The sequence below is a fragment of the Kitasatospora sp. NPDC089509 genome (assembly GCF_044749365.1).
Taxonomy (GTDB): domain Bacteria; phylum Actinomycetota; class Actinomycetes; order Streptomycetales; family Streptomycetaceae; genus Kitasatospora.
Map to the genome: position 1 here is coordinate 97,578 of NZ_JBIVHS010000011.1, position 55,964 is coordinate 153,541.

Consider the following 55,964-nt stretch of genomic DNA (forward strand, 5'->3'; position numbering starts at 1 on the left):
CGCGGGCGCCCCCCCGGGGGCGGGGGGGGGGGGGGGGGGGGGGGGGGGGGGGGGGGGGGGGGCCCCCCCCCCCCCCCCCACCTCTGTGTGTGCCTGTTCCTGCAAGCCGTTCCACGCCTCGTCGTTGACCGATGCCCAGTGGTCGGTGATCGAGCCGCTGCCGCCGGTGCGGGATCCTGGCGGCTTGGTCCTTCCTCTCCGGGATGACGGCCTTGGTCCGGCGTCTGCGCAGGTAGGCGCGGTTGCCGCGGGACGAATAGGCCCGGTCCGATCCCGGTGAGGATGGCCGGTGTGTCGGGGCACGCCGTGCCGGCCTGTGCAGTAGTGCGGTAGGTCCGTCCACGGGGTGTTGTCGAGTTCGGCCTGTGCGGTGGGGGCAGCGGGTACGGGGAAGTGGCTGGTCGTCTGGTCGTTCACGACCGAAGTGTTCCAGCCAACTCCGACAACGGTGTCCCGACTGCGAGCGATCCCTGACGGGTGCTGCCGCGTCACCCGGCTTGAGGTGTGCCTGCGCCCGTGTCGTGGGCGTACCGACCGAGGGGCGACTCGCAGGTGGTCCTGCCGTCGTTGCCGGGCATGGGGCGCCACATGGAGTTCCCCGTTCCCCGGCCGGCCGCTGGGCCCGGTCCCGATCGAAGAGCGTGCCCGAGTGGTCCCTGAGATGGCACCGAGGTGGATGGTTCCCTGGACCGGTGAGGCGGCGCCTGGCCTGGTGCTAGGCGGGAAAACTGTCGATGAACGCGGCCAGACTGCCGGTCAGGTCGAGAGGTTGGAGGTCGGCGTCGTAGTCGATCCACCACACCACCGGTACGGTGGGCGCGAGTTCGCGCAGCACGGCGTAGAGGACGGTCAGCGGTGCGGAGTGCGGTTCCCTGTCCTCGAACGAGAACGCGCCGTGCCGCAGGTTGAAGGACAGCTCCGTCCACTGGCCTGGTTCGGCTTCGACGTGGATCTCCAGGAAGTTCTCGAAGGCTCCGCTCACGGTCGCGTCTGGCCAGTGCCGGCGGACGCAGTCCTTGACATGCTCGCCGGTGAAGGTCCAGAGTCCGGCGTGCTCGCGGTCGGCGCTGACGTAGAAGGTGGATCCCACGGGGCTGTTCTCGATTCTCTCGGTGCTGTGGCTCGCATCCCTGGTCAGGGTTCGACGCGGACGCGTCCCTTGACGCCTTGGGCGGTCATAAGGCCCTGGAAGCAGCTGCCGCAAGGTCGGATTCGTGCGCCAGTACGCGGCAACCTGCAGCACCCTGTCTTCCAGCGGAAGACTCCACGGGCGACCCCTGCGGACAAGGGGCGGCGGGCCTTCGCGCCCCGGCATGGTGACCAGCCTCCCGGACTGCTACGGGCTCAGGCCGGAGTACGGCGCTGTCCATGACGGCTCCAACGCCGTGATCACAGCCGCCACGTGAAGATCATCTCAGTGGTGGGCCTGGCATCCCTGCGCGATCGAGGTCTACGGGCCCTGAATCTGCCGGCCGAAGTCAGTAGAGCCAGCGGTCCAGATGCGCTGGCCAGAGAAACCCCTCGTAGCCGTTGAAGGCCGCCGGGTCGATCTCCTTCAGTTCCTCGGCCAGCCGGTTCAGCTCGGCAAAAGCCCGCTCCTCCTCGTCAGAGAGATACTCCTCAGGACCGTCCGGCTCGCTGAGAAGTTCTGAGGCCGTGACAAGACTGCCGTAGCGGTGAAGGACGTCGAGCCACACGTCGACACCTGAGTTGGCGAACCATGCCTCCCCGTCCGGCCTGACGAAGTAGACCGCGCCGGTCACCGGCTCGACGCCGAACGATGACCGCGCGGCCTGATCATCGGGCTCTGCCTGTTCGGTGAGACGGTAGAGCGGACCACGGGACGTGAGAAGGACCGGCTCAGCCTCGCTCTGCATCACGACTCGTTCAATGAGGCGCGGAGCTACCGGGACGCCCACCTCAACGAGCTGTGCCTTCATGGAGCCAGGGATCCGCCAGCCGGCCACGATGTCCTGTCCGGCTCGTGTGACCTGCCCCAGGCCGGCCCACTTGGTCAGCTGGTCGTACGTCGGCATCGAACGATCCTCTTCCATCGGCTGAGCCCTGACCCTATCGGGCCGGTCTCGGGTCACTGCTCGGCCGCACTCGCGGGACAGCCTTGAGGCAGAGGCAGTTCTCCTCGCACCTGCTCGCTCGTCCGGGTGAGTACCTGGCGGTTCGCTGGCTGTCCGGCCCCGAAACGTGGGGTACCGGGTCTCCCCCACGGCAGAACAGGCGCGACACCCATGCCCGAGCCGGCCAACGAGAGCGGCGGGCCGGTCTTCGCCAGCGTCAACGGCGGTGAGGACATGAAGACCAGGGGCATCGTCCTCACCGGCGACAGCCAGATGGCCGTCTGCAGCCCCGTGGCGGCCAGGACCACCTGCTACGACACCCTGCTCCACACCCCGATCTCGCCGATCGTCGACCGCTTCGGCCTCTCCATCGCCTGACAGCACGCAGGAAAGCACGCCCCGACCACCGAGGCCGACCGTGAGCGGCGTCCAGGACGGAACGATCCGGCAGCGGGATGACGGCTGGGCTGCCTGGCCGACTTCCCCGCCTCAATTCCCAATCTCGGTCACTTCAGTCACTGACACCACTGCTGACCAGTACATACACCCAGCGACCGAAACCCACGAACCCCTCCAGGGCCAGTCAGGACGCCGGTGACCAAGTGCTGTGGGTGCGAGGTGCCCACCGGGCGTCGCCCGTTGTGGATCGGGCCCCGCGGGCGAGGACGTAGTCGTACCACTCGATGTACGGCTCGGACCGCGCAGCACGTCCCGTCTTGGCCGGACAAAACGTGCCGAGACGTCAGATCGTCCCGGCGACAAGGGAGACCAGCCGCGCTGCTCCGCGGCACAGGCACGGCGCTCGTCACCGAGGACCGGCTCGACCAGGACCAGGCGCTCGCAGGCCCCGGCACGGGCAGCACGGGCGCCGGCCCACCGAGACGGTCACGTGAGCTTGTAGGGCCCCCCTGGCAACTGAATCGTGTTGGTGCACCCCAAGGCCGTGCCCGCGGCCTGGCGGGCGAGGGTCACCGACAGCTCCGCCATCTTCTGCGCTCCCGGTGCCGGGATCGCAGGGTTGTCGGGGGCTTTCAGGTAGAGGGCTGCCGTGTAGTACCAAGCGTGCTCCGCGGCGTCGGGCGTCGCCTTGGTGGTGCAGGTGAAGCGGACTGCGGCGAAGCGGTCGCCGGCCTCGCCGTCGGGGAAGGCCTGGAAGTCCCTCGGGACCTGCTGTCCTTCGATGTGAACGCGCTCTGCGCTGACGCCGGCCGAGGGCAACGACGCCAAGCTCACCGCCTGGATCACGTCGGCTTGCTCCGTCGACCTGCCCCACCTGCACTCCTTCGCGAACGGCCTCGAACTCGACCGAGCCGCCGTCGACGCCGGCCCCACCACCCCGCACCACAACGGACGCACCGAGGACGTCAACACCCGAACCAAGCGAATCATGAGGCAGATGCACGGCCGAGCCGGGTTCCCCCTGCTCCGCCACCGCGCCCTCCTCCGGTGATCACCACACAGCGCTACCACCGATTACGGAACAGAGCCCTTCTTTGCACAGACCCGGCGGCCGCAGGTCAGCCGGGGAGGACGCCGGACCGCGCAGCATCTGTGCCCGCGGCGGCCCGGGCGCGGGTCTTGGCCGGAGTGGGGCTGGCGCGCAAGCGTTCGGTGTGGCGGCGCTGGATGTCACCGGTGCGCGTCAGGAAGTCGGCGATCAGCTCGATCTGGTCGACGCTGTAGCGGCCGAGCAGGTCCTGCTGCGCCTCGGCAATGAGGGGGCCGATCAGCTCGTAGGCGCGCCCGGCGGCCTCGGAGGTGGCGCGCACGATCGTCTTGCGGCGATCCGTGGGGTGCGGAAGTCGGGTGACGTACCCGGCCTTCTCCAGGCGGTCCAGCATCGTGGTGGCACTGCCGGTGGTCACGCCGAGCTTGGCCGCGAGCAGGCTGGGGGCGGCCTCGGGGGCCTCTTCGAGCAGGATCTCCAGGCATCGCAGATCGGTCTCATTCACACCCATGAGCCGGGCGCATTCGCGGTCGAAGTCGTCGACGGAGGCCTGGTAGCCGGAGATCGCCCGGCCGAGCCGTTCCACGACCGGCCCAACTTCACTTGACATTCAAACCACTCGTCTCTCAAACTAAATCCAGTTGCTCGGTAGTCAAGATACCTCGATGTCGAGCTTCCAGGAAGGCGAGCGTTGCTGTTCCGCCGATTCATCCACCCTCACGCACGACAGGCAGGCATCCCCATGTCCGAAACCTTCATCCCGCTGACCGCCGACGAGCAGACCACCCTGCGCAAGGCCGCCTACGGCGCGGTCACCCTCATTTCGCTGGCCTACCCCGGCGCGCTGTCCGCGACCCGGGAGAACATCGCCGGCGCCAAGGTCCTCACCGGCGCCACCGGCGCCGTGGGCCGGGTCCTGTCCGGCAAGGGCAAGTTCGAGCTGAACGGCAAGACCACCGCCGACATCGCCGACGAGGTCCTGCCCGCGCTGGCGCAGACCGTCGCCACCCTGGAGGCCAAGGCCCCGCAGGAAAGCACCGAGTTCCGCCGCGTGGTGACCACCGCCGTCCGCCAGGCCGCCGCCGCGACCCGCGGCCCCAAGCCCGCCCAGGCCGACATGATCGACAAGATCACCGCCGCCCTCGCCACCGCCTGAACGCGGCACCGGGCCCGCCCGGCATGCGGGAACGGACAAGCACGGCCGGCCCGCCGGCCTCCGTTCCCGCCGCACCGGGCCGCCCCTACCTGAGGAATCACGCATCATGAACACCCACCGCACCGCCCCGGTGATCGGTGGCGGCCTCGCCGGCCCCGTCACCGCCACCGCCCTCCAGAAGGCCGGCATCGACGCCACCGTGTACGAGGCCTACGAGCAGAGCTCGGGCCTGGCCCACGGCGTCTACCTCACCGTCGCCGTCAACGGCATCTCCGCCCTGCGGGCGATCGGCGCCCAGCACACCGTCACCGAGCACGGCTTTCCCACCGGACAGATCGAGTTCGCCGCCGGCACCGGCAAGCGCCTGGCCGCCGCCGTCGAGACCTCCTCCGGCGGGGTGCTCGCTCCAAGCAGGTCGGCCCCATCGGCCGCGCGATCCGCGACGCCGTCCTGCCCGTCGTCATGAAGCGCATGGCCCGCCCCGGCGCCATGAGCTCGGTGTCCTGGCTGTTCAACCACCGCGCCGACTGGGACACCCCCGCCACCACTTCCTGAACCCGGCCCCACCCGTCCTGCCGAGCCCCGCGGCCGTCACCACCGCCACCGAGCGTTGCGGCGCGCCGCCCGCAGGCATGCGCCCGTACGCCGCGAACCACCCGAAACGGAACACCCCTCGATGCCCAAGCACCACCCCCGATCATCCGCCGCCCCTTCGGGCGGCATCGCGACCGCCACCGCACCGGCAGGCGCCGCAGTGAAGCCGGCCGCCACCACCAGGCACCGCGGCCTGGCGATGTTCGTGCTGATCTTCGCCTCGTTCATGGACCTGCTAGACACCACCGTCGTCAACGTCGCCCTGCCCTCCATGCAACGCGACCTCGGCGCGACCTCCACCCAGCTCGAATGGGTCGTCGGCGGCTACACCCTCGCCTTCGCCGTCGTCCTGATCACCGGCGGACGCCTCGGTGACATCTTCGGCCGCCAGCGCCTCTTCCTCACCGGCGTCGCCGGCTTCACCGCCGCCTCCCTCGCCTCCGCCCTCGCCACCAGCGGCGAGGTCCTGGTCGGCGCCCGCGTCGTCCAGGGCGCCTTCGCCGCCCTGATGGTCCCCCAGGTCCTGGCATCCGTGCAGGCCCTGTTCAAGCCCAAGGAGCGCGCCGCCGTCCTCGGCGCGATCGGCGCCGTCTCCGGGCTCGCCACCGTGCTCGGCCCGCTGCTCGGCGGCTGGCTCATCTCCGTCGACGCCTTCGGCTGGCACTGGCGCTCCATCTTCGCCATCAACATCCCCATCGGCATAGCCCTCATGACCGCCGCCTGGCTCTTCGTGCCCAACACCCGTTCCACCCGCCCCCTCAAGCTCGACTGGCCCGGTCTCCTGCTCGCCAGCCTCGGCATGATCCTGCTGGTCTACCCGCTCGTCGAAGGCCGCGCCCTGGGCTGGCCCGCCTGGATCTGGGCCATGCTCTCCGCCTGCCCCCTCGTACTCGGCGTCTTCGCCATCAACCAGAAGCGGCGCGCGGCCCGCGACGGCTCCCCCCTGATGCCGATGTCGCTGTTCACCCACCGCGGCTTCAACGCGGGAAGCCTCACCCAGTTCTTCTTCTCCGCCTCCCTCGCCGGCTTCTTCCTCGTCCTCACCCTCTACCTGCAGCTCGGCCTGCACTTCGACGCCATCGGCTCCGGCCTCGCCCTGCTCCCGTTCTCCATCGGCGCACTCCTGGGCTCCGGCATCTCCGTCCCGCTCGCCCCCAAGGCCGGAAAGCCCATGGTCGTGATCGGCGGCCTCCTCCAGGCCGGCGGCATCCTGTGGGCCCGCCAGGTCATCGACCACCAGGGCGCCCACCTCTCGGGCTGGGACCTGCTCGGTCCCATGGCCCTGGCCGGGATCGGCCTCGGCCTGCTCGTCGTCCCCCTGGTCGACCTCGCCGTCGCCACCATCGACCCCCGCGACGCCGGAGCCGCCTCCGGCACCTACAGCACCTTCCAGCAGGTCGGCGGAGCCCTCGGCGTCGCCGTCGCCGGCGTCGTCTTCTTCGGCAAGGCCGGCACCCACTTCGATCCGGCCACCATGAAGACCGCCCTGCTCGCCGCAGCCACCGTCCCCGCCGTCGGCTTCGCACTGTCCGCCGTCACCGGACTCCTGCTGCCCCCCAGCAGCAGCGTCCGGCACCACACCGACGACGCTGAAGTACCCGCCGTCGCCTGACGGTCGGTGCCCCGGGCGCTCGGGCGCCCGGGGCACTGAGCGTTTTCAGCGCCGCAGCTCCAGGGTGAGGACGGCTTTGACTGCTGACGTACGCCAGTTCGGGCTGCAACGGGCGTGACGGAAGATCCGCCGACCCTTGAGTGCCGCCACACCCCGTTCGACCGGGTACCGGAACCGGGCATGAGCCCGGTTGAACGATCTCCGGCTGGCGGTGAGCTCTTTGCCGGGCTTGCGGCCGCGATCTGGGCGAGCGTGTCGTGCTTGCGCGGGTACACCAGCGCGACGACGGCCCGTTGCGAGGGCCGGAGCCTGCACCGGCGGTCACCCTCCCGGGTGACGATCAGCATGGTGACCCACTCGACGAGCGCGTGCGGCAGGTCAAGTGCGGCAGGACAGGTGACCACCAGGGCTCCCCGGCACAAGAGTTGAGACGTCGGATGTCTCACTCACCTGCCGGGGAGCCCTGCCGGTTCTCCCTCGTCCGCAACCGCCCTGCCGTCACCCGATCGATGGTCGCCCTGAAAAGGCTCAGTCCCAACTCGCGGCGCCCCCAGCCGGCCCTGCCCGCAGCCGCAGTACCTCGCGTGGTGGCTGCGCCACATGCTCTCCAGCGGCTACCGGCTGCGACTCCAGCAGCGGCACCGATGCGGGCACCCTCCTTTCGCCGGCCCGGTGACGAGCCACCTTTTCCGGACTAAGGCCCGCAGGCAGGGGGCCATGGCATTGGCAAGGTTCTGCTTTGACACCCTGTTCGCATGGACGACTTTGCTGGCACCCAGACACCGGTCCGCCGTCTGACCGATCCCGCGGAGGCGATCGCGGCGTTGGAGCTCGCTGTGCCGGGCATGACCTCGCTGCGACTGCCAGCCCCACGAGCCATCGACTGGTCTGTGCTGGAGGCCGAGCTGGGCGCCGCACTGCCGGCTGACTACAAACTCCTCTGCGAGCTCTACCCGCCCTTCGTCATCGGCGACTTCCTGAGCGTGGGTAGTCCGGAGCCTGGTGGGGAGACCGGGTGGGTGGAAGGGACACGAGAAGAGCTGGAGACCATCGCGGAGTGGTGCGAGGAAGCTGACCTGGCTGTCCCGCTTCACCCATTCCCCGCCCCAGGAGGTCTGCTTCCCTGGGCCGTGTCGCCCCAAGGGGACTTCTTCCTGTGGAGCACCAACCCGACTGACCCGCAGGAGTGGACGGTCACTGTCGCCTCGCGAAGTTCCGTCTGGTGGCACTACACCGGTGGGGCGATTCAGTTCCTTGCCGACTTCGTCGGGGGCGCGCTGAAGCCGTGGGCGTTGCCCCGGATCCGAGCCGAGGTGGTTGCCTGGTGAGACGTCAGACAACCACCGGCGGTGAAGCCGACCCGGTGATCCGGCCCCCAGCCGACGAGAACTCGCGGCCTTGCGACTACTGCGGCCATCCGGTCGTCCTGGACTCGGTCGATGAGTACGACTGCCCTGTTTGCGGAGATTCAGACTCACGATGATCACGCTGTCGTGGTCTTCAGCACGCGCGGCAGGTGGACGTGGAGGTGCTCGACCTCGACCTGGTGGCCGCGGTGTCGGAGTTCGTTGGCGAAGATTTCGGTAAGACCAGATGCCCTGTGCCGACCTCCGGCGCATCCGATGGCGATGCGCCGGGGGCCGGCCGGGAGAGCGGCGTAGTCGGCGAGGTTGTCGATCAGCTCGCGGGCACCGGGGGTGTTGGTGACGATCTGCTGGACGCGGGGGTCGAGGCCGTCGAGGTCGAGGATGCTGCGGGCGGCGGCCGGGTCGCGGAGCCGGTCCCGGACGTCCTCGACGCGGTCAGCGGTCGGCGGCGGGCCGCCCTTGAGGTGCAGGTAGCCGAACGAGATCAGGCGTATCGGGTGCATGGGCGGGTTCTCCTGTGGTGGGCGGGGTGTCGGTGAAGAGGGGCATGCCGAGGTTGACCAGTTGGGGGCTGCCGTCGGTGCGGGTTCGGTTGAGGCTGGCGAGCTTGGCGGCGGCGTCGAAGCTGACCTGGAGGCCTTCGACTTCGCCGAGCCAGCCGTTGGCGCGGGCTTCGCGGATGCGCTCGCGCAGGTTCTGGATGATCTCGATGAGGCGGGGCTTCTGGCGGGGGTCAAGCTGGAGGACGGGGCAGCGGATGCAGGCGTGTTCGTGTTTGCAGGGGGTGCCGTAGGGCCGGCCGCAGGTGCCAAGGGAGACCTTGCGGAGCTCGAAGTGCTGCTGGAAGTCGCGCCATTCCTGCTCGGTGGGCTCCCGGTATTCCTCCTGCGGGCGGTCGGCCCGGCGGCGGTCGAGGAAGCCGCGGTAGGTTCGCACCAGGTCGTCCTGGAAGACCGCGAGGTAGGCCTGAGTGGTGGTCAGCGTCTTGTGCCCGAGGATTCGGGCGGCGATGTGGACGGGCAGGCCGCCGGTGACGGCCTCGGTGGCGAACATCCTTCGGAAGTCGTGCGGGGTGTAGCGCAACGGCTCTCCGGCGTTGTCCCGAAGCCCAGTGGCTGCCAGGGCCGTGTCCAGGAGTCGCTTGATCGCGGACTCACCCATCACCTCGGCCTGCCAGTAGTGGCGGCGCTGGAACAGGTGAGGAAGTGGCGGCCCGGTCACGCGCTCGTGGTGGTCGTAGCGGGCGACCAACGGGATCTTGCCGTCGTTGGCGTCGCTCAGACGCTTGACGACAGTGGCCAGGACGCTCGCCAGCTCGGGACTGACGAGCAGTAGCCGCTCCTCGTTACTTTTGGACGGCACGATCTGCAACAGCGGAACGACCTCGCCGGTGTCGGGAAGCTTGTAGGAGACGAGCGCCAGATGGCTGATCTCGGTCAGCTCCTCGACGCGGACGCCGGTGTGACGGAGGGTCTCGATGACCGCCCAGGCCCAGAACGTGTCGTCCTCGACGTCGCTCTGGTTGATCCGGCGCGCGTCGGCGCCGACCTCCTGGACGTAGACGTGCCGGGAGGCGTGGTCCAGGCGGCTGGGGACCTGGCTCACCTTGGGAAGAACGTGCAGGTAGTGCCTGCCCTCGTGCTCGAAGACCTCCCCAAAGGGGGTCGCGACGGCCGCGGCCAGCAGCGTGGCTGCCTCCCGGTGGAGGCGTTCGGCGGTCTCCACCAGAGTCGGCAGGTGGGGCAGGCGTTCACGGACCCGTTGGTGCATCCGGGAGTGGGTCTGGGCGATGTTCTTGTGGTTGCCCGCTCCGTCGCCGCGGGTGATCGGGCTGGGAACCGCCCACTGGGCCCAGAACGGGTCGTCGTGCGCCCACTCCTGGATGTCCGGGTAGAAACCGCGGACCCGCATCATCACATCGACGCGGGACCGCCGTTCACGTACTTGCCCGCTCTTGTCGGTGTAGGTGACCAGCCTTTGCTTCCAGCCGTCGGTCACGTCCTGCTGCAGGCGCAGGGTATCGATGCCAGGGTGGTGGGCCTCGATGTCGGCCCAAAACACCCCGGCCAGCGAGCCGACCAGGCCGCGAAAGGTGCCGTAGTCGACGCCCGGGCGGCGTTCTTCGAGGTAGCGGACCAAGACGTTGCGGACCGGGGTGGACTGGATGTTGTAGGCGTCGACCAGCTCGGCGGTGGGCCGTTGTCCGTGCCTCAGCGCGTCCTTCAAGCTGTCCTTGCAGTCGATGACACCGGCCCCGCGCAGCAGGTCCCAGGCACTGTGGGTGCCGACATAGGCTTCGCCGATGTCCCGTCGGCCGACGGCCCGCAGATGGAAGACGTCCTCGGCGGTGAGCTGGTGTAGGTCGCGCCCGGTGTAGAGGATCATCGCGGAGATCACCCGAAGGCCCTCGTCGATGTGGCGGGGCGTCATGCCGACCTCCGCGCCGAATTCACGCATCCGCTCGATCTGGCCGGCGGGGAACATCTGCTGGAGGTTCTTGAAGAGCCGCATGGCCTTGTAACCGCGCAGAAAGCCGTAGCGGGGCAGCACCACCCGGCTGATCATCAGGCTGTTCAGGCCCATGATGATCTCGTTCCGCCTGGAGTCAGGGGATCGGTGGTCTCCGGCGTTCAGCTCGTCGATCCAGTCCTTGCCGCGGTCGGCGTCGGCCGCCTGCCACCGGGCCTGCCACCCCTCGCCGGGGTGGCTCAGCAGCCAGTCGAGGATCTTGCTTGCCCCGGCGAGCCGCGTGGTGCCGGGTGCGACTCCTCGGTACTTCGGCTGCGGCCAGACCGGCGAGGTCGGCAGCAGTGCGAGGATCTCGCCCCGGGTGAGGTGGTCGTGCGGGCCGACGCGGTGCTCGTCGGCCTTCAGGTCGTGTTCGACGAACAGCGGCCTTGCCGGGACCGGGCCGGTACCGGCCCGGCGCACGGAGTTAGCGCGGCGGCTTCCCTGGCGCGTCATACCGCACCTCCGCCGAACAGCACCGCCAGGTCGCCCGCGTCATAGCCGACGGCGACGCTCGGGACCGGGCGCTCTGCCCGCTCCTTGAGCTCGGCCAGGTGGTCCTGGACGCGCCGGATGACCTGCTCGTCCTCTTCGACGAGGTAGACATCAGCGGTAGTGCTCAGGTGCGCGTGACCCAGGACGGTCTGAACGTCGCGCAACGACAGCCTCTAGTCGCGGGCCATGCGCAGGGCCGCGGTGTGTCGCAGGTCGTGGTGCCCAGCAGCGTGTTGACCCGGCGGAAGACCGCTCGCAGGGCCTCGTAGTTCATCGGCTGGTAGGCCAGTCCTTCACCGTGGTTGCGGCGACGCAGTGTCCACCACAGCGGGGCCTGCGGGTCCAGCGGCGGCCCTTCGGCTAGGTAGAGCCGGATCCAGAGCATCGCCTCCGGGCTGGCGGGCAGCCACTGCTCGGCGAGGGTGCCCTTGCGCACGACGCGCACGAGCTGGTCGCCCCAGTCGAGGTCCACCCCTCGCACGCCCAGGAGCTCCGAGGCGCGGGCGCCGTTGCTGACGGCCATCGCCAGCAGAGCCCTGTCGCGGTTCGAGCGCAGGGCGGCGAACAGCTCGTTCCACCGCTCGTCCGGCATCTGGCGGGGCCGGCGCCGCGGAACTTTGGGGTTGTAGCGCAGCTTGCCCTCGGCGCGGTAAGGCTCCAACGGGTTGTGGTGGGCGTGGGGTCGGCGCCGGTCGGTGCGGGCCAGCGGCACCGGGTTGACCAGCGGTCCGGCACCGGTCTCGATCCAGAAGCTGTAGAAGGAGCGGATCGCGGCGTTGCTGTGCCGGATGGTGCGGGGCTTGTACCGGTCGTCCAGGTACGGCTTCTTCGTGACCGGGTTCGTGGTCCCGGCGGTCGCCGCCGAGCGCGTCCTGGGCGAACGGCGGGGCTTGGTCGCGGCACCGAGCCACAGCACGAAATCGCGGACCTCGGCCGACGTCGCCCGGTCCCACTCGACGTCCACGACCCGCAGCCACCGCCACCAGCGCAACAGGTCGTAGGCGTAACTGCGTACGCTGCCAGACCGGTTGTCCCGGGCAACGAAGTCGATCAGGAACGTACGGACCGGCAGCACAGCTCTCCCCTCCTCGTCGAAGACCAGCCAGGGCACGACCCCGGAATCAGGGGCGACCCGCCCCCAGCGCGGCAGCTCGATGGCACGGACGTCACGGAACTCACTCAACTCGTTGCGCTCCCTTGTCGATCGGACGACGCAACGTCTACCGACTAGGCCAGCCGAGGGATGCGGCGCTCTGCGGCGTGTCTTCTGGTAGTCCGGTCAACGGGTCGGTGACGCCAACCGGAACTTCCAATCCCAGCTCCGAGACCGTTCGGCGAACGGCCCAGTGCTCCGAAGTGCCAGATCCGTCCGCTGCTGGTCCCCGGGAGACCTCGCGCGGGCCGTCCGTGCCGGCCTACCGTGGCGGGGTGAGCGACGAGACGAACGGGTGCACTGGGCGGGTCCTGGTCCTGGTCCTACCCGATGTGAATCTGCTGGACCTCGGTGGTCCTGTGCAGGTGTTCGACGCTGCGGCGCATCTCGGTGGCGGCTACCGACTGGAGTACGTCGCCGAGGCAGAACATCTGCGCTCCGCTCAGGGCCTGCGACTGGCCGGTCTGGCACCGCTGTCGACGGTCCGGCCGACGGCCGGGGACCTGGTGCTCGTACCGGGGCCACGGCTGACCGGATCCGACCGGCTGGTGACGCCTGCCGTGGTGCGCTGGGTACGCAAGGCCTACGACGCGGGCGCCCGGGTCGCGTCGGTGTGCAGCGGTGCCGCCGTCCTGGGGGAAGCAGGACTGCTGGATGGCAGGGCGTGCACCACCCACTGGTCGCTCACCTCGGCGATGCGCGACCGGTACCCGCGGGCCCGGGTGCGCGAGGCCGCGCTCTACGTGCACGACGGGCGGATCAGCACCAGTGCGGGAATCTCGTCGGGGATCGATCTCGCGCTGTCGCTGGTCGAGCGGGACCACGGCCCGGAACTGGCCGCGCGCGTCGCACGCGAACTGGTGCTGTACCTGCGGCGGGACGGGGACGCGACACAGATCAGTCCGTTCCTGCGCCACCGCGACCACGTCCAGCCCGCGGTGCACCGAGCGCAGGACCATCTGGCCCAGCACCTGGACACCGCCCTCACCCTGCGTGAACTCGCCGGCGTCGCCGGACTGTCCCCGCGCGGTCTGACACGGGCCTTCACCACGGTCACCGGCATCACCCCGTTCGCCTACCAGCGGCAACTGCGGCTGGAGCGGGCCCGAACCCTGCTGTCCGGTACCGACCTGACGGTGGAGGCGGTCGCAGCCCGCTGCGGCTTCCGCGACGCACGACAGCTGCGCCGGGTGGTCGCCGACGCCTTCGGAACCCCTCCCTCGGGGCTGCGCGCACCACTGCGGCCGACCGCCTGACAGAACCGGCCCCCGCGGGGACCGTTCCTCCGGCCCTCCCCGGCCTCTTCCCCTTTCCCGTTTCCACGAGGGCCGACGGCACCACGCTGCCGATCGGTGCCCGGATTGTCGAGGTATGTCTTGTCCGCAGTGAGTTCCGAGGCACGCAAGGGGCACCGGGCCCTGCGCCGTATCGGCTGGGTCCTGCTGGCTACGGCGCTGTCCGCGGCGTCCTTCGCGGGGCTCGCCTTCACGGGGGTGAGCGCGTCGATGGCCGACAGCTTCGCCGCCGCTCCCCGCGGATCCGGTGCCAGGGCGTGGCCAGCGGCCCGGCCGGTGCCGGACGGCCGGATCACGGTGGCGGTCGCGGTCAGCAACGCGGGCTCGGTGGCCACCGACGTACTCGCGCCCTACCAGGTGTTCGCCGAGTCGCCGGAGATGTTCGTCTACACGGTGGCCGCCGAACGCCGTGTCGCCCCGCTGTCCGGCGGCGCCCATCTGCTGCCAGACCACACCCTGGCCGAGGTGGCGAACGGCACCCTGCCGGAACCCGACGTGGTGGTCGTGCCCGCGGTGACCGACCCCGCCGGCGCGGGCGAGGAGGGCCTACGCCAGTGGATCGTCGAACGCCACCGCAAGGGCGCCCGGATCCTCGGGGTGTGCGCGGGCTCCGAACTGCTGGCCGCCTCCGGCCTGCTCGACGGCCGCGACGCCACGTCATTCTGGTCCAACATCGGCTCTCTGGAACGCAGTTACCCGAAAGTCGACTGGAAGCGCGGGCAGCGTTACGTCGAAAGCGGGCGGGTGACGACCACCGCGGGAGTCACCTCCGGCACCGTGGGCGCCCTGCGAGTGGTCGAGGAACTGGTCGGCGAGGCGGAAGCCACCCGCATCGGCACCGGGTTGTCCTACCCCGGCTGGACTCCCGACGGACCAACCGCGATACCGGCCAACCACCTCGCCCTCGGCGACCTGCCGTACGCCCTCAACGCCGCCTTCCCGTGGCTACGCCCCACCACGGCCATCGGCCTGGTCGACGGAGTCGAGGAGATCGACGCGGCCGCGGCCCTCGAAGGGTACGGCGGAGTCTCCTTCGCCACCCGGACGGTGGTGATCGGCTCCGGCGACACCGTCACCACCCGCCACGGCCTGGTCCTCGTCACCCGGCCGGTGACGGGGGACGCCCACGGGGCGGACCGCTTCGTGGTGCCCGGCGTCAAGGACGCCTCCGGCCTCGGCGCCGCGCTGAGCGACTGGGCCCACCGCAACGGGCTCACCGCCGAACTGCCCGATGGGGGACGGCGGTCCGGGGAATTCGGCTTCGATCCGATTCTGCGGGACCTCGCCGAGCACAGCGACCGCCGTACCGCGCTGGCCACCGCGAAGTTCTCCGAGTACCCCTCGGACCATCTGGAGCTGACGGGAGCGCCCTGGCCCTGGCGCTCCACCCTGCTGGCTGCGGCGGCGGTCGTCCTGAGCGTGGGGGTGGGGCTGGCACCCACAGCGGTACGACGGACGATACGTCGGCGGCGACGCCCTCCGCGACAGTCAGCGGCATAGTCCTCCCTCCGCCCAGCGTGTCGGGGATCCCCAGATTCGACCCACCGCCACCACGGAATTTCGACAGGTTCGGCAAGCCGGTGAAGGTGAGCGACCCGACCGGGTCCACGACCTACGGGTACGACCGAGCCAAGGAACCGCGCGGACTGGTCACCTCCGTCAGCGACAGCCTGGCCGGCGAGTTCACCACGAAGTACGGCCCGGACGGTCAGCTCGTCGAGCAGTCCTACCCGGCGGGATCGTCCGCAAGGACACCTTCAACGCGGTCGGCGAGGCCACCGGTCGCGGCCACACCCGCAGTCCCGACAACACGGTGGTCTGGGCCCAGACCACCGACATGTCCACCCAGGGCCAGGTGGCCAAGGACACCAGTTCCACCGCCACCCGCTCCTACCAGTACGACCGGCTCGGCCGGCTGGTGAAGGCCGAGCAGACCACGGCCGCCGCTGGCTGCGTCACCCGTCAGTACGCCTTCGACGCCCACTCCAACCGCCTCTCCAAGCAGACCTCCCCGCGCGGGGCGGCCGGCGAGTGCAGCACAGCCGGAGCCACGGCGGAGAACCACACCTACGACAGTGCCGACCGCCTCACCGACGCCAGCTTCGTGTACGACGCCTTCGGACGCACGGTAAAGACCGCCACCGGCGCGACCAACACCTACTGGGCCAACGACCGGGTCGCCGCCCAGGAGAAGGGAGACACCAAGCAGGAGTGGGCCGTTGACGCCGCCCACCGCCTGACCGCGTTCACCACCAGCAAGAAGCAGGCCGACGGCAGCTGGGCCAACGCGACGTCGAAGCTGAACCACTACGGCGACGACTCCGACCACGTCCGCTGGACCGTCGAGGACACCACCCAGGGCACCCTGACCCGCAACGTCTCGGGCCCGGACGCCGCCAGCAAGACCGGCGACGTCCAACTGCAACTCACCAACCTGTTCGGCTCGGTGGTCATCACCACCGACACCGCACTCAACAAGCCGCTCGTGCTGGACTTCGACGAGTTCGGCATCCGCCAGGACGGCCAAGCGAACGTCCGCTTCGGCTGGCTCGGTGGCAAGGAGCGCTCCGCGGAGGCACAGGACGGCGACATCCTCATGGGTGCCCGCCTCTACAGCCCCACGCTCGGCCGCTTCCTCCAAGTCGACCCAGATCGTTCGTGTTCAGCCGACCTCCCGTTCAGGCCGGGCCGAGGCCGCATGCCCGCTTCGGGGTGGTACGGCCCGCGGGCATCTCCCGTTCGGCCCGATCCACGCGAAGATCGACATGATCGGCCGGAAGTACGGTTGCCATGCGTGCGGTAGCAAGACCGATTTCACCAAGAAGGGACACCACATTCCCGATCACATTCCCGCGGTCTCCGTGCACAAGCGTGCGGGAGGAAACCTTCCCGCCATCCTGCTCCCGCACTGCACGGTATGCTCAAGGAAGAAGGCGGTATTCACGTCGAAAGCATCTCGTGTAATCAAAAAGCGGCAGAGCGGCCGCTGATGAGACCAGGCGATTCCATTGAAGGGATGTAAGTGCAGCTCTTCATCCGAGCTCTCATCGTCGGCGAGATCGACGAGGAGCAGGTGCCTCAGATCACAGCTGATGCCCTGGGCGCCTTCAACCACAACCCGTTCATCGTCTTCGCTGACGGCTGGGAAATCGAGATCGGCACGACGTCCGACCTCAAGGGCGATGCCACCTGGCAACCGGGCATCGAGCGTTCGACGTACTACCTGGATTGCTCCCCCGACGATGAGCAATCATGGCAGGAGATCCACACAGCGCTGGACAATATCCGCCAGGGATTCGAAGCCGCCGGAACCCGGCTTGCCTGGCAGCTCGTCAACCAGCTGACCGAGTAGGTATGTGCGGCTGAGGAAGGCGGCACCACCTTTGAGTGGTGCCGCCTTTCGCATCCCGCGAGCGGGGGTAGAGAGAAGCCCAAGCCTATGACCATCGCCACCGGCAGCGGCAGCGGCAGCCGCAGCGGCGCGGCCACCGCACTCACCGATGAGAGGGCGCGCCGTCAGATCAGGATCGGACGCCCCTTCTCCGACTGCTACGCGACGACACCCGGCACCGCGCTGCTCACCGCTCAGGAGATCAGCCGAACACTGGATCTACGGGGACGTCCGCAGGTTCACCTTCGACCGCCGCACGACCCGCTGGTCACTCCTCACCGCACTGCCGGCCGACAACCCGCTGCTGCGGATCGGCCCGAGACCGGGGCCCACGCCGGTGCTGGTCTTCTCGCCGAGGGCGCCGCCGAACTCCCGCGCGTGCGGAGTGCCGCCGGGCCCCGGATGGGGCGGCGTCATCCGTAACGCCGTGACCGAGTTCGACGGCGCTGCGAGACCCCACCGCTACGGCGGCCGTACCGAACAAGCGGCGACGGGCCTGGCGTAGGCGGCGCGCCCCGGTGACATCGGGGGATTCGTGGTGAGGGTGCACCCACGGTTGGCGGGGCGTGTGCGCCGGCGGCACCGACTTACGGCGCGTCGTCGGGGGTGTAGTCGGTGGACAGGGAGAGGTCTTCCCAGGCGTCGAGGTCGCTCTGGACGGCTTCGCGTCCGGCTCGCACCAGGCGCAGGGCGTCGGAGCCCAGGACGAGGTGGGCCGGCGGATGCGGTTCGTCGAGGATGCGTGGGAGGGCGGCGGCGGCCTTGGCGGGGTTGCCGAGCTGCCGGCCGCTGGCGTTCTGCCGTGCGGCGCGGATGGGCTCGAACACCTCGTCGTAGTCGGGGACGGTCCGCGGCGTACGGATCATGGAGCGGCCGGCCCAGTCGGTGCGGAAGGAGCCCGGTTCGACCGCGGTGACGTGGATGTTGAAGCCGGAGACTTCCTTGCCGACGACTTCGAGGATGCCTTCGAGGGCGTACTTGCTGCCGCAGTAGGCGGAGACGCCGGGGAAGGAGGTCAGGCCGCCCATGGAGGTGACGGCCAGGATGTGTCCGCGGCGGCGTGTACGCATGAACGGCAGGACGGCCTGCACGGTGGCGGCGGCGCCGAAGACGTTGACGTCGAACTGGGCACGCAGGTCGGCCAGCGGTGTCTCCTCGAAGGTGCCCTCCAGGCCGTAGCCGGCGTTCGCGACCAGCACCTCGATGGGCCCCAGGGACTGTTCCACCTCGCCGACGACGGCGCGGACCGCGGCGGCGTCGGTGACGTCGAGCAGGCGCGCGTGGGCGCGCTGGGGGTGCAGGGCGTTGAACGCCGTCGCGTCGGCGTCGTTGCGGACGGTGCCGACGACGCTGTGGCCGGCGTCCAGGGCGGCGGTGGCGAACGCGCGGCCCAGGCCGCTGCTGACACCGGTGATCAGGAAGGTCCTCGCCGTGCGGGTCATGCCTGCTCCTCCTTGTACAGGACGAGGTGCTCGTGGAAGAGCACGCCGTCGCGGATGTCGCCGGTGGCGGTGAAGCCCGTGTCGTCCACGTAGTCGAGGTGGTGGCCGGTCACCGTGTAGCGGCCGGTGTAGGCGCTGCGGCGCTCTCCGCGGGCCTCGTCGTAGCGGCCGTCGGGCAGCAATTCCTGGCGGATGTGCCCGTCCGCGGTCACCCACATCCCGACCACGTCCACGTCACCGGTCTTTCGCCCGGCGGCTTCCCGCGGCCCGCTCGATTGCTCTTCCACCCTGTGCTCCTTCTCGTCCGACTGTGCTGACCACCAGCGTGGGCGGGTCGGCGGGCGCGAACCAGGACGAGTCGTGCCTGGGTACGGCGCACCCAGGCAGCGGGGGCGGAGGGCGGCTTAGCCTTGAGGGGTGACCAGCAACGATCTCGGCGACTTCCTGCGCGCCCACCGCGCCCGCCTGCAGCCCGACGACGTCGGGCTCGCCTCCTACGGTGCGCGCCGGGTGGCGGGGCTGCGGCGGGAGGAGGTCGCCGTCCTGGCCGGGATGAACAGCGACTACTACGCCCGCCTGGAGCAGGGCCGCGAGCGCAGCCCGTCCCCGCAGATCCTGGAGTCCATCAGCGGTGCGCTGCGGATGGACGAGCAGGCGCGGGAGCACATGTTCCGGCTGGCCGGTACCGCGCCGGACGGTCAGCGACCGCAGCCGCGAGAGAACGTGAGTCCCGCGCTGCGCCAGTTGCTGGACGGATACGCGAGCGCCGCGGCGTTCGTCCTGAACCCGGCCAACGACTTCCTGGCGTCGAACGCGCTGGCCGACGCCCTGTTCTCGCCGTTCGGGGACATGCACAACATGGCCCGCATGACGTTCCTCGACCCGGCCGCCCGGAGCTTCTTCACCCAGTGGGGTCGGGCGGCGGAGGCGGTCGTGGCCGGACTGCGCCACGCCACCGGCCTGGACCCGCACTACCGGCGCCTGCACGACCTCGTCGCCTCCCTGATCGAGGAGAGCGAGGAGTTCGCCGCCCTGTGGTCCTCGCACACCGTCCACGGAAAGTCCCATGCCGCCAAGGAACTTCTCCACCCCGATGTCGGCCCTCTCGACCTGACCTACCAGACCTTCGATGTGCGCGGAGCGCCCGGTCAGCAGCTGGTGATCTACCACGCCGCACCCGGCAGCCCCGGTGCCCAGGCGCTCGCCCTGCTCGGCAGCCTCCATGTCACCCGCCACCAGGAATCCGCCACGGAGCAGTAACACGGCGGCACGGCCAGGGCAATGGTGTGGCCGCCGAGCAGGGAGGCGGCGGCGGCGCTGATGCCGGCCGCCCCCGAGGCGAGCACCAGCCGCCGCGGCGCGGCCAGCCGCGACACACAGGTCAGCGCGATCGCGCGCCGCTGTGGTGCGAGGTGGTGGGCGATGTAGGAGAACGCGGCGGGCGCGACCGCGCGGCCGTCAGCAGCGCGATCGTCGCGGTGGCCGGGGCCCGGTCAGGGGGTGCGAGCGGTGCGCCGGCCTAGGCGGGGTGCCGGGGGTGAGGGTGGGTCGGGACACCCGGACTCCGGTGGGCACGGGCCGGCCGATCGCACGGGGGAAGCGCGATCGGCCGGGGAAAGACGTTCCGTGGCGTGGTCAGCGGCGGGTGAAGCGGTAGCCGGCGTGGTGCAGGATGCCGTCCTGGAATTCGCCGTAGGCCCAGAAACCCAGGTCGTCGAGGTAGTCGATGCGGTTACCGGTGATCCAGTAGCTGCCCTGGTAGGCGCTCAGGCGGCGGGAGTGTTGAGCACGTACTCGCGGGAGGAGTGGACCTGCTCGCGCAGAGCGCGCAGGTCCACGTCGAGGACCTGGCCGTTCCATTTGCGGGGTTCGCCGTTGATGAGGACGGCGCTGATGTTGCGCGCGTCCGAGCCCAGGACGATGGTGCCGACCGCGTCGTTGAGCGGCATGTTGTTGAGGTCCTCCGCCTGGATGACCAGGAGGTCGGCCTTCTTGCCCGGGGTGAGCGAACCGGTGACGCCGTCCAGGCCGTTGGTACGGGCGCCCTGGAGGGTCGCGAAGTCCAGGACGTCGTAGGTGGTGATGCGGGCCGGCTGCCGGTCGGTGCCGTAGACGGCGTTGACCGCGCGCATCCGCTGGATGGCGTGCAGGGCCCTCATCTGCGTGAACATGTCGCTGACCAGTGCCACCTCGACGTCGATGCTCAGCCCTGGCCGCACCCCCACCGACAGGGCCTCGTCCACCGCGGGGATCGCGCTCTCCAGTCCGATCTGGGCGTCCGAGGTCGGGGCCAGGGCGATGGTCGTTCCGCTCTCCCCGATTGCCTTCCATGCCTGGGGGGTCAGGCCGGTGGCGTGGATCAGGGTGAGGTCGGCGCCGAGGATGCCGGCCCTCTCCCATTCCAGAACGGCCTGCGAGGAGGAGACGCCGAACACGGCGTCCACGCTCACCCCGATGCCCAGTTCCTTTGCCGTGCGGGCGAGTTCGGGGCCGTAGGCGAGAGCGGGCCCGGCGATCTCGTCGGTGGCCAGCGCGGCCAGCCGCAGGGTCAGCAGGTGGTCGTCACTGGCGAAGTGCTTCTCCCTGAGCCGGGTCAGGTCGCCAGGCCACTGCTTGTCCCATTCCCCGAAGTGCGGGCCCATGGAAGCGTGCACGCCGCGGATGCCGCTGTCGACGAGGGCCTCGACAGCGGCGTCGGAGTGCTCGGGGGTGCGGGAGTTGTGGGAGAAGTCGAGCATGGTCGTGATGCCACCGTCGATCGCCGTCAAAGCGGCCAGCCTGGTGCCGACGTACATGTCGTGGGGCCGGTAGACCGTGGCGTAGCCGGCCAGAGTGGACATGACGTAGGCGCCGAGGTCGTCGACGTCCGGCATGATCCGGCGCAGTTGCGTCTCCCAGGCATGCCGGTGGGTGTCGACGAAGCCGGGGGCCAGGATCGTGCCGGTCGCGTCGACGACCACCCCGCCCTCCCCGCTCAAGCCAGGGCCGACGTCGAGGATCGTGTCGCCTTCGACGAGCAGGTCCGCGCCGTACAGGACACCGGAGTCGGGGTCCATGGTGACGATGGTCGCGCCGGTGAACAGGATGCGCCGCTTCGGGTCGGCGGACCGGCGCTGAAGCTGTTCGAGCACAGCAGGACTGGTGGTGCCAGAGGCGATCAAGGAAAGGTCCTGTTCGTCATGCCAGGGCAACGGGCCCTCGCGGGGTGAGCTGTGACCTCAGCTTCGGCCCAGCCGACGACGGCAACCAGGCCACCATCTGCCCAGGTACAGCACACCCAGGCTCACCATCGTCTCAGGAACCGGCCGCCGCCGCCCGGCAGCGGCCACTCCACCCCTATCGCCCACGACGAGGCCGTGGTCACCGAGACACCACGTGTCGCCGGCCACCGACGACTCGTATCGCCAGACAGCCAGCAGCGCCGACAACCACGGTTGGCAACCGGAACCCAGTGGAATCCGCTCGCGCTCTTCCGCGGCCTGGTCGGCTCGCTCCACGACGCGCCCGGCACCGTGGACCTCTACGTCCACTCCGTCGCCACCCTGGTCGACCTGCACCCGTGGCTGCCGCTGGCCGCCCCCCGAGACGGCGCGCGCCTTCGACGCGCGGGCCACCCAACTGCTCGACGGGCGACTGCTCTCCACCCCGTCCCGCCACGATCTGGAGTCGGTCAACTACCGTCTCCAGAAGATGAACTGATGAAGCATCAGAAGGCCTGAGTTGACCGAACACCGTGTCGATGAGGAAGCCGACGGCACCGCCACCGCACCGCCTTCATCGGGATCCTGCTGGCCGCGATGGAAGGCGCAGACCCGGGACGCACCGCCATGATGTGCGCTTGTCCGGTCCGGCCGACGTGTTTGGCGATCTCGAAGGCGCGTACTGCGCTCGTGGTCGGACGCGGGGTGTCCTGGTCCGGTGACGGCCAGTCGATGCTGGCCGTCACCGGTCCCGGCCGCTCCGTGGCGCGGCTCTCCCTCCGCGGAGACTTCGACCGCGGCACTGGGCCGGGAGCCGGGGCTGCTCGTGGTGGCGGCGGCCCCGGCCTCTGCTCAGTTCCTGCGGGTACGGCGGCGGGTCAGCGCGATGGCGGCGCCACCGGCGGCGAGAAGGGCGCCGGCGATACCGGCGGTCAGGCCGACTCCATTGGATCCGGTTTCGGCGAGCTCGGCCCCCTTGTGGGCTGCCGTGGCCGGCGTGGCTGGCGTGGCCGCCGCCGTTGCGCTGGTGGCGGGTGCGGTGGCCGGGACGACCGCGGGAGTGGTGGTGGTCGGGGCGCTCGTCGGGGCGGTCTGGCCCAGGCACTCGGGGGCACCGTCGACCGGGGTGGCGGCGATCGGCTGCGTGACCCAGAACAGGCTCTCGTCGGCGCCCGGGAAGTGGCCGAAGTTCAGCGAGGCGTCCGTGTCGGTCTTGAAGTTCTTGCCGAGCGTGACGCGTGCGTTCAGCACCCGGTTGTCCACCGGGCCGGTGGCCCACTTGGTCAGGTCGACCAGCTGCCCCTCGACGCTGCCGGCCTGCATGCTGGTCTTGTGCCAGGTGCCGTCCTTCGGGTCCTGGACGTCCACCTGGGCGTCGCAGGCGGCCGGGCCGGTCATCTTGCCGTACTTCTGGCCGGCCCAGAGGAAGAACGACGCCTGGGTGAGGTGCCAGTCGAAGCCGTTGGCGGTCTTGATCGAGACCTGGAAGGCGTGCGGCTTCCCGTCGGCCGGAACGTCCTTGGGCAGGCCGGTGACAGTGGTGGTGAGGCCCGTCGTCTTCGCGCGCTTCCCGACAGCCCGGGCCGTGAAGTCCTTGGCCTGGCCGTCTGCGCCCATGGAGGGTGCCAGGAAGGCCTGGATGCCGATGTCCTGCGTCGGGCCCTCGTGCGTGGACTGCAGCAGCTTGAACCGCAGCTTGAACGTGCGCGTGGCGTGGGGCTGGACGTCGACGGCGGCGCCGGTCAGGTCGGTCGCGACCCCCTGGTGGCCCGCGGGCTTGGCACCGAGGTCCTGGTCCGTCAGCTTCACCGGCTTCCACGCGCCGGAGACACCGTCCGCGTACTCGGCGGCGACCTGGTCCACACCCAGGATCTCGGAGCCGATGTACAGGACGAGGTGCTGGCCGCTGTAGGCGGCGTCCGCGTCGTTCTTGACCGTCACCGTGCCCTCGGACCAACCGCCGCCGGCCTCCACCGAGGCGAAGCCGTCCACCGTGACGGAGTGGTCCTTGTCCAGCCCCGCCGCTTGGGCCGGCAGGGACAACACGAGCGGGGACGCGATCAAGGAGGAAGCCAGAATTGCGTGCCGAAGTCTCAACTCAACCTCAAAAGTCCGAAATAGCCGCAACCCGTGCGGCGACGCGAGGATTCCCCCCACCGCGCCAGGGCGGAGACTATCCGATCACCGGATCCACGCCGCCCGCCCTCCCCGTCTGCACCGACACCATGCAGTCAAAACCGACCAGGACCCGGCCGTGCCGGAACGCCCTGACACGGCGGGTCCGATGGCAGAGGAATCGCCCACAGCAGCGCCCACGGGCGCTGCAGCGGCCGGCCCCGGCTGGCGGGCAGGACGCTCTGCCCGCCGCAGGCATCCCGACCTCGCCGCCCACTACCCGCTACCCACAGGGGAAGGACCCGGGAGAGGGACTCCGGAATTCCAGCGGGCACTGTTGCCGAGTCCGCGTGACCTGTCGTACGAATCCGTCCGCGATCGTGTGTCGGACCTTCCGTGGGGTTCACCGTGCGAGAACTGAGTGGCAGGAAAACCGGCGATTGTGTTGAATCCTGGCGTGAGTCACGTTGCGAACGTCATGGTCTCTGTGGATTCGGATGATCGGTCAGGTGTCGAGGAGCTGAGCCAGTGGTTGCAGACGGCTGCCCCGCGGCGCGGCTTCGGCCCCGGCGCTGTCGGATGGGTCGGCTCGCTCGACGAGACCACCGGCGGCAACACACACTGGGGTGGCGGCAAGTACCCGGAGTGTGACGTCTATGCCGGAGCACTCAACCATGCCGACCTGGCCGGGCTGGTGGCGCACGTCGAGCGCATTTCCTGGGAGCACCCGGAGTCCGTGCAGCTGTTCGTGATGGACCAGGATCAGGCCTACTTCCGGGTGTGGATGTTCCACGGTGCAGAGCTGCGGCAGATCGTGCCCGAAGGCCGGGAGGAAGGGTAGACCGGCAAGTGACGACATGCCGACGGCCGGACTCCTCACCTGAGGAATCCGGCCGTCTCCGTTCCGAGCGCGGGACTACCTGCGCAGCCTCGCCGCGTCGAGGTCGAGGGGGAACGGGTCGGTGAGCGCGGTGGTCTCGCCGACCCGGACGAGGCGGTCGACGTAGAGGCCGCGTTCGAGGTGTCCGAGGTAGAGGCGTGGCGCGGGGTCGAGTTCGAGGCGCCAGTAGTGCTCGATGCCGGCCGCGGCGTACAGGCTGGGCCTCATCTTCTTGTCGGCGACGCGGGTGGACGGCGAGGCGATCTCGATGGCCACGACGATGTCGTGCGCGCACAGGGTGGTGCCGGCCCCGGCTGGACGGTGATCACGGTCTGGGTGCCGCCGACCATGGCCCGGTGGGTCCTGGGCAGCGCTTCCAGCGCGTGGGTCGGGCCGACGACGAGTGGGCCCCCTCGGTGGTGGCGGCCGTCGTGGTGGCGGGCCGCAGGTTCGACGGTGGCGGTCGGCGGACGGCTGGTGCCGGCCCGGTACCTGCACGAGGGCCGGGCCGGGCGCAGCTGCACTGGCGGGTTCTCCCCGTCGCCGGGTGCGGTTACTGGTGTGTGGCCAGGAACGGCAGGAGGACGTCGGCCATCTCGTCAGGTACTTCTTCTGCGAGGTCGTGGCCGGCGTCGAATACGTGTCCGGTGACGTCGTGGGCCATGAGCCGCATCTGGGACTCGTTGCGGTCGCCGATGAACGCGGATCCACCGAGCGCCAGAACCGGGATGTCCAGCTTCTTCTGCGCGGCCTGCCGGTTCTGTTCGGCGTCCACGAGCATCGCCCGGTAGACCGAAAGCATCGCCCGGATGCCGCCGGGCATGGAGTAGCAGCGCACGTATTCGTCGACCGCGTCGGAGGTGGCGCTGTCGGGCCGGCTGCGCCCGAACTTGGTCATGTAGGTGATCAGCTCACGCTCGTGGCCGGCGATCAGCATCTCGGGTACGTCCGGCTGGAAGTAGAAGCCCAGATGCCACAGGTGCATGCCGCTGGAGACGTTCTCGGGAGTGAGGGCCGCGTGGTCCTCGAAGCCGAACCCGGGGAACAGGGCCTCGGCGAACACGAGGGCCGTGACGTGGTCGCGGTGACGGGCGGCGAGCTGGTAGCCGATCACCGCCCCCCAGTCCTCGCCCACCACGGCGTACGTCTCGTGTCCGAGGTGGTTCATCAGCTCGGCGATGTCGTCGCTCATCGTCGCGGAGTCGTAGCCGCCCGACGGGCGGGCGGAGTCGCCGAGACCGCGGAGGTCCGGGACGACGACGGTGTGGTGGGGCGTCAGCTTCGGGACGAGGTGACGCCAGTGGTAGCCGGTCTTGGGCACGCCGTGCAGGAGCACCACGGCGGGGCCGGACCCGGCGGTGCGGTGGTGCAGACTCGTTCCGTTGACGGCGGTTCGGCCCGTGCGGACGGGCGTTCCGGCATGGTCGAACATCATGTTTTCCCAAACTCCTGGTGTACTTCGCGTGGGTGTCAGTGGGCTTGCGAAGGGGTCGACGAGGGTCACTGGACAGCTCGGTCCGCTGCCGCCGGGGGGCATCAGAACGGCGGGACGGCTGGCGGGGCGCAGGACGACGTTCTCCGGGTAGAGCCGGATCCCGTGTCCGAGCGGGCATCGGCGACTTTTCTGGATCGCTTGATACAGATTTTGGGCATGAAAAAGTCAGTCGAGGACGGCCAGTGCGACCTCCACAAGGGGTTCGAGGGCGCGGACGTCCGATGTGATCTTCGAGGAGACCAGCAGTCCGTTGAGGAAGGTGACGAGGAAAGCGGCGAGAGTGTGCGGGTCGTGGCGCTTCGCGATCTCGCCCCGCTCCGCCGCGACCCGCAGCACCTCGGCGAGCGCATCCCGGCCGGCGTCCTGCATGCCGCGCACGGTGCGCCGGGTCGCCGCATCTTCCGGCAGGCGCTCACAGGCGGCGTTGACCGCCAGGCAGCCCCGGCCGTCGTCCTCCACGGCGATCCGGACCCGCTCGACCAGCATCGCGCGGATCGCCGAGCGGGCGTCCGCCCCCTCCTCCAGGCTGCGCAGGGCGTCCGCCGCGAGGGTGGTGCGGTAGTGCTCCAGGGCCGCCCGGTACAGGCCGTCCTTGTCGCCGAACGCGGCATACAAGGACCCCTGCCCGATCCCCAGGTGCCTGGTCAGGTCACGTACCGAGGTGGCCTCGTAGCCGCGCGTCCAGAACAGCTCCATCGCGCGGCTCACCGCCGCCTCGGTGTCGAACTCCCGGGTCCTTGCCATGACCCGACCGTAACCTATCTGGATCGTTCGCTCAAGAAAAGGGACCGCGGCCACCCTGCCCTTCACTGACATACAGGCCAGCCTCACGGTTACTCGTCTTCGTCGTCCCCGACGGCATCCGGACCCCGGAAAGCGCGAACGCCCTGGCCGGAGCCGCTGGATTCGATGTTGAACAGGTAGCGGCCGCGCAGGGTGTGCGGCACGGTGCGGGCGGTGTCCGCGATGACGAAGGCGTCGCGGGCGTCGGTCTTGGCCTGACCGGGGTAGAGGTCGGCGATGCGCCGCATCGTCAGGCCGGGCAGGTGGGCGACCCGGTAGCCGGCGTCCCGGGCCACTGCCAGGGGCAGGGTGCCGATGGAGGCCGGCTGGTCGACCACGACCAGGACGGCGCCGTGCTTCGCGGTGAGCTTGTCCAGCACGGCCCGCATCTTGGTCTCGCTGTTCGGTAGACGCTTGTCGAATACCCGCTTGCCAGCCCGGGTCACGGCGGTGCCGTGGTGCTCGCCCTTGCCGACGTCCAGTCCGAGGAAGACGTCCACGTCGCCGGTGTCGATCACGCTGATCCCTTACGAGGTTGTGCTGTCCCGGCCTCGTTGGCGTGGCATCGATCGCCGGCATCCACGTGACGAAGAGCCTCCCGGCACGTTGGTGGTCCTGCCTCTATCAGCGGTCTACCGATGCCTCCGGCCCGGTGGCACCACCCCCCGCCTCATACGAACTGCAGGGGGGAACAGCCATGCCGGACCGGAGGCCGGGAGCCCCGTTACGGGGCCACGAAGAAGGTAACGGGGGGTTCGCCCGCGGCGAGGTAGTCGGCGGCGAGCTCGGCCAGGTCCCGGGCGAGGTCGTCTGCGGAGGCCCGGCCGGTGTTCGGGTCAAGGGCGCCGGCGGTGTCGGCGGCGGTGATGGTGGTGTCGAGGTCGGCGGCGTAGCGGACGGACGGTGGTCATCAGCTCCAGCGGCACCTAGCCGGTGGCCCGCTGCGGTCCGCGTGGTCTCGGCGACGTGAGCGCCTGCCAAGCGCCGGGCCGTGGAGTGACCTGAACTGATCGGGACACAAGTCCCACTCTGGAGGACATCGGGTCCCCAGGCACTCCCCGACCAGCCGTCAACTACGGCAATCTGAGCTTCGTCCCGGTTCGCCCGGATATTTGAACGCGAGGGGGCCTGTGCGCCGACTGTCCGGTGCTCCGGTGAATTGTCGCCGGGCTGCCGCGTCCGGAATCATCTCGCCCTCCTCGCTGTCCGACACATGGAAGGAAAGACCTGATGAAGAAGAGTGCGGGAAGGCTTGCATTTGGTGCGTTCTCGGCGGTGGTCACTGCTGGGATCCTGGTGCCCTCCACGCCGGCGGTCGCCGCGGCCGTCGGTCCGGTCGCGCCTCGGGTCGAGGCCCGTACCGCAGCCGCAGGGGAGACCCCACCGGCCGCACTCATAGGGCCGAACGGCGAGAAGCCTGTCGTGTGGGGCTCCGTCTCCTTCGACGAGGGTTCCGGGCCGGTCACGAGAGAGAACGTCGGCGGCGGCACGTGGCAGCACGGATCCATGCGGGACGGTGGTTACAAGAAGTGCTATTCGAACTACACCCACCCCACCAAGAAGCACTCCGCCAGTGTCGCCATCTCGGATCTCGTCAACAAGGACATTCAGGAAGCCGACAACTGGGCGAGGGCCTCCGCCACGAGCGGCTGGGCCTACAAGTGCAACGCCTACTGGGGCCTCTACTGAATTCTCTGTTATCCACTCGGAGGTGGTATGGTCGCCCACCCGTGGGGGCCATATCACTGGGAGGATTATGGGAATCAGGAAAGGAGAACTGGAGTCCATCCATGCGTAATTCGTTCCTGAGTTTCACGCTTTCCCTCGCAAGCGGGCTGGTCGTCGGAGTGTTCGGGCCGCTCTTGGAAGCGTCGGGGAATCCGGTCGGCCATGTGGCGAGCGTCGTTCTCGTTGCGGGGTGGATGTACGCGCTGCTCGCCTTCGGCGCGGGATGGACAGCCCGGTCCAAGGTGGGAGCGGCTCTCAGAGCCTGGGCCGTGCTGGTGGTCGCGGTCGTGTCCTACTACGTGACGAAGGCGGTCCTGGGCGACTTCAGGGTGCCGGACTTCAACGATCCCGCCAACCGGGCCGTCGTCTTCGGGTGGAACGAGTTCTTGTCCAAGATCGAAGGGTGGTGCGTCTTCGCCGCCGTGCTCGGCCCGCTGTGCGGACTGGCCGGATACCTCTCCCGCACCGGCTCCGGGCCCCGCCGGCCGCTTCTGCTGCTGCCCCCACGGCTGCTCGTCCCCGCCGTGGCCGTTGCCGAGACGACCATGCAGCTGGCCTACGAATCCGACACCGGACCGGACGCGCCCGTCGTCTGTGCGGTCTGGACCGTGACCCGCGCCCTGGCCGCAGCGGTCGCCCTCGTGGTGGCGGGCACCGCGCTCGTCGCCGACTTGAACTCTCGGTCCGCCAGCGCGCGCCCGCATCACCTGGACTGATTCATCGGCGGCTTCGCCGGCGGACTGGGCGGCGCGGCCACCGGCTTCTTCAAGTGCTGACCGGCCCCCACAGGAGGAGCACTGCCCGATGGACAAGGACCAGAGCGAGGACCGGGAGCGAAGCAGGGACCGGGAGCGAACCGCCACGATCCTCGCGGCAACCCTCGCCTCAACGGTGTCAGCGGCCGTCTCCCCCGGCCACTCCGGTTGGCTCCGCCTTCTCCTGACCATCGCAAACAATTGCCAATAATTAATTCACAACGTCCCGCTACCCGGCCTTTTCATCAAGTAAATCATATGCAACTGCGGGTGACATCATCGCAGTTCAAAGTACCTTCAGGGCGATCCGTTCAATTCACATCCACCGAAAATGTCCCGTTGCTCCTTGCCATCCGTGCTTACCAGACCGGATAGTTGCGGATCGACTGGCCTGCCCGGGCTTGTCGGCTACTCAGCACACAGGGACGGGCCAGCCGTTGCAGCGGCCCGGTCCCGCGCCGGACCGCCGGCACGGAGCGTCGAGCTCCTCGAAGACGAGGCAGGGGGCGCCGGGACACCCGGCGCCCCTCCTCATGCCCCCGCCGGCCTCGACGGCCACCGAGCGACCCGCACCCGGCGCCGCGACGTCCGGCCTCAGCGGACGCCGCCACCCGCATCGCCCGCGGCAAACCGCCCTCGACAGCCGGGAGCGAAACGGCGGGCGCGGGATCTCCGTCGTCTACGGCACGTCAGCGGTCTCGATGCGTGCCTCGTCCTCCGGCTGATCGTCGGACCAGAGAGCCCCCCGAGGCCTCCGCCGACAGCGCCGAGGTTCGGCCGTGGGCGGCGGCGAGGATGAGGAGCACCTCCGATCGAGGAGTCGTTGAGGGCGGCGGCCAGGTCCCGCTCGAACAGGTCGCGGTCGCCAGGCAGGCCGTAGCGGGACAGCGCGGTGCGCAGCTCGTGGAGGGTGGCCGGGCTGGGTGGTCACCTGGGGCCTCCTCGGTGGTGGCGGCTGCTGTGGTGGCGGGCCGCAGGGTCGACGGTAGTGGTCGGCGAGCGGGTGGTGGAGCGGTCTTGGTCACGGTGGCACCGCGGGCGGGAGCCGCTGCGGCTGGAGGGCGGTGCGCAGCGGGACGGCTGTGCCGCGGGCCATGGCGAGGGCGGCGTGGGGATGGGCGAGGCGCTCCCGGATCTGGCCCGTCGGCGTGTGAGGGCCCCACAGTGAAAGTGTCGGCCCAACGTCCGGTCAACGTCGTGGTGGCGGGTTGCCGCTGACACAAGGATGGTGTCGAGCCGGCCTGTCAGCCGGTTGCCACAACGGTCCGACACGAGGAGAGAAGCAGATGGCTCGTCGTAAGATCACACGAATCGGTGCTGTGGCGCTGGGGGCCGCGGCCCTCATCGGCGGCAGCGTCCTGGCGGCGTCGCCGGCCAGCGCGATCGGAAGCGTGCAGTGCCCGGGCGGCGGCGCGGAGGCGTACGGCATCGAGCTCTGGATACACGACAGCAGCGGCTACTGGCAGCTCTGCTACGCGGGGAGCGTCGGCACGGCGTACCCCGGGGTCGGGGGTGTGTACTCGGTGACCTCGCTGTGGAACAACGGCGTCATCATTGCGGACGGTAAGCCCTACAACCTCTACGCGGGCGGCAGCGTGCCCCTCAACAACGCCTACGTCTCCGCGGTCTCGATCGTCTGACGTCCAGCCGGGTGGCGGGCGCCCTGGCGGCGCCTGCCACCCCTCTCCCGCGCGTAGACGAACAGGTCCCGCACGTGCCCGGCCGCGGCATCGTCCCCGGCCGCCGCGGTGAACAGCGCCTCGAAGGAGTCAGAGTCCGGTCAGCCCTTGCGTGCCCGGGTCGCACGACCCGATCCACTGTCGGCCCCGCAGGCGCGGGGATTGCTCCTCTCGCGGCCGTGCTCGGCCTCGCTTCGGGTGTCTCGCTCAGCACGGCACCCGCAGCCACCCCGGCCGGGACCTGGTCGACGCCGAGTTCCCCGGCCGGCTACTGAATCAGAGGAGGAATCCATGCCCGAGGGGCACGCCTACGGGCTGTCCATCATCCTGCCGGACGCCGACGTACGCGCCGTAGTCGCCTACGCCACCGGACCCGATCCGGGGCCGCCGGATGCCGCGGCTGTTACACGGGCCGGTGAGGAGATCACCCGGGCCGCCGAGGGTGCGGTCACGGCCTTACTGCGCCGGTGCGTCGACTACCGGCCGATTGCCGCTGTGGTCGCGGTACGCACGGGGGAGGTGGACCCGAATGCCCACATCCCGGCCACCCGGACCCGGGCCCGCCTGATCAGCTCGGCGTGGTCAGCATCGGGGCCCGCGAGATCTACGACGAGGTGATCGGACTCCGGTCCGAGGTGCGGTCGATCGGCCAACAAGCCGAGGGCGTGCGCGACGAACTCGACGACCACGAAGCTCGCCTCAGGACGTTGGAGGCGTGGCGCTACGGCGTACCCGTCGCCGCACTGACCGGCGTAGGCGGCGCCCTGGTGGCCATCGTGCAGGCATTCGCCAAGTAGGCCACCACATAACCGAATTCAGAAACTCCGAGCCCCGTCCGGGCCGAACCGGGCGGGGCTTTCGCATGCCAGGAGGCACCTTGAGTATCAACATCATTTCCCGCGCGCAGTGGGGCGCGAAGCCGTGGAACGGCACTCCCAACATCGTCTCGCTGTCCTCGCGCACGGAGTACTTCATCCACTACGACGGCGCCAACGCGATCAACAGGACGGGCATTTCCGTCCCTCAGGCGATCGAGGCTGAGCACCGTAACCAGGGCCGGGCCGGGATCGGCTACAACTTCGTGGTTGACCAGGCAGGCAACATCTTCGAAGGCCGAGGCTGGGGCCTACAGGGCGCCCACTGCCCGGGACACAACGTCTCCGGGTTCGGGGTCCAGATCGCGATCGGTGGCGACCAGGCCCCCACGGATGCGGCCCTGCGGGCAGCCCGTGCACTGTACGACGAGGCGTGTGCCCACACCGGTCGGCGCCTCGCGATGAAGGGGCACAAGGACGGGTTCGCGACGCTCTGCCCCGGCAGTCGGCTGTACACGTGGGTGCAGTCCGGCATGCCCTCGCCCGGTGGGGGCGGCGGCTCGACCTCGGGCTACGCCCCGTTCCCGGGCGCAGGTTTCTTCAAGCGCAACCCGCGCTCCGCCCTGATCACCGCCATGGGACGTCGACTGGTGGCGGAAGGCTGTTCGGCCCACTCGTCCGGCCCCGGCCCTCAGTGGACCGAGGTTGACCGGCAGAGCTACGCCGCGTGGCAGCGCGAGCGCGGGTTCACCGGCGCGGACGCCGATGGCTGGCCCGGTCGGACCACATGGGACGCGCCCCGCGTACCCAACGCCTGATCAACCTTACTCAATCGGCAGGAACCGCAGTATGTCAAAGTGCCGGATAGTAGACCCCTCTCGGGGAATACTATCCGGCCGGGACCAACGGCAGCTGCCGCTAGTATGCGACTATCTCCCACTTTTGGCGGTCCGTACTACTGCACCCCCAGGAAAGGACATCCTTGTGGTAGTCCAGACAGAATTTGTCTGAGCCATAGAGGAAGTAGATCCTGGTGGTGTCCCCGATCTTGGAACCTCCGTCCAAGTGGAGCTTGGACGTTTGGTTCCCGCAGCTGCCCGCTTCCGCCTCCGTGTCCTGCTTCCCGAAGATGTTCAGGCAGAGCTGGTAGTCCAGGTTGTACACACGCGGTTTTCCGTCTCCCCACCACTGGATTTCGAAGCGCTGGTTTGTCTGCTTTCCGCAGGAAGCGGTGCCGACGTGCCTGCCCGCGCCATTGAAGTACAGGCACTTGCCGTAGGCCACGTTCTTAAGCCTGACGACCTGGTTCTGGGCGTGCGCACTGGGCGTATTTGCCAGGCCCAGGATTACCGCTGCCATGGCAGCTGCCGCAATTCGGACTTTGACGTTCATGGCGGCCTCCTGACTTAGGGGAATTCTGGCCTGCCCACGAGGGTCCCAGTGACGTACACGAACCGCATGTTTTGTAGGCCGTTCGAGTGATTGGATTTCTTTCTGAGGCCCCACCATTCGATTAATCTGGAGGAGATTTCAATGAAGTTCGCCACCAAGCACCCAGCCCGTATCTACGCCGTATTCGTTGCCGCGCTCGCCCTGGTCGCGCACTACGTGCCGTCCCTGCCATCCGCCCTGGTGCTCGCCCTGGCGGCGGCCGTCCTCGGCACCGGCGAGGCCGTGCAGCGCACCGAGGACACCAAGACCGCGCAGGCCCTCGCCACCGAGCCGGCTCCGACCGGAACCGCCGACCAGGCCGAGTCTGCCGACACCGACCCGTACGAGGTGCTGTGACCTACCGGCACATCGCGCTGATCGGCCACGCCCGCGCGGGTAAGGACACCATCGGTGCCCGGGTCGGTCAGCGGTGCGGCTCGGTGTCGGGTATCCAGGTTCCGTGGAATCCGGCCGGCACCCGGCGGGGCAGGTGCACCGTGGCAACCGGGCCGGCGGCCAGGTCGGTGGCGTCGTGCACGAGCAGACGGGAGGGCACCGACGGGGAGCGGTGGGTAACGATCGACAGCAGCCAGCCTTCGTCCTCACCGGTGGAGCCGGCGGCGGAGCCGCCCGTGGAGCCGCCCGTGGAGCCGCCCGTGGAGCCAGACAAGGAGCCGCCAGTGGAGCCGGCCGCGGGGACGAAGACGGCCTCGCCCGCGTGCCAGTCCGCGCCGAGGTCGTGCCGGGCGACGAGGCCGTGCTCGCTGTCGACTTTCACGATGGCGTGGGAGTCGACGGCGTACAGGTAGCGGTGGGGCAGCCCGACCAGGCGGTCGTCCAGGGTCGGGAACTCCACTCCGGTGTCGTCGAGCGCCTGCTCGGTGACGGTGCCGGTGGCCGGGTCGAGGGTCCAGCGGTGCAGGGAGCTGACCCCAGCGGCCGCGGCCTGGCCGGGGCCTGGCGGGCCGCCGGCCCGGGCCCAGGCGGCCCGCCAGGCGTCGGGGCCGTAGCGGACGGCGTCCAGGACGACACGGCCCCGGTCGTCCTCGTGGGCGTTGCCGACGTGGAAGACGTAGCACGGCTCGATGTCGAACCACCGCACCGCCGGATCGTTCCTGCCCATCAGTCCGATACGCGCGGTGTAGCTGTCGCTCCACCGGTAGGGCACGCCGCGGCCCACCAGGTCGGGGTCGAGGACGACCGGGAGGTCCAGCCAGACGATGTGGTGGGGGGTGATGGCGAAGTCGTGCATCATCGTCGGCCCCGGCACCTCGACGGGGAAGCTGGTGGCCAGTTCACCGTCCGCGGTCAGCCGGTGGTACGTCAGATACGGCGGACGCACGCCGTAGTCGAACAGGTGCAGCTCTCCGGTACAGGGGTCCTCCTTGGGGTGCGCGGTCATCCCGGTGGTGAGCCGGCCGCCGAAGTCGCACGGGCCCAGGGTGTCCAGTTCGGGGCTCAGTTCGTAGGGGTGGCTGGTCTCCATCAGCGCGAGGATCCTGCCCGCGTGTTGGATGACCGAGGTGTTGGCGGCCCCGGCGGCCAGGTCGCGGATGCCGTCCGGGCCGATCGGCCGGGCGCCGTCGAGGCGCCTGGTGCGCACCCAGCGGTTGCGGTACCAGGCGGCCCGGCCGTTCTCCAGCCGCACGCCGTGCAGCATGCCGTGGCCGGCGAACCAGTGCCCGCTGTCCTCGCCGGGCAGCGGGTTGGGCCCGTTGCGGAAGTAACGGCCGGTCAGCTCGGACGGCAGCGCGCCGGTCACGTGGAGCCCGGTGGCCTCGGTCTCGTCCTGGACGGGGGCCAGGTGGCCCGCGAGGTAGCTCGGAGTCTGTTCGCTCATGCCCCGACACTCACATGTACCAACTGATATGTCAATGAGTACATGTCCAGGCTGTTAGGTACGATGGGCGCATGTCCCTGCGCCACGCCCTGCTCGGTCTGCTCGCCGACCGGCCCCAGACCGGCTACGACCTGAACAAGCGCTTCGAGGAGTCCCTGTCGCGCTACGCGTGGCACGCCAGCCACAGCCACATCTATCCGGAGCTGAAGAGGATGACCGTCGACGGCCTCGTCGAGGTCGTCGACGAGGGCACCCGCGGCAGCAAGACATACGGCATCACCGAGAGCGGCACCGCCGCCCTGCGGGAGTGGATGTTCACCCCCAAGGACGGACCGGTGCGCAGCGAGGCCGTGCTGCGGCTGTTCCTGCTGTCCGCCCTGGAGGCGGAGGACGCGCGCACCCTCATCGACCAGGTCATCGCCCACACGGAGACGGAGAGCGCCGAACTGCGGGAGGCCGTCCAGCGCATCGAGGCCGCCGCGCAGCCGGGTGACAAGCCGCCCTTCGCCCGCTTCGCCGCCGAGTTCGGCCTGCGGTTCCAGCAGCTCCAGCGCGACTGGGCCCAGTGGGCCATCGATCAGCTCGACGAGAGCGCGACGCCCACGGACGACCGAGGGCCGTCTTCCGACTGACCGGCCGGGCCGGACGACACGGACCGGACTCCGCGACCGTGGACAGTACGATCATCGCCCAGCGACACCCGCTCACCGAGCCGTTCCACCGTGTTCTCCGGCCCCTGGTACGGGGGTCGCACCCCCTTCATATCACCCGAATCCCTTGCAGGGTAAGAAAGTTGGCGTAATTTTGGCTCCTTTCCAGACCTTCCTCCCCGGGACGACCGCCCGGACCCAGCGTCCTGTTCGAGTCCACCGGCCGCAACCTGGCGGCAGGCCCGAGCGGGCCGCCCGAGCCCGCGAACCATCAGGCCTTCGCCAGGCGCACCGGCGCACTGATCCCTCCTCTCCGCGGGCCGCGCGGCGCGGGCGGAGGTGGCGCCCGCGCCGCACGGCCGTCCTGGGCCCGTGGGCACGGGGTCTCGTTCCGAACGGACCCGTGCCCAGGGACGACTCGTTCGGCCTCGCCGGGCACACCGCCGCTCCAGTGCCGACCGGCTCCCGTCGTCCGCGGGGCGGAAGGCCAGCAGCCGCTGATCGGGATCCTGCAGCGGCACGAGGACTTCGAAGTCCACCGCGCTCACACCGGCGTCGGGATGCCGCATCACCTTGCGGCCACGGCTGCCGACCTCGACGTCCGGCCCGGCCCGGCCGACCACCGATCGAACTCCTTCTCCCCGGTGCGGAGTTCGGCGATGAGGCCGCCCAGCTCCGGGCCCTCCGGATGCATCGCCCGGGCGGCGCTCAGGTGGCGATCCCCTCCCGTACGACGCGTGCCCGGTCGACGTAGACCTCGCGCATCCGCAGGTACCGCAGGCACAGCCAGACCAGGTTGCGCCACGCCGGTGGCAGCGTGTCGAGGTCCAGCAGCAGCCTCGCCGTCTCGCGGTTCCAGGCCAGGATGTCGAAGCGGTGGTTCAGCAGGGCGGCTGGCAGCGGCGCCAGGTCGGCGACCAGCCGGGCCAGCGACTCCACCACCTCCGCCGAGGGCCGCAGCCCCCGGCCCTGCTTCAGCCGCGCGACGTAGTCGACGCTGACCCCGGCCAGTTCGGCAACCTCCTCACGGCGCAGCCCCGGGGTCCGTCGGGCCTGCCTGCGCGGTGGCAGGCCGAGCTCGCCGGGGTCCAGCCGTTGGCGCCGACTCCGCAGGAACGCGGCCAAGTCCAGTGTGGTGTCCACGATGGGGGTCGTCATCTCCGTTCCCAACAGCGAGGATCGGACTGGCCTTCCCAGGAAGCCTCCTCCCTTACCCCCGGCCCGCGGCCGGCCCAGCAGGTTTCTCGACAACGGATCACGGACACGGGAGGACACCATGTCGCTCACCCTCGGCACCTACCGACTGCTCGGCCGCTCCGGGCTGCGGGTCTCACCGCTGGCCCTGGGCGCGGCGACCTTCGGCACCGAGTCGGGCTGGGGCGCCGAGCAGGACGAGGCACGCAGGCTGTTCGACCTGTACGTCGAGCGCGGTGGCAACTCGGGCAGGGGTGGGGCCCGGCGAGCGGCCGCTCCACGCGTTTGCGGTCAACCCGCCGGGGCAGTCTTGGTGCACCCTGCCCTCGGCGATCCTTGGCGATCTTGACGCGCACATGCCAAGCATGAGACCGTCAAACCCGATGATCTTGGCCGCGCACACCGCGCCGCTCTGGGGGGAGCAAGCGACATGTCCGACATCTTGGCACCCGACCGACCACCGCCGGCACCGTCGCGCTCGGCCGGGTCACTCGTCGGCCACCGTCCGGCGATCGAGACCCGGGTCGACTCCCGCCTCGCGGAGTTCCTCGGGGCGAAGGCGCGCTCCGGCACGGAGGGTGACCCCGTTCCCAACCAGCTGACCCTGGTGCTGCGGGAGTTCTTCGACGCCGGCGGCAAGCGGATCCGTCCGCTGCTGTGCATGCTCGGCTGGCAGGCCGCCGGGGGTGCGGGCCTGCCCGGGAGCGTGGTCGGGGTGGCCGCGGCGCTGGAGATGTTCCACGCGGTCGCGCTGATCCACGACGACCTGATGGACGGCTCCGCCAGCCGCCGCGGCCGGCCGTCCGTACACCGGACACTGGCCGAGCGCCTCGGTCCCGGCCTGACCCCGGAACGGGCCGAACAACTCGGGGCGAACACCGCCGTTCTGGCCGGCGATCTCGCCCTGACCTGGTCGGACGAACTGCTGCTCGCCGCCTTGACCCCCAACCAACTCGCCACCGTCCTACCCCTGGTGAGCGCGATGCGCGCGGAGGCCGTGCACGGTCAGTACCTCGACCTCACCGCCGCCGGGCGCCACAGCGAGGACCTCCCGCTGGCCCTGGCGATCGGGCGGTACAAGACGGCGACGTACACCGTGCAGCGCCCACTGCAGATCGGTGCGACGCTCGCCGGCGCGGCACCGGAGCTGCTGGCGGGGCTCAGCGCCTTCGCCCTGCCGATCGGTGAGGCGTTCCAGCTGCGCGACGACCTGCTGGGGGCCTTCGGCGATCCGGCCCGCACCGGAAAGCCCGAACTCGACGACCTGCGGGACGGCAAGCACACCGTGCTCGCCGCACTCGCCTTCGAGCGCGCCACCCCCGGGCAACGCGTCGTCCTGGAGAACCTGCTCGGCTCCCCCGCGCTCGACCGCGACGGTGCTCGGCAGCTGCGCCGGGTGCTGGCCGCTACCGGGGCCCGCGCCGAGGTCGAGCGTCTGATCGCCGAACGCCGCGCCCAGGCCCTGGCCGCGCTCGCCGCGCTGGCCCTGCCCGGGCCCGTCGACGAGGCGCTGACCGGCCTCGCCCACCGCGTCACCACCCGCCAGCAGTGACACCCCCTCAGCGAGAGGCGTATCCGTGAGCACCCCAGTCGCCGGCGACCGGTCCGACCGCTGCGCGCCCACCTATCCGCACCTGTTCACCGGCCGCTGCAGCCCGCACGCCGCGGCCACGGAGGAACACACCCGAGGCTGGCTCGACGCGTTCGCCCTCACGGGCGGCGACGGCGCCGAGCGCCTGAAGGCCAGCCGGTTCGGGCGGGTCATCGCCCACGTCTACCCGGCCGCCCCCCAGGTCCTGCTCGAACTCGCCGCAGACCTGTTCGCCTGGCTCGTCGCCTTCGACGACGTCCACGTCGAGGCGACAGGAGTCTCCAGCGCCGGCGTCGCCCCGCGCATCGCCGCCTTCGTCCGCGTCCTGGCGACCGGCACCGCACCCGCCGAGGACCCCTTCGCCCGGGCGCTCGCCGACCTGGCCGGGCGCACCCGCGAGCTGATGGCACCGGCCCAGGCCGAACGCGTGCACGCCGGGTTGCACGAGGCCTTCCTGGCCATGCTCTGGGACACCACCACCCACCGACGTGCCGTCGGTCTGGCCGAATACCGGGCCATGCGCCCGCACACCTTCTTCGGCCAGTTCGCCACCACACTGGTCGAACCGTGCGCGGGCCTCGACCTGCCCGCCGCCGTCCACGCCGACCCCCGGGTCCGCCGCCTGCTGCGCGGCCTGGCCACCCTGTGGGCCTGGACCAACGACCTCGACTCCTACCGGTACGAGCAGCAGGCACTCGGCACCGAACCGCAGACGCTGCCCGGGATCCTCGCCCGCGAGAACGGCCTGACCGAGCAGGAGGCGTTCGCGCTGGCGCGCCGCATGTGCGACGAGGAGGCCGCCGAGGTCCACCGGCTGATCACCGAGCTCTCCGACTCGCCGACGCCCGGTCTGCCCGACTTCGCGCGGGCCGTCGGTGACGCCGTCGGCGGCACCCAGGACCTGCGCCGGATCAGCGACCGCTGGCGGACGGCCTGACCGCGGGAGAGCACCCCGGCCCCTTCCCACTCCCCTCTGGAGGACCCGTGTCCAGTGAACGACTGCTCGGCCGACCGTTGTCGGTGAACGAATCGGTGCTCGCCGTGCTCGAACAGCAGGTGGCGGCGGCGGTCACCCTCCACGGCCCGCTGGACCTGGACCTGCTGGACCGGGCGGTGGCCCACCTGTGCGAGGTGCAGCCCGTACTGGCCGCGTCGATCGTGCCGGGCGAGGGCGGGCTGCGACTGGAGCCGGGCGCCGGGTCGACCGTGCCGCAGGTGACGGTCGGCGGGGGCTTCGACACGGCGATCGGCGGGTTCGGCCTCGGTCAGCTGCTGCTGCGGGTGACGGTCCTGCCGCAGCCCGACGGCTCCCACCAGGTGGTGGTCGCCGTGCACCACGCGGTCAGCGACGGCGTCAGCGTGCTGGCACTCATGGGCGCGCTCTGGCAGGCCTACACCGTCCTGGCCGGTGGCGGCACGCCGGACGTGGCGCGGGTCGGTCTGCCGGAGCCCGTGCAGCAGTCCCTGCGCGCACGCCACTCCCACCAGCGGGTCGAGGAGTTCCTCTCCCGGCGGGCCGCCTTCGTCGCCTCCGTCCACCCCGCCGTCGTCCCGCCGACGGTCGAGCCTGAGTCCCCGGCGGCCCGCCCCGGCTCGTGGCTGAACCGGATCACCGTGCCGGCCGCCGCGGCGGCCCGGCTGCGGGAGCTCGCCCGCGCCCGCAGTGCCTCGGCACACACCCTGCTCAGCGCCGCGCTGCTGGTCGCCACCAGGTCCCTGCTACCGCCCGAGCCGGCGGGGTTGACGCTCAACTGCCTTTCGGCGGTGGACCTCCGGGCCCGCCTCGACCCGCCGCTGCCGCCCGGGCGGATCGTCCAGGCCGCCTCGGTGGCCTACACGGTCAGTGAAGTCGCCGGCGAAAGCGACCTCTTGGACCTCGCCGGTGAGCTGCGGGCGCAACTGCACGGCGAGATCGAGGCCGACAGCCCCGAACTGGAACTGCTGGCCTCCGAGCAGGCGATGGAGCACTTCACCACCGCCCCGATCACCCTCGCCGTCACCAACCTGGCCGGTCGGCCGTTCGAACCGGAGCTTCCGGCCGAGCTGTCGGCCGACTCGCTGCGACTCTTCACCCAGCCACCCGGGCCCTTCCCGCTCGCCCTGATCACCAGTACCCGCCGGGAACTCGCGATCGACCTGGCCCTGCCCCGGCGCTGGTTCGGCGCCGAACGGGCCGACCGGCTGACCCAGGCCACCGCGGCGGCGCTCACCACGCTGCTCGGTGCCCCGGACACCGTGGAGATCGCGCTGGGCCGGCCGGCGGAGCAGGCGGCGGGAGCGGCGCGATGAGCGCCACCGCGAGTGCCGCGACTGCGGTTCGGGCACCCGGCGCGCTGCCCGTGCTCGGCCACCTCGGCCCCTTCCTGGCCTCGCCGTTGGGATTCCTGCGCAGCCTCGCCGCCCTCGGCGACCTGGTGGAGGTACAGCTCGCCCACCAACGCGTCCTGGTCGTCTGCGAACCCACCCTCACCCGCGAACTGCTCACCCACGACCGGGCCTTCGACAAGGGCGGCCCCCTGTACGAACGGATGCGGGAACTGGCAGGCAACGGCCTGGCAACCTGCCCGGCCGCCGACCACCGCCGCCAGCGCCGACTGATCCAGCCGACCTTCCACCGCAGCCGGCTCCCCCTCTACGCGCGGACCATGACGGACCGCATCGAGGCCGGACTCACCGGCTGGCAGCCCGGCCAGCGGATCGACCTGGTGGCCGAACTCCGCTCGATGGCCGCCGACATCCTGCTCTCCACCGTCTTCGGCGCCGCGCTGAAGCCGCAGACCTGCGACTCCTTGGCCGCGGACCTCCAGGAGATCATGTCGGCCATCCCCCGGCGGGCCGTCCTGCCCGCACTGCTGAACAACCTGCCCACACCCGCCAACCTGCGCTACCGCAAGGCCCATCGGCGCGCCCGCGGGAACATGGCCGAACTGGTCCGCCGCCTGCGCACAGACCCGGCGGACGGGCTCTTCGGCGCCCTGCTCGGCGGCTACGACCCGCAGGCGGGCGACCGGCCGTTCACCGACACAGAACTCGTCGACCAGGCCGTCACCATGTACGCGGGCGGCACCGAGACCACAGTCGGCGCCGTCTGCTGGGCCCTCTTCCAGGCCGCCCGGAACCCCGAGGCCGGACAGCGGCTCACCGAGGAGTGCCGCTCGGCGCTCGGCTCCCGCGCCGCCGAGTGGGACGACCTGGCCCGTCTGCCCTACAGCCGCCAGGTACTGCTGGAGGCGATCAGGCTCAATCCGCCGGGCTGGCTGGTGACCCGCACGGCCACCAGCGACGCACAGTTGGGCCGCCACCGCATCCCGGCCGGCACCACGCTCGCCTACAGCCCCTATCTGCTGGGCCGCCTGACGGACCAGTACCCGAACCCCGACCGCTTCGACCCGGACCGCTGGAGCGCGGACGGCCCCGGCGGCCGTGGGCCGGCCGCAGCCTTCGGCGGCGGGGCCCGCCAGTGCATCGGTGAGGAGTTCTCCCTCGCCGAAGGCGTCCTGATGCTCGCCTCCGTCTGCGCCCGGTGGCAGCTGCGCATCCCACCGGACGGCCTGCGGCAGCCCCGCTTGCCCGGCCTGACGCTCAACCCCCTGCACCTGTACGCGACGGTCACCCCCGTCAGCGCCCCACGGCCGTGACCGGCCACTCCCACGGAAAGGCGGCTCGACCCACCATGCCCCCGGCAGCACCCCGACGGATCCCGGGGCCTCCGGCAGGGCACCGGCGAGGAGAGCGCATAAGCCCTCCAGCGATCCTGCTCCGCTCTCCCGACACACCTCCCTCCGCCGCTCTCGCCCGGACCCACGCCCATCTGACCGAGCAGCCGCATCACCAACGCCCCTCGCTCCGGCACGACAAGACCCTCTACGCCCCCACCGCCATCATCCGCGCGGAAACACTCGCCACCCGGCACGCCCTGGCCACGCCCTCGGCCGGATCACGCACACCCGCCCTGTCCCGGCGACGCTGAGCAGGTGCTCGCGACCTACCGGACGGGCATCGAGGAAGGCAACGCCACCTTCGAGAGTGGGCTGCTGGCAGCTCCAGCCATGCCACTTCAACAACCGCCAGACGCCCTCGACCGTGTAGGAGAAACGGAACAGCGGACCGATCAGCGTCTTGACGCGGGCCGAACTCGACCGCGAGGGTCCTGTTCGGCGACAGCACGGCCGCCCTGGCGGCGGCGTGGTCCACCAGGGGCACGGGGGCATCCGGGCGGCCTCGCCGGTCACGTGGACCAGCGAGGCCGCCGTGCTCCGCAGGGTAGGCAGCGCGGCCCGGGACATCCGGACGACCGCATGGAAGGTGAGGTCGAACGCCGTCTGCCACTGCTCGTCAGTCACCGCCGGGAAGTACTTGGCCGGCCTCGGCGGCCCGATCACCTTCGCCGCGAACCGCCCGCTGCGCATCGGGCAGTTCGAGCTCCTTCAGCGGTCGCGGCCGAGCTCTGACAGATGGACCACGTGCTGTGTCCGGAGCGGGTGGTAGAGCGTGTGCATGGGGTGCCGGATCCCCTTGAGCGCGTGCGTGACCGCTTCGGCGACCACGGGCGCCTGGGCGAACCCACCGGTGTTGTGTCCGGCCGTGACGACGAACAGGCCGCTCCGTGCGGGGCTCGTCTCGAAGATTCCGAGGTTCGAAGCGGTCCACGGCCGTACGCAGTGCTTCTGTGTCCCACGCAGCCCGTCGCGACCGCCGACCCTCTCGTAGGCGTCGGGGAAGAGCATCCGCACCGTGTCCGCGACGGCGGCGTGGATGTCCTCCAGGCGCCGCACGTCGATGTTGCGCGGGTCACCGCCCGTCCAGCCGTAGCCGGAGCCCACCATGAGGACACGTTCGCCGAACTCGTCCCGGCCGACGGTGACGTTCGCGTCCTCCGCGACATGGCCGCGCCGCGCGACCTTCAGCGAGTGCTCGAGCACGGGCCCGACGTTCGGGATCGTGGCCCAGCAGCCGAGCACCCCGTGCACCTGCCGCAGGGAGGGGATCCGACGGCGCAACGAGTCGTTCTCGACACCGGGCGACACCACGTAGTGGTCGTAGAGCAGCGGGCCGTCGGTGGTCAGCACTCCGGTGACCGCGGAGTCCAGGTCCCGCATGATCTCCTCGACCCGAAGGCCGAAGTGCATGCGCACCCCGCCGGCCTCCAGGTCGTCGAGCAGCCGGGCCATGAAGTCGTGGACGTTGACGGTGAAGCCCCCGACGAGGATGCCGCCGGCGAAGGCCTTCGGAGCGGCGTGGGCCAGGGCCGGGAACCTCTCCCGGACCTCGTGGCCGGAGTAGGCGGCGATGGTGGCCCCGACCGCGTCCTGCCGCTGCCGAGCGGCCGCCAGATGCGAGGGATCCTCGTACAGGCGCAGAACGTCCTTCCGCAGTTCCACGTCGTCGAACAACTGGGGCCGGGTCCGCCACCAGCTCGACCACAGCTCCCCGCTCCGTCGGTTCAGCCCGAGGATGTCGCCGTTGTAGGCACGTGCCAGCCAGGGCCGGACGCGCTGGAAGTCCTGCACCCACTGCCGGTCCTCCTCGACGTCGTACCGGCGGACGTCCCAGCCGCACCGGGCCGGCGGACGGTCGAACACCGTCATGCGGTCGAGCTCGTCGGCGGACTTCGCGTGGTAGTCGTCCATCTCGGTGTACGTGAACATGCGGGCGTTGCCGCCACCGCGCGACGTGCCGTAGTCCTGCCAGGGCCGGCCGACGCGCGGGTCCGGAGCCGCGTCGACGATCGCGACCTGGTAACCGTCGGTGTGCAGCGCGTGTGCGGTCACCAGGTTCACGACGCCGGCACCGATCATCAGGACCGTTCCGCGTCCGCGAGCGGCCGCCGGGACCGGAGACGACCGCACCGGCGGCCTCGGCAACTCCACCGACAGCTCCCGGTCCTGTGCGAACCGTTCGGCGACGGCGAGCGCCTCGTACGCGCTCGCGTCCTCGTCGGCGCCGTCCTCGGCGCCCGCCCGGAGCGGAACCGTGTACATCGGAATGTCGAAGGGGAGGACCTCCGAGACCGATCGTTGACGCATCGTCGGAAGGCGCTCCAGCGTGGCGCCGGACGCGGAGATCCGGACGACGGCGATCGGTTCGCCCGGCATCGCCTCGCGCCAGCGGCGCAGGACGTCCCGGCCGACCGGGCGGTCGACGATGAGCACGTCCGGACGGAGTTCGCTGACGGCGGCCGCGAGCGTGCCGTCGTCCGCCGTGCGCAGATCCGCACGGCAGACGACGGTGCCGTCGGCCAACGACTCGGCCGCGGCAGGTGAAACCGGTACTGCGACGACGAGAAGCACTACTTCCCCCCATGCCGATCGGACGAGTTGACTTCCGTGTCCCGGATCTCCGTCAGGATCGTGTCCGCGAACCGTTCGCGGCGCACGACGAGCCTGGACCGTCCGTCCCTGACGAAGACGACGGGCGGCTTGTCGAACCTGTTGTGCTGGTTGAACATCGAGTGCGTGTACGCTCCGGTGCACTGGACGGCCAGCACCTCGCCGGGCGGCAGTTCGGGCAGCAGCACGTCGTCGATCAGTTTGTCCGTCTCGCAGTGCCGCCCGAAGACCGTCGACTCGTGGAGTCGCACGCCCGCCAGTTCGGGATTCGACGCAAGGACGACGCGGTGTACCGACTGGTACATGATCGGCCGCGGATTGTCCGACAGCCCGCCGTCGACGGCCACCAGCCGGCGCGCACCGCTCGTCTTCGTCGGGCCGACGGTGTACAGCGTCGTCCCGCCCTCGGCGATCACCGATCTGCCCGGCTCGATGCCGAACACCACGTCCGGGGCGCAGTGGGGGGCCACCTCCCGGGCGAACACCGGGACGAGGTCCCGGGCCCATTCCGCGGGAGTGGGCGGCGTCGAGACACCGTCGTAGTTCACCCCCATTCCACCCCCCACCGTGACGGCTTCCGGCTTCCAGGAGAGGTCGACGGTGACCGCCCGGATGAAGGCCCCCAGGTCGTGCAGCGCCTGCCGGTGGTACTTGGTGTCCACCACCTGCGCGCCGAGGTGGAAGTGCAGGCCTCGCAGCCGGAGGCCGTCGCACCGCAGGATCCTCACCACGGCGGCGGCCGCGTCGCCGGTCCGCACCGACAGCCCGAACTTCGACTCCGGGCTGCCGGTCGTGTACTTGGGATCGGTGTGGATGTCGATCCCCAGGTTGAGACGGATGTCCACGGCCTGGACGTGGCCGTTGTGCCGGGCCTGCCGGTCGATGGTGTCGATCTCGTCCGTGCAGTCGACCACCAGGGAGCGCACCCGACTGCGCACCGCCAGCTCGATGTCCTCCCGCGTCTTGTAGTTGCCGTGGAAGGTGATCCTCGAAGCCTCCGCGCCGGCCCAGAGCGCGAGGCGCAGCTCGCCCGCCGACACGACGTCGAGGCTGAGTCCCTCCGCCATGGCGAGCCGGACCATTTCGCCCACCAGGAAGGCCTTCGACGCGTAGGCGACGTCGATGGACGGCCAGTGCGAACGGAACGCTTCCAGATAGCCGCGGCAGCGGTCGCGGACGGCTGATTCGTCGATCACGTAGACCGGAGTCCCGTACCGTTGCGCCAGGTCCAGCGCGTCACATCCGCCGATTTCCAGGTGCCCGCTGTCGTTCACGTCCTGCGTGCCGTATCTGAGCATGTTTCCCCCGCATCGTTGTGTCGCGTGATTGGGTGCTGGAGGCCCGGGTCCGGGCCTCGGGTTCAGTGGTTCCCGGCCGCGGCGATCTGCTTCCACACCACGGTGTTGGCGGCTGCCGAGATCGACAGGCCGATCGCCGCGACAAGGAGCAGTGCCGACGAGATGTCGCTGATCAGCGCGAGTACTCCGGCGCTGATCGCCGATCCCAGCCCGAACAGCGCGAACTGTGCCGAGAACCCCTGCGTGCGCAGTTCGGGCGGGATGCTCGCTTCGAGGCTGATCGATCGCTGCGTGTTGAACGGCGTGATGAAGAACCCCGACACACCGACGCACACAGCCACCGATGTCACGCTCCCGCACAGCGCCAGACCGGCCACGGACGCCATGACGGCGACAAGCGTGATGAACGACTGAACGGTGATGTGCAGCGCGATCCTGCCCGCCGCCTTTCCGTAGCACAGCGTTCCGGCGATTCCGGTGCCGGCCAGCAGGCTGACCAGGATTCCGGACCACGAGGCCGAGGCCCCGGTCCTCGCCAGCAGAACGGGCAACGCCGACACGATCCCGGTCACCGCCATGCCGACCGCGATCGAGTCGGCCAGGCTGGGCCACGCCGGACGGTGGGACCAGAGAGGCGCGGCTCCGGGTCTCTCACCGGCCGGCCGGGCCGCGACCGGCCGCGCTCCGACCAGTGGTCCGAGGAAGAGGTAGACCCCCAGGAAGGTGACGGCCATGGCGGCCACCTCGACCCACGGGAGATGGAACGTGCTCAGACCTGCGATGATCACCGGCCCGAGGATCCAGCCCACCTCCGTCATGATCGAGTCCCAGGAGAACGCCAGTTCCGTCAGACGCACATCGGCGTACTCCACGAGCACGGAACGCGACAGACCGGGCAGGCCGGCCGGTAGCGCGGCACACAGCGCCGTGGTGACGGTCACCGTGGCCGAGGAGAGCCGGAACGTGCCGAGGAGCGCCAGAGCGACGTGCAGGAGGAACGACGACATCGCCATGATCATGATGACCTGGCGCGGGCGTCCGGCGCGATCGAACAGTCGCCCGGCGGCGGTGGCCGCCAGGGCTCCGGTCAACGTGTACACGCTCACCAGGAACGCCCCGTAGGAGTACCCGCTGACGTACGTCCCCAGGCTGATCAGCGCCAGCGTCGCCATCGGTTCGGTGATGCGCGCGAAGCAGGTGCCGAGCGCCCATCGCCACCACCACGACGTGGTGAGGAGTCTCGGCTTCGCGTCCGGCTCGGCCGCCGCCGAGAGTGCGTCCATCAGGAGTCGCCGGCGTGCGCCGCCCCGAACGCCGGCGAACCGTCACCGTGGGGCAGGTCGAACGGGCGGGCCGGGCAGTTCGGGCGGTTCGGGCAGGGCATCGGGTGGTCCTCCAGGGGGTGGGCGCACGGCGATCGCACCCCGACGGACCGTGTGTGAGTGATTGCACACGGTGGATCCGGCGGAAAGTCGAGTCGCGACGCCCACGAAGCGGTTGAGTGTTGTCATGGCCCGGATGAAACAGGGTGCTCCGCCTCATCAAATCCGGTCCGCAGGCCGCCGTCACGGCCTGATGGCCTGATCGGACAAAGGCCGGACAAAGGCCGAACAGGCCCGGACGAAGCGGTCCCCGGACGGCCCGACGGACCACCGTGGCGGACAGCGTTCAACCGACAGAGAGGATCAATAGGTGGGACGGCAGGAACAGCCGCTCGATGCCTGCGAGGGCCCCCTGGCCCTCTTCGCCCTGGACCTGCGTGAGTTGCGACGCCAGGCCGGCAGTCCGCCCTACCGGCGACTCGCCACCCGCATCAACTACTCCGCCTCCACGCTCGCCGAGGCCGCCGCCGGCCACCGACTGCCGAGCCAGGCGGTGCTGGCCGCCTTCGTGGCCGCGTGCGGCGGTGACCCGGTGGAGTGGGAGCGACGACGCGTGGACACGCACCGGGAGATCACCTCCCCGCAGGGCGCGGGACAGATGGTCGGAGTGGCCGCAGAGACGGACACGGACACGGCCGCGGTCGCCGAGACCGTCACGGTCACCGAGCACGTCGCAGGCGCCGCAGTCGTGGCCCGAGACGCACCGGCACCGGCACCCGACGTAGCTTCGGCACCGTCGCGCGTACCACCCGTCGGCAGCCCGGCCCTGCCGAGCCGCCCCGGCAGGTCGGCCTCACCACGCCGCCTCCTCGCCCCCCTGATCGCGGTGGTACTCGCCATCGTCTTCAGCGCCTGCGTCCCCGGTGACTCCGCCGCACCCCGCGCGTCCAGCGCGCTGACCGCCCCCGCTGCTCCGTCCCCGCGCCAGGACACCGCACGATGGCTGCGCCCCGACACCGGCATTCCTCCGCAGTATCGGGACCTGATCATCGAGGCCGGCCGCACGTGCCCGGAGCCAGAGGTCACCCCGCCCCTGATCGCAGCCATACTCGAAGCCGAGAGCGGTTTCGACCCGAACCTGAACGATCCGGCCAAGGACGAGTACGGCATCGCCCGCTGGACACCCCGGGTGCTCCGCTACTACCTGCCGGCCGACCGCCAGAACGCCGTCCCCGTACCGCCGTTCACTCCCGAGGAGTCGATCCCCGCCCTGGGCCGCATGCTCTGTGCCGTCACCGCTGACCTCCAGGGCGTCCCGGGCGACCCGCTACTCAACCTCGCGGCCGCCTACCGCACCGCCACCTGGGTGGTGCAGGAACGGGACCAGGCCAGGCTCGCGGCCATCCAGCCCTACCTGGATCGGGTCCGCGGCGACCTCCAGCGCTACCACCCGGCACAACCCACCTCCTGACCGGGCGGCGCCGTCATCGTCGGCGGCGGGTTCCTCCTCCTCGCCGCGGCCCGGTCGAACCCGGCCGAACTGCTCGTCGCGATGGGTGCGCTCGGCCCCGGTGTCGGGCGATCGAGATCACCTGCCAATCGGTCAGGACCACCTGCCGCAGGACAGCGTCCCAGCGAGGTTTCACCGCCCTCGGCGAAGTTCGACGGTTGGTCCAAGCCGATGGGCGTGCCTTTCCCCGATGAGTTCGCCCCAGTAGCGGTGCTGGGCTACCGACCGCAGTGGGCGGTGGACTTCGAGCAGCTGACCAGGACACTGTCCGGTGCCCTCGCAGGCCACGCCCGTGCGATCGACCACATCGGGTCTACAGCGGTTCCCGGCCTGGCCGCGAAGGACTGCGTGGATGCCCAGGTCCTCGTCGACGACATCGACGAGGACCGACAGGCCGGTCTGCTGGCCGCGATCGGCTTCCGCTGCCGCCCGGAGCCCTGGAAACCGTACGGAGATCTCGGGTGGGCAGGAAAGCCGGAAGCTCGTGGTCGCCCCACCGGCCGGCGGGCGGCGGTGCAACGTCCACCTAGGAACAGGACGAGGCCCGAACGCCCGCTTCGCCCTACCCTTCCGCGACTACCTGCGCGCCGACGAAGCCGCCCGTCAAACCTGGGGAGCATTCAAAAAACGCTTGGCCGTCAGCGCGCCGGGCCTGCTCGACTACGGGCAGATCGCCCCGAACGCCTGGTGCCGGGCGACATCTGCAGTCCCGCCCGGTCCAGACGGTGGGCAGGGCGTCAGGGAGCACGGCCTGCTGGTCCCCCAGTCCGGTCGGCCGGCAGATGGGAGCCTCCGATTAATCAGGAAGGGAACCCTCGGATGAGTTGTACGTGTCACTCTGTCTGTCTGTGATGGCGGCGACACGCTGGGGGAGGCTTGGTGGCTGCCAACGGTGGCACCAAAGGCGAGAAGGCGCAGCCGGCCGTGTTCGTGGGCCCGCATCAGTTGCTGCGGCCGTTGGGCGAGGGCGGGATGGGAGTGGTGTACCTTGCCCGCTCGCCGGGGCTGCGGCTGCTGGCGGTGAAGGTGATCCGGCCCGAGTACGCAGAGGATCCGCAGTTCAAGGACCGGTTCCGGCAGGAGGTGGAGGCGGCCCGGCGGGTGACGGGCTTCCACACGCCGCCGGTGGTGGACGCGCAGCCGCGCGGTGCCCGGCCGTGGCTGGCGACGGCGTACCTGCCGGCTCCGTCGCTGGGCGAGGTGGTGCTGCGGTTCGGTCCGTTCGACGAGGCCAGTGTGCGGGCGTTGGGGGCGGGGCTGGCGGAGGCGCTGGCCGCGATCCACGCCGTGGGGGTGGTGCACCGTGACCTCAAGCCGGGCAATGTACTGGTCGCGCGGGACGGGCCGCGCGTCATCGACTTCGGGATCAGCCGGGCCTTCGACGCCGCTCACCTGACCCGGACCGGCATGGTGTGCGGCACACCGGGTTACATCGCACCTGAGCGAATCGTCTCCGCGTCCGTCACCTTCGCCTCCTCGGACGTGTTCTCGCTCGGCTGCCTGCTGGTGTACGCGATGACCGGCCGTACACCCTTCGGCACCGGTGAGCCCGCACAGATCAACCGGCGGGTGGTGTACGAGTGGCCGGACCTGTCCGGGGTGCCCGCCACGCTGGGCCCGCTGGTGGCGGCCTGCCTGGACAAGGACCCAAGCCGGCGGCCCACGGCGGCGGCCGTGCTGGCGGCACTCGGCCCGGCCGATCCGGCGGCGCTGCTGAGTCCGGGGCTGCTGGCCGACATCGAGGCCCGGGAGCGGCAGGCCGCGATCGACCTGGCGGCGCCGCCGGCCGAGCCGCCCGCGCGGCCGGTGCGGGCGTGGCAGTCGCTGAGCCGCCGCGGGCTATTCGGCCTGGGGGCCGGGCTCGGGGCGGGAGCGGCAGCGGCCGTGGGCGTGCCGCTGCTGCTGACCCGCCGGGCCCGGGCGGCCGCCGGGGCAACGACGGTCGGGAACCCGGTGGACGCCTGGGGGGCCGACGCGGCCCGGGCCGACGCCTCGCCCGCACCGGGCCCCGCCCCGCTGTGGAGCCAGCCGCTCGACGATGTGGGGTTCGACCCCCAGCTGTCCCTGCTCGGCTCGACGCCGGTGTGCTGGATCCAGGGCGGGGACGCGACCGGCGTGGACTCCTCGATGGGCCGGACCGCGTGGTCCCGGTCGGACATCCAGTTCATCCAGGCGCAGAGCGGCCTGCTCTACGGCACGTCCCCGGACTTCGCGAGCCTGACGTGGCTGGACCCCGCGGGCCGGACCCACCGGACACCGCTCACCGTGCCCGCCGACCAGCGCACGGAGGCGGAGATGAGCCTGCGGGTCTTCGGCGCGGACGACCGGACCGTGGTGACGGCCCGGCAGACCTCCGCAGGCCGTGGCGGGCTCGTGGTGGGGGCCGATCTCGGCAGCGGCGAGGTGCTGTGGCAGCACGTCGTCACCGAGAGCCTGGCGGTGTCGATGGCCCGCGACATGGAAGACATGTTCAGCGGTTCCGGCAGCGCGATGGGCCTGGTCGCCGACGGCACCTGCTACTTCCGGGACGGAGACGTCCTGCACGCCGTGGACCTGCGGACCGGCGAGTCCCGCTGGCAGGCGGCCGGCCTCGTGCCCGAGGGCGTCGGGGTACCCGCGCGGCTGCTGCGCACCGGCGACCTGCTGGTCGTCGTCGCCAACGGGAGGGCGGTGGCCGTGGCGGCGGCCACCGGACAGCAGCGCTGGACGGCTCCCCCGGTGCCGCAGGCGGTCATGGGCTGCGCGCTCGGCGGCGCCCGGCTGCTGCTGTCCGGGGCCCTGGGCACGGCCTACTGCCTGGACACCACGACCGGCCGGGGGCTGTGGCACTGCACCGTGGCGGCCGTGAGCACCCCGAACGGGAGCGGTCACTTCCGGGCGCCGTCCGCGGGTGACGGATTCTTCGCCGTACCGCTGGCGGACCCACCGTTCGGGACCGCCGTCCTGGACGCCGCCCGCGGCACCGTCCGCTGGGTGGCCCGGCCGCCCTCCGACGAGAGCATCTGGACCAGTGCGGCCGAGGGCGGGACGCTCTACTGCGCGTCCGCCACCACGCTGCGCGCCTTCCGGGCCGGCACCGGATGAGCGAGCTGAACGGGAGGGGCCCGGGGAACGGAACGGGCGCACGGTACAGGACGGCCGCGCAGAACAGGACGGGCACCCGGAGCATCGGCCCGTACCGCGTCCTGCGCAGGCTCGGCGCGGGCGGCATGGGCGCCGTCTACCTGGCCGCCTCCGGCAGCGGGCGCCCCGTCGCGGTGAAGACCGTGCAGGAGCAGTACGCGGCCGACCCCGACTTCCGGCGCAGGTTCGCCCAGGAGGTGGCCGCGGCCAGGTCGGTCTCCGGGGCGTACACCGTGGCCGTGGTGGATGCCGACACCGAGGCGGAAATCCCCTGGCTGGCAACGGAGTTCGTCGCCGGTCCGGCGCTGTACGAGGCGGTGGCGCGGCACGGCCCGCTCACCGGGCCCGCACTGCACGTGCTGGGGGCGGGGCTGGTGGAGGCGCTCGCCGCGGTCCACCGCGCCCGGATCATCCACCGGGACCTGAAGCCCTCGAACATCCTGCTCGCCCGGGACGGCCCGCGGGTCATCGACTTCGGCATCAGCAAGCCGACAGCCGATGCCCTGCCCACCGCGACCGGCCAGGTCATCGGCACGCCCGGCTTCATGTCCCCCGAGCACGCCGCGGGGCTCGGCCTCACCCCCGCCAGCGACCTGTTCTCGCTCGGCGCCGTGCTGGCCTTCGCCGCGACCGGCCGCCCGCCCTTCGGCGAGGGGCCGCCGGCGGTGCTGGTCTACCGGGCCTCCGAGGAGCCCCCGGACCTGGACGGAGTGCCGCCGGAGCTGACCCGGCTACTGGTGCGCTGCCTGGACCGGGATCCACGGCAGCGGCCCGCACCGGCCGAGCTCGCCGACGCGTTCCGGTACGGTCCGGCGGTCGGCACCGGCTGGTTGGGCGGGGCGGAGCGGACCGTACGGCGGCGCGAGCGCGAGCTGGCCCGGGTGCTGAGCGATCCGAACGGCACCCGGCGCCGACTGCTCGTCCTCGGCGGCGCCCTGCTCGCCACCGCCGCCGCGGGCGGTGTCACCCGGGCCCTGTGGCCGAGCGGCGCCGGAGCGCCGCCGAAGGCCTGGTCCGTGTCGCTGCCCCGGGCCGGGATGGCGCCGGTGTCCTGCGGGCCGGCGGTGGTGATCTGCGCGGACCGCACCGGGACGGTCGGCTACGCCCGGTCCGACGGGCGGGTGCTGTGGAGCAGCGCCGCCGAGGCGGGGGCGCTCCCGGTCGGCGACGGCGGGCGGGTGTGGTCGGTGGACCCGGACGGCACGGTGCGGGCGCGCGACGCACGCAGCGGCGCCGAGCTCTGGCGCTCCACCGACCCGGTTCCCGGCGCGCAGTCCGTCGCCCTGCCGCTGCCGGGCCTGCTGCTGGTCACCGGGGCGGACGGGGCGCTGCACGGCTACGACGCGGGCGCGGGGCGCCGGTTGTGGAGCAGCGCGGCGCTGGGCACCTCCTACCGCGTCCAGGGCATGGACGCGACGGGACTGCTGGTCTTCACGGTCCTCGGCGATCCGGCCCGGACCGCCGGCGGCGCCTTCCGCTTCCTGGGGCTCGACCGCACGAGCGGCGATCGCCGCTGGTCGCTGGACGCCCAGGAGCTGTACGCGCCGCCGAGCGGCAGCAGCCTGTACGCCCTGGACCCTGACCTCGCCCTGGCCGCCGTGGACGGCGAGCGCGGAACCGCCCTGTGGAGCCGACCGAGCGGCCTCCCGCCGGCCTCGGCGACCATGTTCAGCGGCTCCTACCTGGGCTCGTTCTCACTCCACCGAGGGGTGCTCACCTGCCTGCCCCTCGCCGGGAACACGGCCACCGACGGGCAGAGCCCGACGGCAGCCTTCGACACCGCGGGCGCCCGGCTCTGGACCGGCACCCGCACCGGTGTCCTCACCGGGTGCGCGGACACCGCCACCCTGGTCGTGACCGGCGGCCCGCAGGGCGTGTCCGGCACCGACCTGCGCACCGGGACCACCGCGTGGACCTGGCCGTCCGCGCCGGGCGCCGCCACCGTACAGGGCGCGGCCGGAGGATCGGTCCTCGTCACCACACCCACGGACACGGGCGGGATCGCCCTGCAGTCGCTCGCCGACGCCGACGGCCAACCCCAGTGGCACCAGACCTTCGCCCGCCAGCCCGGCGACCCGCACGTCCTGCTCCGGGATGCGGCCCTGCTGCTCGGCTACGGGACCACTCTGACCGCCTACCACCTGTCAGCCGGCGGCTGACGGCCAGCGAAAGGCCCAGCACGAGATGGCCGAGATCGAGGACACCCCGCCCACCACCGAGCCGCTACCGACCCTCCCCCGCACCAGCCCCCTGCCGCCCCAGGTCGCTCCCGCCACCCTCCCCGACCCGGCGGACCTGCGCCCGGGCGGGCCCGCCCGGCGGTGGACCTGGTTGCTCGGCGGCATCACGGCCGGCGCGGGCGCGGCCGCGCTCGTCCTGGGCCTGGTGGCCAACCTGGTCACGCCGACGGCGACCGCCTCGGCCGGGTCGGCCGCTTCGCCCAGTTCAGCTGCCGCTGCCTCGGCCCCGCCCTCCAGCCCGGCGTCCCCGTCCGCGGCGCCCTACACCGCCCTGCCTGCGGGCTGCTCGCTGGTACGCCCCGAGACCCTCGCCCGCTACGCCAAGGGTGCCCCCTGCACGGAAGGGGCGCCGGTCACGAACGCGGTCACGATGTCGAGCGGGAGCTGGACCAGCCTGGACTCCGGCATGACGACGATGCAGGTCATAGTCACGCTGTCGGGGGCCGCCGGCGGCATCTACCAGCAGACTCTGAGCAGCGCCCGCACTCTGACTGCCGCCACCATGAAGATCACCGACGACCGGGCGGTCCCCGGCATCGGCGAGCAGGCGACCCTGCTCTACACCGTCTCATCGGGTTACGGCAGCATCGAACTCGTGGTGCTCCAGCGCAACGCGGTCATCATCGTCAAGTACCGAGCGGCCACCCGCTCCGGCTACACCTTGAAGGACGTCCCGCCCTCCGATGCCGAAGCCGCCGCCACAGCCGCCGCGCGGGACGCCCTGAACACACTCACCGCCTCGTGAGAAGGCGACACCCCGCTCTTCCCCACCTGCCCCGCCGACTGGTCCGCAGCACCAGCCACCCTCCTCGGCCTGGACGCGTACCGCCGGTACCGGGAGCGCACCGGATCGGTGACCGTGCCGCTGCGGCCACGTCGGGGATCTCCTCGACGTGGCCGCGGCGGCACGGTAGAGGTGAGGCTCAGGGTGTGGATCTCCGACACCAAGACCCGCCGGGCCAAGCTGACCACCAAGCGACTCGACCAGCTCGGGGCGACCCAGCGCCGCTTGCTTCGCCCCGGTCGGCCGAGGCGTCCAGAAAGCCGGGCGCCCGCCGGTGCGGTTGTCCGGGGCCGGTAAGGGTGCCGCCGGCCTTCAGGTAGGCGAGCAGGTGGCGGTAGAAGCGGTTCCAGTCCGGTTCAGCCGCCACGGACCATCCAGCACGTCGGGCTTGGCGACCTGGGCGGGGTTGAGGTTGTCGGCCTTGTGCTGGCGGCGCATCCACGCGCCGGGTGGTGGAAGCGGTACCGGCACGAGCGGTCCCTCCGGGGGTGGGGCAGGATGGAGGAGATTTCTGCCGTGAGTGGAGGACCCTGAAAGTGAACCACCATGAACTCCTGGCCGCTCTGCGCGAAGCCGGGGTGGCTGACGACTCGTACGGACTCACGGTGAGAGATCTGCCGGGCTCCAAGTACCTCCAGGAAACTGTCCCGGTCCTCGTTGAGAACGC

The 55,964-nt window shown here is 70.8% G+C and carries 52 protein-coding genes and 6 pseudogenes (1 of these 58 only partly in view); 32 read left to right on the top strand and 26 right to left on the bottom strand.

The genetic code is table 11. From position 1 onward, the window contains the following. Nucleotides 1-715 precede the first annotated feature (715 nt). The 3 genes and pseudogenes from ACIP4P_RS23450 to ACIP4P_RS23460 all read right to left on the bottom strand — a co-directional run bounded on the left by ACIP4P_RS23450 (nt 716) and on the right by ACIP4P_RS23460 (nt 2,036). Nucleotides 716-1,090, bottom strand: a complete 375-nt coding sequence (locus tag ACIP4P_RS23450; protein ID WP_400921565.1) for a hypothetical protein — start codon at nt 1,088-1,090, stop codon at nt 716-718. A 96-nt stretch (nt 1,091-1,186) separates the two neighbouring features. Then, nucleotides 1,187-1,402 (bottom strand): annotated as a pseudogene (locus tag ACIP4P_RS23455) (IS5/IS1182 family transposase); the annotation flags it as partial. 76 nt (nt 1,403-1,478) lie between these two features. Then, complete coding sequence (locus ACIP4P_RS23460; RefSeq protein WP_400921302.1) at nt 1,479-2,036, bottom strand: SUKH-4 family immunity protein; 558 nt, start codon at nt 2,034-2,036, stop codon at nt 1,479-1,481. Between the two features lie 210 nt (nt 2,037-2,246). Between ACIP4P_RS23460 and ACIP4P_RS23465 the strand changes: the two genes are divergently transcribed. Then, nucleotides 2,247-2,453: a hypothetical protein gene (locus ACIP4P_RS23465; protein WP_400921304.1), complete on the top strand. Its 207-nt coding sequence runs from the start codon at nt 2,247-2,249 to the stop codon at nt 2,451-2,453. A gap of 507 nt (nt 2,454-2,960) precedes the next feature. On the opposite strand, the gene ACIP4P_RS23470 is transcribed toward ACIP4P_RS23465, so the two are convergent. Next, on the bottom strand, nt 2,961-3,320 hold the full coding sequence (locus ACIP4P_RS23470; protein WP_400921306.1) for a hypothetical protein: 360 nt from the start codon (nt 3,318-3,320) through the stop codon (nt 2,961-2,963). On the opposite strand from ACIP4P_RS23470, the pseudogene ACIP4P_RS23475 reads away from it, so the two are divergent. Continuing rightward, a pseudogene (locus ACIP4P_RS23475) lies at nt 3,274-3,525 on the top strand (ISL3 family transposase); the annotation flags it as partial. The gene ACIP4P_RS23470 and the pseudogene ACIP4P_RS23475 sit on opposite strands and share 47 nt — an antisense overlap. Before the next feature lie 67 nt (nt 3,526-3,592). Here the strand turns inward: ACIP4P_RS23475 and ACIP4P_RS23480 are convergent. After that, a complete protein-coding gene (locus ACIP4P_RS23480; RefSeq protein WP_400921308.1) occupies nt 3,593-4,132 on the bottom strand; it encodes a MarR family winged helix-turn-helix transcriptional regulator in 540 nt (179 codons plus the stop codon). Between the two features lie 132 nt (nt 4,133-4,264). On the opposite strand from ACIP4P_RS23480, the gene ACIP4P_RS23485 reads away from it, so the two are divergent. The 3 genes from ACIP4P_RS23485 to ACIP4P_RS23495 all read left to right on the top strand — a co-directional run bounded on the left by ACIP4P_RS23485 (nt 4,265) and on the right by ACIP4P_RS23495 (nt 6,884). Beyond that, the gene (locus ACIP4P_RS23485; protein ID WP_400921310.1) at nt 4,265-4,678 is read left to right on the top strand and encodes a hypothetical protein; all 414 of its coding nucleotides are present in this window, start codon (nt 4,265-4,267) and stop codon (nt 4,676-4,678) included. Nucleotides 4,679-4,784: 106 nt separating this feature from the next. Then, nucleotides 4,785-5,144, top strand: a complete 360-nt coding sequence (locus tag ACIP4P_RS23490; protein WP_400921312.1) for an FAD-dependent oxidoreductase — start codon at nt 4,785-4,787, stop codon at nt 5,142-5,144. A gap of 210 nt (nt 5,145-5,354) precedes the next feature. Further along, nucleotides 5,355-6,884: a DHA2 family efflux MFS transporter permease subunit gene (locus tag ACIP4P_RS23495; RefSeq protein ID WP_400921314.1), complete on the top strand. Its 1,530-nt coding sequence runs from the start codon at nt 5,355-5,357 to the stop codon at nt 6,882-6,884. A gap of 236 nt (nt 6,885-7,120) precedes the next feature. Here the strand turns inward: ACIP4P_RS23495 and ACIP4P_RS23500 are convergent. Further along, nucleotides 7,121-7,288 (bottom strand): annotated as a pseudogene (locus tag ACIP4P_RS23500) (IS5/IS1182 family transposase); the annotation flags it as partial. Between the two features lie 351 nt (nt 7,289-7,639). Between ACIP4P_RS23500 and ACIP4P_RS23505 the strand changes: the two are divergent. Then, complete coding sequence (locus tag ACIP4P_RS23505) at nt 7,640-8,212, top strand: SMI1/KNR4 family protein (RefSeq protein ID WP_400921316.1); 573 nt, start codon at nt 7,640-7,642, stop codon at nt 8,210-8,212. Nucleotides 8,213-8,367: 155 nt separating this feature from the next. Here the strand turns inward: ACIP4P_RS23505 and ACIP4P_RS23510 are convergent, their stop codons facing one another. The 4 genes from ACIP4P_RS23510 to ACIP4P_RS23525 are packed head-to-tail and all read right to left on the bottom strand — an operon-like array spanning nt 8,368 to nt 12,437. Further along, on the bottom strand, nt 8,368-8,754 hold the full coding sequence (locus ACIP4P_RS23510; RefSeq protein WP_400921318.1) for a hypothetical protein: 387 nt from the start codon (nt 8,752-8,754) through the stop codon (nt 8,368-8,370). Beyond that, the gene (locus ACIP4P_RS23515; RefSeq protein WP_400921320.1) at nt 8,687-11,215 is read right to left on the bottom strand and encodes a tyrosine-type recombinase/integrase; all 2,529 of its coding nucleotides are present in this window, start codon (nt 11,213-11,215) and stop codon (nt 8,687-8,689) included. The genes ACIP4P_RS23510 and ACIP4P_RS23515 overlap by 68 nt, the downstream gene beginning before the upstream one ends. Then, entirely contained in the window at nt 11,212-11,418 is a 207-nt protein-coding gene (locus ACIP4P_RS23520; RefSeq protein WP_400921322.1) for a hypothetical protein, read from the bottom strand. The genes ACIP4P_RS23515 and ACIP4P_RS23520 overlap by 4 nt, the downstream gene beginning before the upstream one ends. Next, nucleotides 11,379-12,437: a tyrosine-type recombinase/integrase gene (locus tag ACIP4P_RS23525; protein WP_400921324.1), complete on the bottom strand. Its 1,059-nt coding sequence runs from the start codon at nt 12,435-12,437 to the stop codon at nt 11,379-11,381. The genes ACIP4P_RS23520 and ACIP4P_RS23525 overlap by 40 nt, the downstream gene beginning before the upstream one ends. Before the next feature lie 245 nt (nt 12,438-12,682). Here ACIP4P_RS23525 and ACIP4P_RS23530 point away from each other — a divergent pair, with 245 nt between their 5' ends. The 5 genes from ACIP4P_RS23530 to ACIP4P_RS23550 all read left to right on the top strand — a co-directional run bounded on the left by ACIP4P_RS23530 (nt 12,683) and on the right by ACIP4P_RS23550 (nt 17,516). After that, nucleotides 12,683-13,663: a GlxA family transcriptional regulator gene (locus ACIP4P_RS23530; RefSeq protein WP_400921326.1), complete on the top strand. Its 981-nt coding sequence runs from the start codon at nt 12,683-12,685 to the stop codon at nt 13,661-13,663. 129 nt (nt 13,664-13,792) lie between these two features. After that, nucleotides 13,793-15,202, top strand: a complete 1,410-nt coding sequence (locus ACIP4P_RS23535; RefSeq protein WP_400921328.1) for a DJ-1/PfpI family protein — start codon at nt 13,793-13,795, stop codon at nt 15,200-15,202. A gap of 337 nt (nt 15,203-15,539) precedes the next feature. Further along, a complete protein-coding gene (locus tag ACIP4P_RS23540) occupies nt 15,540-16,505 on the top strand; it encodes a hypothetical protein (RefSeq protein ID WP_400921330.1) in 966 nt (321 codons plus the stop codon). Between the two features lie 219 nt (nt 16,506-16,724). After that, nucleotides 16,725-17,054, top strand: a complete 330-nt coding sequence (locus tag ACIP4P_RS23545; RefSeq protein WP_400921332.1) for a hypothetical protein — start codon at nt 16,725-16,727, stop codon at nt 17,052-17,054. 87 nt (nt 17,055-17,141) lie between these two features. Then, a complete protein-coding gene (locus tag ACIP4P_RS23550) occupies nt 17,142-17,516 on the top strand; it encodes a hypothetical protein (RefSeq protein ID WP_400921334.1) in 375 nt (124 codons plus the stop codon). Nucleotides 17,517-17,680: 164 nt separating this feature from the next. Here ACIP4P_RS23550 and ACIP4P_RS23555 read toward each other — a convergent pair whose 3' ends face one another. Further along, nucleotides 17,681-18,535, bottom strand: a complete 855-nt coding sequence (locus ACIP4P_RS23555) for an oxidoreductase (protein ID WP_400921336.1) — start codon at nt 18,533-18,535, stop codon at nt 17,681-17,683. Continuing rightward, complete coding sequence (locus ACIP4P_RS23560) at nt 18,532-18,753, bottom strand: Atu4866 domain-containing protein (protein WP_400921554.1); 222 nt, start codon at nt 18,751-18,753, stop codon at nt 18,532-18,534. The genes ACIP4P_RS23555 and ACIP4P_RS23560 overlap by 4 nt, the downstream gene beginning before the upstream one ends. A gap of 199 nt (nt 18,754-18,952) precedes the next feature. Between ACIP4P_RS23560 and ACIP4P_RS23565 the strand changes: the two genes are divergently transcribed. Further along, nucleotides 18,953-19,795 carry a helix-turn-helix transcriptional regulator gene (locus ACIP4P_RS23565; RefSeq protein ID WP_400921338.1) on the top strand — a complete coding sequence of 281 codons (843 nt, stop codon included), beginning with the start codon at nt 18,953-18,955 and terminating at the stop codon, nt 19,793-19,795. A 375-nt stretch (nt 19,796-20,170) separates the two neighbouring features. Here the strand turns inward: ACIP4P_RS23565 and ACIP4P_RS23570 are convergent, their stop codons facing one another. The 3 genes from ACIP4P_RS23570 to ACIP4P_RS23580 form a co-directional block, all read right to left on the bottom strand. Next, nucleotides 20,171-20,395, bottom strand: coding sequence for an Atu4866 domain-containing protein (locus tag ACIP4P_RS23570; protein ID WP_400921340.1), 225 nt, complete (start codon nt 20,393-20,395; stop codon nt 20,171-20,173). Continuing rightward, nucleotides 20,302-21,696 carry an amidohydrolase family protein gene (locus tag ACIP4P_RS23575; protein WP_400921342.1) on the bottom strand — a complete coding sequence of 465 codons (1,395 nt, stop codon included), beginning with the start codon at nt 21,694-21,696 and terminating at the stop codon, nt 20,302-20,304. The genes ACIP4P_RS23570 and ACIP4P_RS23575 overlap by 94 nt, the downstream gene beginning before the upstream one ends. Nucleotides 21,697-22,587: 891 nt before the next feature. Further along, entirely contained in the window at nt 22,588-23,781 is a 1,194-nt protein-coding gene (locus ACIP4P_RS23580) for a hypothetical protein (protein ID WP_400921344.1), read from the bottom strand. A 526-nt stretch (nt 23,782-24,307) separates the two neighbouring features. Between ACIP4P_RS23580 and ACIP4P_RS23585 the strand changes: the two genes are divergently transcribed. Then, a complete protein-coding gene (locus ACIP4P_RS23585) occupies nt 24,308-24,691 on the top strand; it encodes a squamosa promoter-binding protein 15 (RefSeq protein ID WP_400921346.1) in 384 nt (127 codons plus the stop codon). 75 nt (nt 24,692-24,766) lie between these two features. Here the strand turns inward: ACIP4P_RS23585 and ACIP4P_RS23590 are convergent, their stop codons facing one another. The 4 genes and pseudogenes from ACIP4P_RS23590 to ACIP4P_RS23605 all read right to left on the bottom strand — a co-directional run. Next, a complete protein-coding gene (locus tag ACIP4P_RS23590) occupies nt 24,767-25,228 on the bottom strand; it encodes a Uma2 family endonuclease (protein WP_400921348.1) in 462 nt (153 codons plus the stop codon). A 55-nt stretch (nt 25,229-25,283) separates the two neighbouring features. Further along, entirely contained in the window at nt 25,284-26,165 is an 882-nt protein-coding gene (locus ACIP4P_RS23595; protein ID WP_400921350.1) for an alpha/beta fold hydrolase, read from the bottom strand. 225 nt (nt 26,166-26,390) lie between these two features. Next, entirely contained in the window at nt 26,391-26,969 is a 579-nt protein-coding gene (locus ACIP4P_RS23600) for a TetR/AcrR family transcriptional regulator (protein WP_400921353.1), read from the bottom strand. A 185-nt stretch (nt 26,970-27,154) separates the two neighbouring features. Further along, a pseudogene (locus ACIP4P_RS23605) lies at nt 27,155-27,523 on the bottom strand (IS110 family transposase); the annotation flags it as partial. 715 nt (nt 27,524-28,238) lie between these two features. Between ACIP4P_RS23605 and ACIP4P_RS23610 the strand changes: the two are divergent. The 5 genes from ACIP4P_RS23610 (at nt 28,239) to ACIP4P_RS23630 (ending at nt 32,803) form a co-directional block, all read left to right on the top strand. Next, nucleotides 28,239-28,697, top strand: a complete 459-nt coding sequence (locus tag ACIP4P_RS23610) for a lactococcin 972 family bacteriocin (protein WP_400921355.1) — start codon at nt 28,239-28,241, stop codon at nt 28,695-28,697. A gap of 101 nt (nt 28,698-28,798) precedes the next feature. Further along, complete coding sequence (locus ACIP4P_RS23615) at nt 28,799-29,452, top strand: hypothetical protein (protein WP_400921357.1); 654 nt, start codon at nt 28,799-28,801, stop codon at nt 29,450-29,452. Nucleotides 29,453-30,777: 1,325 nt separating this feature from the next. Further along, nucleotides 30,778-31,131: a hypothetical protein gene (locus ACIP4P_RS23620; protein ID WP_400921358.1), complete on the top strand. Its 354-nt coding sequence runs from the start codon at nt 30,778-30,780 to the stop codon at nt 31,129-31,131. A gap of 617 nt (nt 31,132-31,748) precedes the next feature. Beyond that, nucleotides 31,749-31,967, top strand: a complete 219-nt coding sequence (locus tag ACIP4P_RS23625) for a hypothetical protein (RefSeq protein ID WP_400921361.1) — start codon at nt 31,749-31,751, stop codon at nt 31,965-31,967. A gap of 80 nt (nt 31,968-32,047) precedes the next feature. Then, complete coding sequence (locus ACIP4P_RS23630) at nt 32,048-32,803, top strand: peptidoglycan-binding protein (protein WP_400921363.1); 756 nt, start codon at nt 32,048-32,050, stop codon at nt 32,801-32,803. 100 nt (nt 32,804-32,903) lie between these two features. On the opposite strand, the gene ACIP4P_RS23635 is transcribed toward ACIP4P_RS23630, so the two are convergent. Further along, nucleotides 32,904-33,377, bottom strand: coding sequence for an RICIN domain-containing protein (locus ACIP4P_RS23635; protein ID WP_400921365.1), 474 nt, complete (start codon nt 33,375-33,377; stop codon nt 32,904-32,906). Between the two features lie 141 nt (nt 33,378-33,518). On the opposite strand from ACIP4P_RS23635, the gene ACIP4P_RS23640 reads away from it, so the two are divergent. After that, the gene (locus ACIP4P_RS23640; RefSeq protein ID WP_400921367.1) at nt 33,519-33,773 is read left to right on the top strand and encodes a hypothetical protein; all 255 of its coding nucleotides are present in this window, start codon (nt 33,519-33,521) and stop codon (nt 33,771-33,773) included. Between the two features lie 67 nt (nt 33,774-33,840). Here the strand turns inward: ACIP4P_RS23640 and ACIP4P_RS23645 are convergent, their stop codons facing one another. Beyond that, on the bottom strand, nt 33,841-35,256 hold the full coding sequence (locus tag ACIP4P_RS23645) for a carotenoid oxygenase family protein (protein ID WP_400921369.1): 1,416 nt from the start codon (nt 35,254-35,256) through the stop codon (nt 33,841-33,843). A 71-nt stretch (nt 35,257-35,327) separates the two neighbouring features. On the opposite strand from ACIP4P_RS23645, the gene ACIP4P_RS23650 reads away from it, so the two are divergent. Further along, nucleotides 35,328-35,888, top strand: a complete 561-nt coding sequence (locus tag ACIP4P_RS23650; RefSeq protein WP_400921371.1) for a PadR family transcriptional regulator — start codon at nt 35,328-35,330, stop codon at nt 35,886-35,888. 726 nt (nt 35,889-36,614) lie between these two features. Here ACIP4P_RS23650 and ACIP4P_RS23655 read toward each other — a convergent pair. Further along, complete coding sequence (locus ACIP4P_RS23655; protein ID WP_400921373.1) at nt 36,615-37,064, bottom strand: helix-turn-helix domain-containing protein; 450 nt, start codon at nt 37,062-37,064, stop codon at nt 36,615-36,617. A 118-nt stretch (nt 37,065-37,182) separates the two neighbouring features. Between ACIP4P_RS23655 and ACIP4P_RS23660 the strand changes: the two are divergent. The 5 genes and pseudogenes from ACIP4P_RS23660 to ACIP4P_RS23680 all read left to right on the top strand — a co-directional run. Then, nucleotides 37,183-37,344 (top strand): annotated as a pseudogene (locus ACIP4P_RS23660) (aldo/keto reductase); the annotation flags it as partial. A gap of 186 nt (nt 37,345-37,530) precedes the next feature. Further along, a complete protein-coding gene (locus ACIP4P_RS23665; protein ID WP_400921375.1) occupies nt 37,531-38,652 on the top strand; it encodes a polyprenyl synthetase family protein in 1,122 nt (373 codons plus the stop codon). Between the two features lie 25 nt (nt 38,653-38,677). Continuing rightward, the gene (locus tag ACIP4P_RS23670) at nt 38,678-39,628 is read left to right on the top strand and encodes a terpene synthase (protein ID WP_400921377.1); all 951 of its coding nucleotides are present in this window, start codon (nt 38,678-38,680) and stop codon (nt 39,626-39,628) included. A 47-nt stretch (nt 39,629-39,675) separates the two neighbouring features. After that, the gene (locus ACIP4P_RS23675) at nt 39,676-40,980 is read left to right on the top strand and encodes a condensation protein (RefSeq protein ID WP_400921379.1); all 1,305 of its coding nucleotides are present in this window, start codon (nt 39,676-39,678) and stop codon (nt 40,978-40,980) included. Next, nucleotides 40,977-42,329 (top strand): cytochrome P450, encoded by a 1,353-nt coding sequence (locus tag ACIP4P_RS23680; RefSeq protein ID WP_400921381.1) that lies wholly within the window; start codon nt 40,977-40,979, stop codon nt 42,327-42,329. The genes ACIP4P_RS23675 and ACIP4P_RS23680 overlap by 4 nt, the downstream gene beginning before the upstream one ends. Nucleotides 42,330-42,572: 243 nt before the next feature. Here ACIP4P_RS23680 and ACIP4P_RS23685 read toward each other — a convergent pair whose 3' ends face one another. Genes ACIP4P_RS23685 through ACIP4P_RS23700 form a run of 4 tightly spaced genes read right to left on the bottom strand, consistent with a single transcriptional unit; the run spans nt 42,573 to nt 47,601 of the window. Beyond that, on the bottom strand, nt 42,573-43,100 hold the full coding sequence (locus tag ACIP4P_RS23685) for a winged helix-turn-helix domain-containing protein (protein WP_400921383.1): 528 nt from the start codon (nt 43,098-43,100) through the stop codon (nt 42,573-42,575). An 18-nt stretch (nt 43,101-43,118) separates the two neighbouring features. Then, nucleotides 43,119-44,981: an NAD(P)/FAD-dependent oxidoreductase gene (locus ACIP4P_RS23690; protein WP_400921385.1), complete on the bottom strand. Its 1,863-nt coding sequence runs from the start codon at nt 44,979-44,981 to the stop codon at nt 43,119-43,121. Next, nucleotides 44,981-46,414, bottom strand: coding sequence for a diaminopimelate decarboxylase (gene lysA / locus ACIP4P_RS23695; RefSeq protein ID WP_400921387.1), 1,434 nt, complete (start codon nt 46,412-46,414; stop codon nt 44,981-44,983). The genes ACIP4P_RS23690 and lysA overlap by 1 nt, the downstream gene beginning before the upstream one ends. Continuing rightward, a complete protein-coding gene (locus tag ACIP4P_RS23700) occupies nt 46,381-47,601 on the bottom strand; it encodes an MFS transporter (protein ID WP_400921389.1) in 1,221 nt (406 codons plus the stop codon). The genes lysA and ACIP4P_RS23700 overlap by 34 nt, the downstream gene beginning before the upstream one ends. Before the next feature lie 409 nt (nt 47,602-48,010). Here ACIP4P_RS23700 and ACIP4P_RS23705 point away from each other — a divergent pair, with 409 nt between their 5' ends. The 7 genes and pseudogenes from ACIP4P_RS23705 to ACIP4P_RS23735 form a co-directional block, all read left to right on the top strand. Further along, nucleotides 48,011-49,111 (top strand): helix-turn-helix domain-containing protein, encoded by a 1,101-nt coding sequence (locus ACIP4P_RS23705; RefSeq protein ID WP_400921391.1) that lies wholly within the window; start codon nt 48,011-48,013, stop codon nt 49,109-49,111. Between the two features lie 210 nt (nt 49,112-49,321). Continuing rightward, nucleotides 49,322-49,528, top strand: a pseudogene (locus tag ACIP4P_RS23710) (GrpB family protein); the annotation flags it as partial. Next, nucleotides 49,503-49,973: a GrpB family protein gene (locus ACIP4P_RS23715; protein WP_400921393.1), complete on the top strand. Its 471-nt coding sequence runs from the start codon at nt 49,503-49,505 to the stop codon at nt 49,971-49,973. The pseudogene ACIP4P_RS23710 and the gene ACIP4P_RS23715, both read left to right, overlap by 26 nt. Nucleotides 49,974-50,029: 56 nt before the next feature. Beyond that, complete coding sequence (locus ACIP4P_RS23720) at nt 50,030-52,234, top strand: protein kinase (RefSeq protein WP_400921395.1); 2,205 nt, start codon at nt 50,030-50,032, stop codon at nt 52,232-52,234. After that, nucleotides 52,231-54,432, top strand: a complete 2,202-nt coding sequence (locus ACIP4P_RS23725; RefSeq protein ID WP_400921397.1) for a PQQ-binding-like beta-propeller repeat protein — start codon at nt 52,231-52,233, stop codon at nt 54,430-54,432. Before ACIP4P_RS23720 ends, ACIP4P_RS23725 begins: the two co-directional genes overlap by 4 nt. Before the next feature lie 25 nt (nt 54,433-54,457). Next, nucleotides 54,458-55,258: a hypothetical protein gene (locus ACIP4P_RS23730; RefSeq protein WP_400921399.1), complete on the top strand. Its 801-nt coding sequence runs from the start codon at nt 54,458-54,460 to the stop codon at nt 55,256-55,258. A 575-nt stretch (nt 55,259-55,833) separates the two neighbouring features. Beyond that, nucleotides 55,834-55,964: the 5' portion of a hypothetical protein gene (locus ACIP4P_RS23735; RefSeq protein ID WP_400921401.1), read on the top strand. The gene runs 127 nt beyond the window's last position; only the first 131 of its 258 coding nucleotides appear in the window; the start codon lies at nt 55,834-55,836; the stop codon falls past the right edge of the window.

Coding starts and splice junctions, on each gene's coding strand:
- ACIP4P_RS23570 (WP_400921340.1), bottom strand. CDS start 20,395: ATGGAACGGCCAGGTCCTCGACGTGGACCTGCGCGCTCTGCGCGAGCA.
- ACIP4P_RS23635 (WP_400921365.1), bottom strand. CDS start 33,377: ATGAACGTCAAAGTCCGAATTGCGGCAGCTGCCATGGCAGCGGTAATC.
- ACIP4P_RS23560 (WP_400921554.1), bottom strand. CDS start 18,753: ATGTGGGTGACCGCGGACGGGCACATCCGCCAGGAATTGCTGCCCGAC.
- ACIP4P_RS23540 (WP_400921330.1), top strand. CDS start 15,540: ATGTCCACCCAGGGCCAGGTGGCCAAGGACACCAGTTCCACCGCCACC.
- ACIP4P_RS23480 (WP_400921308.1), bottom strand. CDS start 4,132: ATGTCAAGTGAAGTTGGGCCGGTCGTGGAACGGCTCGGCCGGGCGATC.
- ACIP4P_RS23515 (WP_400921320.1), bottom strand. CDS start 11,215: ATGACGCGCCAGGGAAGCCGCCGCGCTAACTCCGTGCGCCGGGCCGGT.
- ACIP4P_RS23700 (WP_400921389.1), bottom strand. CDS start 47,601: ATGGACGCACTCTCGGCGGCGGCCGAGCCGGACGCGAAGCCGAGACTC.
- ACIP4P_RS23640 (WP_400921367.1), top strand. CDS start 33,519: ATGAAGTTCGCCACCAAGCACCCAGCCCGTATCTACGCCGTATTCGTT.
- ACIP4P_RS23490 (WP_400921312.1), top strand. CDS start 4,785: ATGAACACCCACCGCACCGCCCCGGTGATCGGTGGCGGCCTCGCCGGC.
- ACIP4P_RS23645 (WP_400921369.1), bottom strand. CDS start 35,256: ATGAGCGAACAGACTCCGAGCTACCTCGCGGGCCACCTGGCCCCCGTC.
- ACIP4P_RS23600 (WP_400921353.1), bottom strand. CDS start 26,969: ATGGCAAGGACCCGGGAGTTCGACACCGAGGCGGCGGTGAGCCGCGCG.
- ACIP4P_RS23610 (WP_400921355.1), top strand. CDS start 28,239: ATGAAGAAGAGTGCGGGAAGGCTTGCATTTGGTGCGTTCTCGGCGGTG.
- ACIP4P_RS23510 (WP_400921318.1), bottom strand. CDS start 8,754: ATGCACCCGATACGCCTGATCTCGTTCGGCTACCTGCACCTCAAGGGC.
- ACIP4P_RS23505 (WP_400921316.1), top strand. CDS start 7,640: ATGGACGACTTTGCTGGCACCCAGACACCGGTCCGCCGTCTGACCGAT.
- ACIP4P_RS23655 (WP_400921373.1), bottom strand. CDS start 37,064: ATGACGACCCCCATCGTGGACACCACACTGGACTTGGCCGCGTTCCTG.
- ACIP4P_RS23465 (WP_400921304.1), top strand. CDS start 2,247: ATGCCCGAGCCGGCCAACGAGAGCGGCGGGCCGGTCTTCGCCAGCGTC.
- ACIP4P_RS23665 (WP_400921375.1), top strand. CDS start 37,531: ATGTCCGACATCTTGGCACCCGACCGACCACCGCCGGCACCGTCGCGC.
- ACIP4P_RS23495 (WP_400921314.1), top strand. CDS start 5,355: ATGCCCAAGCACCACCCCCGATCATCCGCCGCCCCTTCGGGCGGCATC.
- ACIP4P_RS23680 (WP_400921381.1), top strand. CDS start 40,977: ATGAGCGCCACCGCGAGTGCCGCGACTGCGGTTCGGGCACCCGGCGCG.
- ACIP4P_RS23460 (WP_400921302.1), bottom strand. CDS start 2,036: ATGCCGACGTACGACCAGCTGACCAAGTGGGCCGGCCTGGGGCAGGTC.
- ACIP4P_RS23550 (WP_400921334.1), top strand. CDS start 17,142: ATGACCATCGCCACCGGCAGCGGCAGCGGCAGCCGCAGCGGCGCGGCC.
- ACIP4P_RS23595 (WP_400921350.1), bottom strand. CDS start 26,165: ATGATGTTCGACCATGCCGGAACGCCCGTCCGCACGGGCCGAACCGCC.
- ACIP4P_RS23615 (WP_400921357.1), top strand. CDS start 28,799: ATGCGTAATTCGTTCCTGAGTTTCACGCTTTCCCTCGCAAGCGGGCTG.
- ACIP4P_RS23715 (WP_400921393.1), top strand. CDS start 49,503: ATGCCCAGGTCCTCGTCGACGACATCGACGAGGACCGACAGGCCGGTC.
- ACIP4P_RS23485 (WP_400921310.1), top strand. CDS start 4,265: ATGTCCGAAACCTTCATCCCGCTGACCGCCGACGAGCAGACCACCCTG.
- ACIP4P_RS23730 (WP_400921399.1), top strand. CDS start 54,458: ATGGCCGAGATCGAGGACACCCCGCCCACCACCGAGCCGCTACCGACC.
- ACIP4P_RS23650 (WP_400921371.1), top strand. CDS start 35,328: ATGTCCCTGCGCCACGCCCTGCTCGGTCTGCTCGCCGACCGGCCCCAG.
- ACIP4P_RS23620 (WP_400921358.1), top strand. CDS start 30,778: ATGGCTCGTCGTAAGATCACACGAATCGGTGCTGTGGCGCTGGGGGCC.
- ACIP4P_RS23725 (WP_400921397.1), top strand. CDS start 52,231: ATGAGCGAGCTGAACGGGAGGGGCCCGGGGAACGGAACGGGCGCACGG.
- ACIP4P_RS23555 (WP_400921336.1), bottom strand. CDS start 18,535: ATGACCCGCACGGCGAGGACCTTCCTGATCACCGGTGTCAGCAGCGGC.
- ACIP4P_RS23685 (WP_400921383.1), bottom strand. CDS start 43,100: ATGCGCAGCGGGCGGTTCGCGGCGAAGGTGATCGGGCCGCCGAGGCCG.